We start from the raw sequence: 57,671 nt of genomic DNA on the forward strand, positions 1-57,671 counted from the left end.
ACGTCCTCTCAAGGTATTCACACAATCGACAGTCCAGACAGTCAAAGGGGATGCCACAGGGCGACAGAGGGGCGTCCTCTCCATCTTCCTCGAACTCTTCCAGTTCATCCCACAGGAAGGGCAGCAGGATCTCCTGTAGCCACTCCTGCTTGATCGCTGGTCCTATCCCCCAAGCATCCATAGGGTCATCCCTTCATCATCGCTATGAGCTTCTGTAGGGCGCTCCTGTTGTGCTCTTGGCTGGCCTTCTGGCTGGCTTCCCACTCTTCCGGTGTCTTGGTGACTCGCTTGTGGTCGAACATGGCGGACTTGTCCACAGACGAAGAAACGGGAGCGTGATCCTTGTTACTTTGTTTCTGTTTAAAAGAAGTCGAAGACTTAGCCGGACGCTTGGTGCTGGGGGTACGGAAAAGGGCTAGGAGTGCCGACCCGATGCGGTACACAGAGGCCAGATTCCAGTTGGCTATCTGGGCGTGTTTCCGGAACTCGGTCTTGAAGAAGCCGATGGCTTCCAGACGACGCAGAGAATTGCGGACTGTGCGTGTGGTACAACCGATACCCTTAGCGATGGTCCGCAGGTAGAGACTCGCAGCCCAGCCGTGGGCCTTGTTCAGGTGTCGTGCGATGAAGAGGGCGACTTCTTTGGTGTAGTAGGTCCCGAAGGTGGACACTGGTTGCTTGGCTATGGTGGCGACAAGCTGATCGCTGTGTTGTAGAATCGTAACTGACATAGGCACTGCTTTTTGTTATGCGCCCGCTACGTAACCACAGCGTAACTATCTGATTCTATTCACTTTCTCCTGACGTTTCTTGAAGTCGAAGATCTCGTGCAGGGGGGCCGGCAAGGCCCAGTCACCCCCACAGCCCGGGCAGGCGCGCGCGCGCTCTTCTGCGGCACTCAGACCGCCGACGCGGTAGAGATAGTAATAGACGGGGATGCCGGTCATCGTCTCGAGCCGCTTGCACAAGTCAGCGCCACGTCGTGCCAGACGGCTGCCAGGTTCGCCAATTTCGTGCAAGGCCGCATGCTCGGCAATGGATCCGTTCATCTGCAACTGGTCACAAGCCTCCCAATCTTCCTGCCACTTGATGATCTGTTTCTGATCGCCATTGGCGATGGTGGGTAGCCGGTAGAGGGGCACAGGGGCGAAGTGATCACCGCAGCGCAGCGGTGAGCAGCTGTGCAGGAAGCTGGTGTAGAGCAGTAACCAGCTCGGCCGCTCACAAGGGTCTGTGCCATCCGAGAGCAGATCGGCTCCCAGCAGTTGCAGCTTGGGGGCGAGCAGACCGGCCTGGTGCAAACCTTGTTCGGCCAGGCTGACCTGTTCACTCTGGTTATCCGGGTGCAGGCTGTCTTGCTCGGGACAGACCACCCGGCTGACGAAGTGGCCTTGTTGCATGCTGGTGGGAAACTCCCGGCCCAGGATCTGACCCTGATAACGCAGCATGTCCAGGTAGTTGACGATGGCGCGCTCGGCTTCGCCGAGGGAGGTATCGCGGTAGCATTCGAAAGTCAGTTCGAGAATATACATGGGTGGAGCTGGGCCTGGTTTAGCGGGGGTGGGTCATGAGGGTCAGCAGGCGATCCAGTTTCTGCTCGAGCCTGTCCAGCTGGGCCGCGAGGCTCTGCACGCTGGGCTCATGGATCAGGGGGGCCTGGTCGGACTGGGGCGTGCCATCCATGTCATGGGGTGACTGCATCGGCTCGTCTTTCGTGTCTTTGAGTTGCGACTGCTTCCACTGACTGAGGCTCTTTAGCAACTCGGCCATGGGCACGGCCTGGCTCAGGCGTGCCTTGACCATGGCGGTGGTGGGGGTGATGCCACGGGCTTTGAGCTCGTTGGCTATTTGGTGGATCTCGGCGGATGACATTGATCTTCCTCTGGTTCTCTCTCACGGGGCAGGCATGCCAAGGTCCCATCTTGGCGGCGTTGGGCAGCCAGAGACTACCCTGACTGCGGCTTGGCGAACAGGGGCCTCATTGGCGCAGCAGCACATCGAGTTGATCTATGGCTGCGCTCCAGACGGCGTCATCGCGCCACGACTCCCGCAAAAAACTGGCCTGGGCGGCGTTCCAGAACGGGGCATCGCTCAGTTCCAGGCCGTCGCGCAAAGAGTGGTTGTCAATGAAGCGGCTCAGACTGGCCGCGTCGTTGGCCAGACCCAGCTGGGCGAAGAGGGCAGGCATGTCATGTACCATGGGGTCCATTGTCTTTCTCCTTGAATAAACTCCTAGATTATAGACAGCCCGCTTCTCTTATTGGCTCTTGCGTACCCAGGGACAGTGTCTGGTGCCAGTCTCCGGCACGGGTAACAGACGCTTTCCCCTGGCAGGTCACGCATTTCATCCGCCGCCTGGCAGCCGGTGCGGGGGGATATCAATCCCGGCCACATTGAGCCCTTGCATGGTGAGGGTGCCAAGATAGTGGCTCTCGCCATCGCTGCTGAATTCAAACTCGTAGCAGGTGAGCAGACGCAATGGTCTGCGGGCAAGCCGCCTGTGGCTGCGAGCCACCGACAGAAGCTGCAACTCATGCTGCTTGCAGTAGCGCCTCAGGTATTGCCAGGCCAGCTCGGCCTGACGCCGCTGCTGCCAAAACGCGCTGGCCAGACAGACCAGCAGCATGATCCAGAGCATTTCTTCCATGGACAGGCTCCTTGATGTCGGGTCAGTTTGCGTTGAACAGGCGACCGATAGCGCGGCTCAGCGCCGGGCTGCGATTCGGGCTGCGCAGGGTGGCGAGCACCTGGGGACGCAGCAGTGGCAGGGTGACCAGCTCGGCGAAGACCTGATTGAAGAAGGGGGTCGGTTGCTGCGCCAACTGCTCCAAAAAGAGATCGAGCAGCGGACCGTGTTGCAGATCTGGCCAGAGCCGTCCGGCAATGGCGAGCAGCAGGCTGGGGCTGGGCTGGGTCTCCAGCAGGGTCAGCAACTTGTTGGTACGTGCCTGGTTAGCGGGGGTGGCGGCGAAGGCGCGGCACAGGTAGGCCAGGGTCTCGGGATCAGGAGAGGCGCACTCCTGCTCCTTGCCAAGGCGCTCGAGCAGGGCCCCTTGCAGCGCCGGTGGCAGGGCTGCACTCTCCAGACTCTGGCACAGGGCATGAAGCGGCTCATTGGGCAGACGTGCCATGGCTTTGCACACCAGTGCCAGATTGCTCTCTTGCTGCAAGCGCTCGGCGAAGTCGGCAAAGCCCTGCAGGCCAAGTTGTTGCCAGCCATCCTGCCCAGGCGCAACCAGATAGTGGCACAGACCCTGATAATAACTGGAGGGTGCCTGTTCGAGCTGGCGTCCCAGTTTTGCATGCAGGCTGGCCATTTTGGCTTCGGCCGGGCGGAAGGTGTACGGATTGTCTGCCAGTCGCTTGGCGGTGGCATCGTCCAGATCGCCGGTGAGTTTGTAGCCTAGCGTCTCGGCTACCAGATCCATGAAATGCTTGGGGCCGGCCGAGATGAGCAGGCCTCGCTCATCGAGGGCAAACTTGAGGAACCAGAGGTAATGTTTCTCCTCGGTCGCTTGAAAGAAATGCACCCCCAGCCAGGCGTGCTGCTGCAACGGCCAGGGGTAGGGAATGGCCTGCTGCTCGATGCGGACAAACTCGGCGCTGTCGAGGGGGCGAACCTGGCGACCCAGATCAAACAACTGGAATTGGGTCTCGGCCTGGGTCAGGAAGTCGGTCAGGGTATTGATGGTGGTCATGGCATGGGGTGGCTGATGAGTCATGGCCCCGATTATAAGGAGCTAGCTCCAGATAGCCAGCAGGGCGGAGATGGACTGGCAGCCGGGGACCTGGCGCAGCCCCTCTGCCTAAGCCTGGTGAGATTGTGTATAGTGGCGCCCCTTTCGATAGCCCGGGTTAACCGCGTTGCGCCTTGCATTCGCCGGGTTATCTATGACGACAAGTGGTGGCCGGCGCAACGAGCCCGGTTTGCAGAAATCGTGAGGAGTTGATGATGAACAAGTATCTGTTGGTGGCTGGCCTGCTGGGTGAGCTGAGCGCCGAGTTGCAGCGTTTGGATCGCTGGCAGCTTGATCATCCCGGTGAAGAGGCACTTGCCAGCACACTGCCATTTTGTGTCGATACCCTGAATTTCGACCAGTGGTTGCAGTTCGTGCTGATCCCGCGCATGGAACAGTTGGTGCTGCAACAGGCGCCATTGCCGAGCAGCGTCTCTATCTATCCCATGGCGAGTGAAAGCTATAAGGAAGAGCTGGCGGAGGTGACTGACTTGTTGCGGCTCATCGCCCGTTTCGATCTGCTGCTCTCTGGCAAAGTGGTGGAACAGTGAGCCATCTCAGCTCCCTTGCGGATGAGCTGAGGTCGGCTGGGCAAGAGGATGGCGCCATGCACGCTCCTTCGTCCCAGGAGTCGCTGCCAGCGGATGAGCCGCAGATGGACGAACTGAAGCCGACTCTGCTCTATCAGGATGACTGGTTGGTGGCGGTCAATAAACCCTCAGGGCTGCTGGTGCACCGCAGCTGGCTCGAAAAGGGAGAGACCCGCTTCGCCATGCAGATGACCCGGGATCTCATCGGTGGACGTCATGTTTACCCGGTGCATCGTCTCGACAGGCCCACGTCGGGTGTCCTGCTCTTTGCCCTGAACCCGGAGGTGGCGCGCAGCCTGACCGAGGCCTTTAGCGAGCGGCGGGTACACAAAGAGTATCTGGCGCTGGTACGTGGATGGGCCCCCGAGCAGGGAGTGATCGACTATCCGCTCAAAGAGCAGCTGGACAAGATTGCCGATGCCCTTGCCGCACGGGACAAACCCGCCCAGGAGGCGGTGACCAGCTTCAGGCGTCTGCACCAGGTCGAGTTGCCCCATGCGGTTTCCAAGCAGCATGCCACCAGTCGTTATAGCCTGGTGCGACTCTTCCCCCACACGGGGCGCAAGCACCAGCTGCGTCGTCATATGGAGCACCTTTTCCACCCCATGGTCGGTGATACCACCCATGGAGATGGTCGCCATAACCGGTTCTTCCGAGCACATTTTGGCTGCCAGCGCCTGTTGCTGGTGGCTCGTACCCTCAGTTTCGAGCATCCAGTGCTCAAGGTGCCCATGCGTATTCAGGCTCCCCTTGGTGACGAGTTGCTGACGCTGTTTGGCAAGCTTGGCTGGCCAGCAAGCGAGAGCGACTACTGAGGTTTACCAGCTTAACACCAGTGAAATCAGTGTATTGATCTCTTGACCTGTCCCCGGGGTTTTTGCTGTGGCATGCTGGAACCATTCCCAAGTCGAGGAGGTGAAATGGCACAGATAGATATAGTGGTGGGTAGCGTCTACGGCGCCGCTTTCCTGGTCGCTGAGACCCTGATGGATGAATTGGCGGGCCAGGGCCATGAGTGCAGTCTGCATGAAGAGGCCCGCCTCGAGGACATCTCGCCGACGCGTTTCTTGTTGCTCGTTTCGGCAACCACCGGGCAGGGGGATGTCCCTCCCAATCTGGAAGCCTTCGCCGCCGACCTCAGGGAGCGGGCGCCCTATATGAAGGGACTCCATTACGCGCTGGTTGCCATGGGCGACAGCAGCTATGAACATTTCTGCGGTGCAGGCCGTCAGCTCGATACCTTGTTACTGGAATTGGGGGCTCAGGCCTTGCAGCCCAGGTTGGAAATTGATGCGACTGTGGTCGACGAACCTGAAGTGGTCGCGCTGGCCTGGCTAAGAGAGTGGCAGGGACAACTCTGATTAATTGCCTCATTAATGTACTCATGTCGTTATTTATAAGCGACAAAACGGGCCCTCAATATTGGGCCCGTTATTTTTTCTGAAATCCTTTCCTGCCGATGCATTATTTCGCACCCTCGCCTTGACGGATTAGAGTATCAACTCTGGATATAGGGAAGATAAAAGTTCGACTTGTCGACAAGTCTTAAATTTAAAAGTTCCTCATTGAAAGCGATTTCAGTCATGTTTTTGTCATTGTTTTGCTGGTTTATTACTTGGTGTTCGATGCGAATTAATTGATGACACCGTTTTCAGCTTGTGTGGTTGTAGTTGTTTTCTAATTATATTGGTGAGTTGTGGTTGTCTTGTACGCTAATTGAGGTGTTATTAGCTTGCAGGGGTAAGGCTGTGCTGTTTGTCCCTGTTTTGTGAATTAGCTCATGTTTGTGCCCATATCGCCTACCTATAATCGACCCCGGTTATCACCCAAACGTTTTTATGGTGATAGGAAGTTAAACCCAAGGATCACACACTCCTCAGCGGGAAATAAGGAAAATGAAAATGAAAGCAAAGTGGCTCCCGATCGCTGCAGCCGTTACCGCAGCCCTGGCTTCTCAAGCCGCCTTCGCCGTTGATTTCCACGGCTACTTCCGTTCCGGTGTCGGCATCTCCGAAGATGGCGACATGCAGACTTTTGAAAAGTTCAAAGTAGGTCGTCTGGGTAACGAGAACGAAACCTACGGTGAAGTGCAGCTGGGTCAGGAGGTTTATAACAAGGACGGCAAGTCCTTCTATGTCGACTCCATGGTCGCCATGGTCAGCAACCAGTCCAACGACTGGGAAGGCACTGGTACCAGCTGCAACTTCGACACCAAGCAGTGTGAAGATGACGCCACTTTTGCCCTTCGTCAGTTCAACGTCCAGGCCAAGGGCGTACTGGGCTTTGCCCCGGAGGCCACTCTGTGGGCCGGTAAGCGTTACTACCAGCGTCATGACATCCATATTTCCGACTTCTACTACTGGGATGTCTCCGGTGCCGGTGCCGGTATCGAGAACATTCAGGCCGGCCCGGGCAAACTCTCCCTGGCGTGGACTCGTAGCGATGCCGGTGAGCTGAACAACAACATACTGGACGTGCGTTACGCCGGTATCCCGCTGTGGAGCGATGCCTCTCTGGAAGTGGGCGCTGACTATGCCATCGCCAACCCCACCGACGATCAGGACAAAGTCAACGACGACATCAAAGATGGCGTCATGCTGACCGCCGAACTGACTCAGAACATGCTGGGCGGCTTCAACAAGACTGTGCTGCAGTACATGAGCGATAGCTATGCCACTCTGCCGGCTTACTACGGTGCCGGTAACTGGACCAGCCAGGATGGTGCCAGCGGTGATGGCTTCCGTATCATCAACTGGGGTGTGCTGCCGGTCGGTGACAAGGTCGAGTTTGGTCACCAGCTGGTTTATGGTCAGTCCAACGACGTGACCATCAACGGTGTGACTGGTTCTGATGCCGATACCTTCTCCGCCGTGATCCGTCCCATGTACAAGTGGGATGACATCCAGAAGACCATTCTGGAGCTGGGCTACTATCGTGATACCCAGGACGTCCGTGATCAGGACAGCAAGGACAGCAGCGGTCAGAAGTACACCATTGCACAGGCCTGGTCTGCCGGTTCCAGCTTCTGGGCCCGTCCGGAAATCCGCGTATTCGCTTCCTACCTGAAGTCTGGTGGCGATAACGGCCAGACTTTCAATGGCAGCAACAATGATGACAACACCTGGAACTTCGGTGTCCAAGCGGAAGCTTGGTGGTAAGCCCGACTTTCAGTTAAGTTAGTGACTGCCCCCACTTGGGGGCAGTTTCGTTTCGCCGGGTAACGGCCACCGGATAAGAGGGATAATAAGAATGACGCTGGTAAAGATGTCGATTGCCGCCGCAGTGACCGTCTGGTTGACCGGTTGTGCGGGTAATATGGGCGTGCCCTTGCAAGAGCATGCGGCCGTTCTGGACAATGCTGAACAGGCCAAGCAAGCCCTGTCACAGGCCAGCAATTGCTGCGCTGGTTTCAATGAGTTCCAATACGCGAATCTGCCGGAAGGGGAGACCCTGCTTAGCCTGGATGGCAAGCAGCCCAGCTACCGTTTCGATGAAGGCATGAGCTATTTTGCCGCTTACCGTCTGCCCAAAGACACGGGCAACCTCTATATCCGCTTGGCCTCACAGGTTGGCAAAACCGTGCTGCAACCCAAGGTGATCATGTTGGATGCCAACTTCAAGGTGACCCGTGTACTGGGTGCCTCTGTGTTCGCTTATCAGCCAGCTCACCTGATGGATGCCGATCGCATCGAGGGCAAGGTGTTTGTCGATCGCAGCATGCCGGGTAATCCCGCCAGCGAGACCTATATGGTGGTCTATGCACCTGCCGATCAGTTGAGTGGTTCCACCACCATCTTGCATCCAGCCAAGGCCTTTGCTCGGGCCAATAACACAGTCGAACCCAATATCAAGGATCCAGTGATCCCGCACTCCCCCTGGGGACTGGTTCAGATAGTGGTCACCGACATGGCCAAGGCGCAGGGTATTGAGGCTGTGTTCAAACCTGAATATGCCGATAAAGTTGCCATGAGCCAGGGCCAGCAGGCCGCGGGTGTCGCGGCTACTACTGCAGTGGCAACCAGTACCGCCTTGGTGGCGAGGGCGCCAAGCAAGCCTGCTCCTGCCATGCTGAGCGAGACAGAGGCGTTCTATCAGTCGCAAATAGAGAAAGCGGTCAAGGCCGGAGATATTGATAAGGCGATGCAACTGGTCAATGAAGCCGAGCGAGGTGGCTCTACTAGAGCCAAGTCCGTGTTTGTTGATGCGGTGAAAAAATCCCAGAAATAATAATGTGGTTTTTATCATCCACTATATTTATCAGGCCTCCATTGTCGGGGGCCTTTTTAATGGTTATATTGTTTCTACAAAAGAGAGTTAAGTGGTTACACTGGGTTACGCTGCGTTTCTTTTTATTACGAATAGAGATGTTAAGATGCAATTTGAAACGGCACTTTTCATTAATTTGAAATACAGTAGTGTTGCCGATTTACAGCCAAAAAACGACATTTAACATTTATTAAAATCATCTTGTGATCTCCCCTCCAAATTTCCTATCTGCTAATTTCAGAGTAAAGAATTTCCCTTTTCTCTGGGTTATATTGTTCTCGTCAAAATAAAAAACACCCGATCTCCCTTTTCCGGTTAGCTTTCATCCCCATGATAGGCTTAACTTCGAATGGGTCCGTTAGGGAACAATCATTCAGGAGTACACACATGTTACAAAACGCATTCTCCAACCTGCAGAAAGTCGGTAAGGCGCTGATGTTGCCTGTATCGGTCTTGCCTGTTGCGGGTATCTTGTTGGGGGTGGGTGCCGCCCACTTTACTTGGATGCCTGAAATCGTCTCCCAGTTGATGGAGCAAGCCGGTGGCTCAGTGTTTGGCCAGATGGCGCTGTTGTTTGCTGTGGGGGTCGCCCTTGGCTTTACCAACAACGATGGTGTTTCCGGTCTGTCAGCCATCGTCGGCTACGGCATCATGACCGCCACCTTGTCTGTCATGGCGCCAGTGATGGGGGTCGACAAGATCGACACCGGCGTCCTGGGGGGTATCCTCGCCGGTGGCGTGGCCGCCTGGGCGTTCAACCGCTTCTACAAGATACAGCTGCCAGAATATCTGGGCTTCTTCGCTGGCAAGCGTGCCGTGCCCATCATCACCGGTTTCGTCTCCATCGGTCTGGGTGTGATCCTGTCTGTGATTTGGCCACCCATTGGCGGAGCCATCGCTGCCTTCTCTGACTGGGCTGCCAACCAGAACCCGGTACTGGCTTTCGGTATCTACGGCGTGGTTGAACGCTCCCTGATCCCGTTCGGTCTGCACCACATCTGGAACGTGCCTTTCTTCTATCAGGCGGGTACCTGTGTCAACGGTGCCGGTGAAACAGTACACGGCATCATGACTTGCTTCCTGACTGCCAACGATGCGACTCGTGCTGCCGGTAACGGCTTCGGTCAGCTGGCTGGCGGTTACCTGTTCAAGATGTTCGGTCTGCCTGCTGCTGCCTTTGCCATTGCCCATGCTGCCAAGCCGGAAAACCGTGCCAAGATAGTTGGTATCATGGCTTCTGCTGCCCTGACCTCCTTCCTGACCGGTATCACCGAGCCGATTGAGTTCTCCTTCCTGTTCGTTGCTCCTGTGCTGTACGCCATCCACGCCGTGCTGGCGGGTCTGGCTTATGTGCTGACCAACTCCCTGGGTGTTGTACACGGTCACACCTTCTCCAACGGCTTCATCGACTTCGTTGTACAGTCACCGCGTGCCGCTCACATGTGGCTGCTGGTTGGCCTGGGTCTGGTCTACGCCGCCATCTACTACGTGGTATTCAGCTTCGTCATTCGTGCCATGAACCTGAAGACCCCGGGTCGTGAAGACGAGACTGCTGAAGAGACAGTCAGCCAAAGCAAGGACGAGATGTCTGCTGCCCTGGTTGCCGCTTTCGGTGGTAAAGAGAACATCGCCTCGCTGGACGCTTGCATCACTCGTCTGCGGGTGGGTGTGAAAGAGGTAGCCAAGGTTGATCAGGCTGGCCTGAAGAAACTGGGCGCTGCCGGTGTGGTGGTTGCTGGTTCCGGTGTACAAGCCATCTTCGGTACCAAGTCTGACAACCTGAAAACCGACATGGATATCTGGATGAAGAGCAACTAATCCGCTTGCTTGACAGACAGATGTGAAGAGGGAGGCTTGTGCCTCCCTCTTCTATTTTGTCTGCTGGGGGGTTGTGATGGCGCATGGCACAGAGCCCGCTTGCGTGGCCCCGCAGCTGGGGTGGCCTCATGATGTACTAGCCCCCTTGCACCAGGCAGACATTGGGCCAGGCCAGATGCCAGGCTGAGGTTGCAAGCCATCACCAATAGCAAGGGCGCCATCAGGCGCCCTTGCTATTGGTATGGAGCAGGCCGTTGTCAGAGTTTTTCGAGATCCTTCTCTATCTCGCTGATCTTGTTGGCCACCACTTTCTCCAGATGGCGCAGATCGCGCAGTATCTTCTTCTTGATGTCCGGGTCGGTCTGGCTATGGACGCCTTGGGTCAGGCTGTCGAGCTCATCGACCACATACTTGAGGTTGGCATTGATCTCGGTGACGTCCTTGTACTGATGGGTACCAGAGTCGACCAAGATGGTTTTGCGTTGCCTGGGGTATTTGAACTTGACGCTCTTGGCGAAAAACTCCCCCTTCAGCTTCTTGAAGTAGATCTTGAGGATGTCGTGGTTGGCTTCCTGACGCAGGGTGTAACTGTCCACTGCCGTGGGATCCTGGATCCCCAAACTCTTCAGATTTTCGTACATTCGACTATTTCCTTGGCTTAAACCCGTCTTGCCCAACCATGATAACCGAGAAAGCACGACAGGCCTGTGACTGGGACGCCAAAATAAAAAGAGGTCCGCACGAACCCGTTACCTGATGGCGAACACAGTGGCGCTTGCTCGTTGATATTGCTCTCTTGTGACGGAGCAGGATAGCGATAGGAGGGGCTTTCAACTCAATAACCCATTACTCGTCGGTCGCGGCAGCAGGGCGTCGATGCCGACATTGTGGCGAGCGACGTCCATGGGAGAAGACGCATCAATAAAAAGGGCGCCGACGGCGCCCTTTTTATGCAACGAGTCACGACTCGTCCAGTCGTTACTCGTCGATGGAGCGCAGCAGGGCGTTGATGCCGACCTTGGCACGGGTCTTGGCATCGACCTTCTTGACGATGACAGCCGCATAGAGGCTGTACTTGCCACATTTGGAGGGCAGGGAGCCGGAGACGACTACTGAGCCTGCAGGCACGCGGCCATAATGGATTTCGCCGGTTTCACGGTCATAGATACGGGTGGATTGGCCGATGAAGACCCCCATGGAGATGACGGAGCCCTCTTCGACGATGACACCTTCCACCACTTCGGAGCGGGCACCGATAAAGCAGTTGTCTTCGATGATGGTCGGGTTGGCCTGCAGAGGTTCCAGCACGCCGCCGATACCGACGCCGCCGGAGAGATGCACGTTCTTGCCAATCTGGGCACAGGAGCCGACGGTGGCCCAGGTATCGACCATGGTGCCCTCATCGACGAAGGCGCCAATGTTGACATAAGAGGGCATCAGCACGGTGTTGGGGGCGATGAAGGAGCCTTTGCGGGCTGTGGCCGGCGGCACCACGCGCACCCCCGCTTCTTTGAACTGCTCTGCAGTAAAGTCGGAGAACTTGAGGGGAACCTTGTCGAAATACTGAGCGTCGTCACCCTTGATGATGCCGTTGTCATTGATGCGGAAGTAGAGCAGCACGGCTTTTTTCAGCCATTGATGTACGACCCACTCGCCGGCAATCTTCTCGGCGACCCGCGCCTTGCCGCTGTCCAGCAACTCGATGGCTTGCAGTATGGCGGCCTTGGTGGCGCTGTCCACTGAGCCTGGGGTGATTGTGTCGCGGCGCTCGAAGGCCGACTCAATGATCTGTTGCAACTCGGTCATGATGGGGTTCCTTTATAAAATTCTGTTTGTTGTATCACACTTTTCCCGCCGGTTTTAAGGGGGAGGGCCGATTTCTTCACCCAAAACGCGGTTGGAGCTGGCTTGTCATGGTGTCCCGGCAGGCTGTGGGGGTCACTTGGTTCAGCTTTCTTGTTCTTGGGGGTTGAGCTGATGCACCAATTTCTCCTCCAGGGCGAGTTGTTCGGCCTGGGTCAGCGGCTCGCCGGCGCGATTGGTCAGGCTGAAGAAATCCTCTACCCGCTCGCCGATGGTGGTGATCTTGGCGGCATGGAGGCTGAGGCCGCACTGTTGGAAAACGGCACCGATGCGGGCCAGCAGCCCGGGGGTATCCAGTGCCGTCAACTCCAGTAGGGTGTGACGGTTTTCTCCCTTGTGAGGCAGAAAGACAACCCGGGTCGGCACGCTGAACTGGCGATGACGGCGCGACAGTGGCTTGTTGCGCAGCACCAGCTTGCCCGGCTCTTGCAGCGCCTTCTCCAGCGCCTTTCTGATGGTGGCGGTGCGATTGGGGCTGATGGGCTCGCCATTGGGTTCCAGCACGATGAAGGTATCGAGGACATAGCCGCTGCGGGAGCTCATGATCTGTGCGTCATGAATGTTGAGGTTCTTCTGATCCAGAGCCGAGGCCACGGTGGCAAACAGATTCGGCGTGTCTCGGCAATAGATGAAGACTTCGCTGCCGCCTCTGGTCGGATGCTTGCCTATGGTGACCAGCGGCGTCTCGCCAGCTCCCTCCTGTTCGAGAATGTGGCGGCTATGCCAGGCGATCTGTTCCGGGCTGTGGCGCAGGAAGTAGTCCGCCTTGAAGTCGCTCCACAGCGCAGTGATGGAGGCATCGTCCAGGTGACGTTGGCTGAGCAGTTGCCGTGCCTGGCGCTGGTTCTCGCGGATACGCAGCCGGATATCGGGCGGGTTTTCCAATCCCTGGCGAAGTGCCTTCTGTGTAGTGAAATAGAGTTCCCGCAGCAGGGTGCCCTTCCAGTCATTCCAGAGGCTGTCGTTGGTGGCGCAGATATCGGCCACCGTCAGGCAGTAGAGCAAATCCAGGTGCTGTTCGTCGCGCACCTTCTGGGCGAAATCGGTGACCACTTCGGGGTCGTGGATGTCCCGGCGCTGGGCGGTGACCGACATCAGCAGGTGATGGCGTACCAGCCAGGCGACCAGGCGGCTCTCGTAGCGATCCAGTCCGTGCAGCTGGCAGAACTCCAGGGCATCGACGGCACCGAGCTCGGAGTGATCCCCGCGCCGCCCCTTGGCGATGTCGTGGAACAAGGCCGCGATACAGAGCAGCTCGGGTTTGCGTAGCCGGTTCACTATCTCATGGCAGAGCGGATGGGTCTGGCGGCTGGCCGACGTGGGGAAGTGATGAATGTTCTTGAGCAGACGATGGGTGTGTTCATCCACCGTGTAGGCGTGGAACATGTCGAACTGCATCTGACCGACGATAAGGTTCCACTGGGGCAGGTAGGCCGCGAGGATCCCATATTTATGCATAAGAGTGAGCGGCTGGCCGATGCCGTTGGGATGGCGCAGCAGCGCCATGAACAGGCGACGACACTCGGGGATCTCTTGCAGCCAGCAGTCGAGTTTGCGGCGCGCCTCGCGCAGCTGACGCAGGGTCGCCGAGTGAATGCCGGCTATCTCTGGGTGTTGGGCTATCTGGTAGAAGAGTCGCAAGATGGCGGCGGGGTCCTGGGCGAACAGCTCGGCGTCGACCGCATCGATGAGTCGACCACGGAGCTGGAACTCGTCACTGATCCGGCGCACGTCCATGGCGGTGTTGCCAAGGATCGCCTCATCAAACAGCTGCAGCAGCATCTCGTTGAGCTCGGAGACCCGCCGCACCGTTTGATAAAAGCGCTTCATCATCTGCTCGACCGGTCTATTGACTTCCCCCTCGAAACCCAGCATCTCGGCGACTGTGCGCTGGCGGTCGAACAGCAAGCGGTTGTCGCCTCTGTTGATGGCCATGTGCAGGGCAAAGCGTACCTTCCACAGGAAATTCTGGCAGTCGAGCAGCTCGCGATACTCGGCGCGATTGAGAAAGCCGTGACTGGTCATCTCATAGAGGGTGGTGGCGCCAAAATGGCGACGGGCGACCCAGGCCAGGGTCTGAATATCGCGCAGGCCACCCGGGTTGCTCTTGAGATCGGGTTCGAGTTTGTAGGCGGTGCCGAGGAACTGCTGGTGACGCTGGGCCTGTTCGGCGCGCTTGGCACGAAAGAAATCCTCGCTCGGCCAGAATACCTCGGGGCGGGTGGCTTGTTGGAGCGTCTCGAATCCGCCTAGATTGCCGGTGATATAGCGGGCCTCGATGAGGTTGGTGGCGACAGTGATGTCGGCCAGCCCCTGTTGGGTGCACTCGGCCACGTTACGCACCGACTGACCCACCTCCAGCTTGAGATCCCACAACAGGGCGATGAACTCGCCGATGCGCAGCCCCAGCCCCTCGTCCAGGTCATCACCCTCATAGAGGATGAGCAGATCAATGTCGGAGTGGGGGTGCAGCTCGCCCCGGCCGTAGCCACCGACGGCAATCAGGGTGAGATGAGTCTCTTGATCGAAGCCGAATTTGTGCCACAACCGGGTCAGCAGCTGATCCATGTACAGGGAGCGGGTGGCTACCAGCTCAATGATGTTGTCACCGGCATCGAAGCGTTCGTGCAACCAGCCGAGGAAGCGGCTCAGGTACTCTTTGCAGTTATCCCGGCTGAGGTCATCATCGGGTAGCAGATGGGGGGAAAGCAGGCTGGCGTCCATGGCATCTCATCGTCTTGAAAACAAAAACCCCGGCGCTGGGCCGGGGTTTGATGTTAACCCTGTTTGATATGGCGGTCGATAGTGTCGTCCGGGCGAAGGGTGAGTACCTCGCAGCCATCTTCCGTCACCAGCAGGGTGTGCTCCCATTGGGCCGAGTCGCCGCCATCCTTGGTGGTGACTGTCCAGCCATCCTTGGGGTTGGTACGGCAGTGATACTTCTTGCTGTTGACCATGGGCTCTATGGTGAAGCACATGCCCGCTTTGAGCTCCAGTTTGCCGTTGTTGCGATAGTGCAGGATTTGCGGCTCTTCATGGAATTCGCTGCCGATGCCGTGGCCACAGTAGTCACGTACTACGGAGAAACCGGCCTGCTCGACGATGGGCTGGATCACGGCACCAATCTCGGTGATGCACATGCCGGGGCGGACGCGTTTGATGGCGGCGTACAGGCTCTCCTGGGCAACCTTGCACAGCTGGCGGCGCAGGGGGGTCGTCTGACCGACGATGAACATGGCGGAGGTGTCGCCGTGGTAGCCATCTTTGATGACGGTGATATCCAGGTTGATGATGTCCCCTTCCCGCAATTTCTTGTGGTTGGGAATGCCGTGACAGATCACATCGTTTACCGAAGTACAGATGGATTTCGGGAAGCCGTGATAGTTCAAGGGGGCTGGAACAGCCTGCTGGACATCGACGATGAAGTCATGGCACAGAGTGTTGAGCTCGTCAGTGGTGACGCCTGCCTGTACGTGGGGGGCTATCATCACCAGCACATCGGCGGCCAGTTGGCCGGCAACGCGCATCTTTTCAATCTCTTCCGGCGTCTTGATTTTAATGGACATGGGATCTCTCTTGCGGCCTGGTTCTTCGTCGGTATGACCGACAACAAGCAGGTAATGAAAAATAGATGCGTTTGCAATCAGGGCAAAATTTTATCCGCAACCTCCGCCGACTTCCAGTGTGATTGTCATCACAAGGTCAAATCCATGGCGCAGAGTCGACTCTGGTTAGCTATTTTTAGCGTGGCCGTCGGTGGCGCCAGCGGCAAACTTATGATATAAAGCGCGCCGGAACTGGAACTACTTGTCCCAGTTTCATCACCCTAATCAATAACACACACACATCGATACCTGTACCGGGGTGCCCCTTTGGGGTCGGTTACATGGGATGTGTGGAGGCCTAACCCCAATACAGAGGTATAAAATGGCTAAAGTTTCTATGCGCGACATGCTGCAAGCCGGCGTTCACTTCGGTCACCAGACTCGTTACTGGAACCCGAAAATGAAATCCTACATCTTCGGTGCCCGTAGCAAGGTTCACATCATCAACTTGGAAAAAACCGTTCCGATGTTTGACGATGCCATGAACTTCGTGAGCTCCGTTGCTGCCAAAAAAGGCAAGGTACTGTTCGTTGGTACCAAGCGTGCTGCGTCTGAAGCCGTCAAAGATGCTGCTATCCGCTGCGATCAGTTCTATGTGAACCATCGCTGGTTGGGTGGCATGCTGACCAACTGGAAAACCGTTCGTCAGTCCATCAAGCGTCTGAAAGATCTGGAAGCTCAGAGCCAAGACGGTACCTTCGAGAAGCTGACCAAGAAAGAGGCGCTGATGCGTACTCGCGAAATGGACAAGCTGGAGAAGAGCCTGGGCGGTATCAAGAACATGGGCGGCTTGCCTGACGTGCTGTTCGTTGTCGATGCCGACCACGAGCACATCGCTATCAAAGAAGCCAACAACCTGGGTATCCCGGTTGTCTCCATCGTTGATACCAACTCCAATCCGGACGGCGTTGATTACGTCATCCCGGGTAACGACGATGCGATCCGTGCCGTTCAGCTGTACCTGAATGCTGCTGCTGACACCGTACTGGAAGCTCGCGCTCAAGACATCGTTGTTCAAGCTGAACAAGATGGCTTCGTTGAAGCTGAGTAATTGATAAGGACTGTTAAAGCCCTTATTAACCAAGCTGATGTAATTGGTTAGCAGGGGCCCTTGTGGCCCCTGTTTCTTGTCAATTCAAGACCGAGGATACTGGACATGGCTAACGTTACTGCCGCCCTGGTAAAAGAACTGCGCGAGCGCACTGCCGCTGGCATGATGGATTGCAAAAAAGCACTCGAAGAAGCCAATGGCGACATCGAGCTGGCTATCGAGAACATGCGTAAATCTGGTCAGGCCAAAGCCGCCAAGAAAGCAGGCCGTATCGCTGCTGAAGGCGTGATCTTTGCCCGCACCGAAGGCAATGTTGCCGTCATGATCGAGCTGAACAGCGAAACCGACTTCGTCGCCAAAGATGCCAGCTTCATGGGCATGGGCCAGAAGATCGCTGATATCGCTGCGACCCAGAAAATTGCTGATGTTGACGCCCTGAAAGCGGCCGACTTCGGTAACGGTGAATCCGTCGAGCTGACCATCACCAACCTGATCGCCAAGATCGGTGAGAACATGAACCTGCGTCGCGTGATGCTGGTTGAAGGTGACAACTTGGGTACCTATGTACACGGTTCCCGCATTGGTGTTATCACCAAGCTGACCGGTGGCTCCGCCGAGCTGGCCAAAGATTTGGCCATGCACGTTGCTGCCAACAGCCCGCAATTCGTCAAGCCTGAAGATGTGTCTGCTGAAGTCGTTGCCAAAGAGCGCGAAATTCAGATCGACATCGCCATCAACTCCGGCAAGCCGAAAGAGATCGCCGAGAAGATGGTTGAAGGCCGCATGAAGAAGTTCACTGGTGAGGTTTCCCTGACTGGTCAACCCTTCGTCAAGGATCCGTCCATGACTGTTGCCGAGCTGCTGAAGAAAGAAGGTGCTGACGTTGTTTCCTTCACTCGCTTCGAAGTGGGCGAAGGCATCGAGAAGCAGGAAACTGACTTCGCTGCCGAAGTTGCTGCCCAGATCGCGGCTGCTCAGAAGGCATAACCGAACCGGTTTTAGCTAACTCCAGACCGCGACTTATGTCGCGGTCTTTATATGACCAGGAATCAGTGACATGAGTACCAATCCCAAACCTGCATACCGACGTGTTCTTCTAAAGTTGAGTGGTGAAGCCCTGCAAGGATCCGAGGGTTTTGGCATTGATCCGGCTGTACTTGAGCGGATGGCCCAAGAGATCAAAGAGCTGGTTGAGCTGGGTGTTCAAGTCGGTCTGGTTATCGGCGGCGGCAACCTGTTCCGTGGTGCCGGTCTTGCCAAGGCGGGTATGAACCGCGTGGTGGGTGACCACATGGGCATGCTGGCGACCGTAATGAATGGCTTGGCCATGCGTGATGCCCTGCATCGTGCTTATGTGAATGCCCGTCTGATGTCTGCTATCTCCTTGCAGGGCGTTTGTGATTCCTATAGCTGGGCCGAGGCGATCAGTCAGCTGCGCGCCGGCAAGGTAGTGATCTTCTCTGCCGGTACCGGCAACCCCTTCTTTACCACTGATTCTGCGGCTTGCCTGCGCGGGATCGAGATCGAAGCCGACGTTGTGCTCAAAGCCACCAAGGTCGATGGTGTCTACACCGAAGATCCGGTCAAGAATCCGGACGCCATGCTGTATCATGAGCTGAGCTACGACGAAGTGCTTGATAAAGAACTCAAAGTAATGGATCTTGCCGCCTTTACCCTGGCGCGCGATCATGATCTGCCAATCCGGGTCTTCAACATGAACAAGCCGGGTGCCCTGCGCCGGGTTATCATGGGTGAACCGGAAGGTACACTGATCCACCACGTCGGCAAGTAAGATGGCAGCGCACCGGCAGGCGCTTTGCTATTGATGATCAGTAGGCTAAGCCAACAGGTTCTTTAGCCCCGAGTGTCAGAAAATAAAGTAAAAGCTGAGCCGGAAGCGCTCTATCCATTACGTCAGTAAATTAAGCTAGAAACGGACCCGTCGCGGGTTCGTTCGCCAAAAGGAAAACCACTGTGATCAACGAGATTAAAAACGACGCCAAGGACCGCATGTCCAAGAGCGTAGAATCGCTCAAATCCCAGATGTCCAAGATCCGTACCGGCCGTGCTCACCCGAGCCTGCTCGACGGCATCCAGGTTGAGTACTATGGCGCAGCGACTCCGCTCAAGCAGCTGGCTAACGTGGTGGCTGAGGATGCTCGCACCTTGTCCATCTCCATCTTCGATCGCTCGATGATGCAGGCGATCGAGAAAGCGATCCTGACTTCGGATCTGGGTTTGAACCCGTCCAGCAATGGCCAGACTCTGCGTGTGCCGCTGCCGGCCCTGACCGAAGAGCGCCGCAAGGATCTGACCAAGATCGTCCGCGCCGAGGCTGAAGGTGCCCGAGTTGCCATTCGCAACATCCGTCGTGATGCCAACGCCGATCTGAAAGCGCTGCTCAAAGACAAAGAGATCTCCGAGGACGACGACCGCCGTGCCCAGGAAGAGATCCAGAAACTCACCGATTCCTTCATCAAGCTGGCGGATGACGCCCTGGCCGTGAAGGAAAAGGAGCTAATGGAAATCTAAGCTTCTGACAGGTATATTACGAGCGCCGTGTAGTGCCCCTGCACGGCGCTTTTGTCTTTGTGGGAGAAATGAATGTCGCGTTTGGCAGCCTTAGGCGATAGCGCCAACCAGTGTCTGCCCCGTCATGTCGCCATCATCATGGATGGCAACGGGCGTTGGGCCGAGAACCGTGGCAAGATGCGGGTCTACGGGCACAAGGCCGGCGTCAAGGCCGTGCGGGAGACAGTTACCTTTGCCGCGCGGGCCAAGATGGATGCTCTCACCCTGTTTGCTTTCTCCAGTGAGAACTGGCGCCGCCCGGAAGGGGAGGTCAGTGCTCTGATGGAGCTATTCCTCACCGTGCTCGGCAGCGAGGTCAAGAAGCTGCACAGCAATGGCATCCGCTTGCGGGTCATCGGCGATACCTCGCGTTTTAGTGCGCGGCTGCGGGCCAAGATCGCCAAAGCAGAAGCGCTGACCGAGGATAACCAGGGGTTGACCCTCAATATTGCCGCCAACTACGGTGGTCAGTGGGACATTGCCCAGGCGGCACGTAAGCTGGCCGCAGCCGTGGCAGCGGGTGAACTTCAGGCCGAGGATATCACCGAAGCCCGACTGGGACAGGCCATCTGCATGGCCGATCTGCCCCCGGTCGATCTGCTGATCCGCACCGGTGGAGATCACCGCATCAGCAATTTTTTGTTATGGCAGCTCGCCTATGCTGAGCTCCATTTTACTCCTGTGTTATGGCCCGATTTTAACGAGGCTGAGTTCAGCGAGGCAGTTGCCTCTTTCGTGGCCCGCGAGCGTCGCTTCGGGTGTACGGGTGAACAGATCCGGGAATTGATCGCCGAGCAACAGACCGGCTAAACCCCGCTCCCAAGAGAGAGGTTTCTTTTGCTAAAACAACGAATTATTACCGCATTGTGTCTGATCCCCCTGGTGCTGGGGGCGCTGTTCTTCTTGCCTTTGAAGTTTTTTGCCCTGTTGGCAGCCTTGGTCTTTTTGCTGGCCAGTCGGGAGTGGGGCGGTTTTGTTAGCCGTGAGCGGCGGGAATGGATACCCCTGCTGTTCTGTCTCTTGCTCGGTGCCAGCCTGATGTGGCTGCCGGTGGAGCAGCTTTGGGCCCCCGGGCTTAATCCCATCTTGATGGGCGTGCTCTGGACAGCGGCCAGCTGGTGGTTGCTTGGTCTGCTGCTAGTACTGCGCTATCCCCAGAGCGCCAGACTGTGGAAGGAGTCAGTCTGGCTCAAGTCGCTGTTTGGCCTGGTGACGCTCATTCCCTTCTTCTGGTCCATGGTCGCCATTCGCGGCTACAACTTCTATCACGACTCCGCCATGGGTGCCTGGATCCTGCTGTTCGTCATGGGCTTGGTCTGGGCGGCAGATTCTGGCGCGTATTTTTTCGGCAAGGCGTTTGGCAAACACAAGCTGGCCCCGTCCGTCAGTCCGGGGAAAACCATCGAAGGTCTGTGCGGCGGCCTGTTTACCGCGGGCCTGCTTGCGGTCGGTGTGACCTGGTGGATGGGGTTTGTTCCCGCCAAGATGGGCACAGTGCTGTTCTGCTCCCTGCTGGCGGTGCTGGCCTCGGTGCTGGGCGATCTCACCGAGAGCATGTTCAAGCGTGAGGCGGGCATCAAGGATTCAGGCAATCTGCTGCCCGGTCATGGTGGCATCCTGGATAGGATCGACAGTCTGACGGCGGCTCTGCCAGTCTTCCTGCTCAGCTATCTCTTGCTGAGCCAGGGGGCCTGATGCGCCAGCTAGTGATCCTGGGAGCCTCAGGCTCCATCGGCCAGAGCACCCTCAAGGTGCTGCGTCATAACCCGGGTTGCTGGCAGGTGCTGGCGCTGACCGCCTGGCGCAGCCTGGATGCCATGCTGCGCGATTGCCTCGAATTCTCCCCCCGCTTTGCGGTCATGGTCGATGAGAGTGCGGCCCGTGAGTTGGCGAGCCGGCTAAAGGCCCATGGTAGCCAGACCCAGGTTTTGTCCGGTGCCAAGGCGCTGTGCGAGATGTCGGCCCACCCCGATGCCCACAGCGTCATGGCGGCCATCGTTGGCGCGGCTGGCTTGGCGCCGACCATGGCCGCCGTGCGAGCGGGCAAGCGTATTCTGCTGGCCAACAAGGAGGCACTGGTGATGTCCGGGGCCTTCTTCATGGAGGCGGTGCGCGACCATGGTGCCGAGCTGCTGCCCATCGACAGCGAGCACAATGCCATCTTCCAGTGCCTGCCCGAGGCCATCCAGCGCCAACCCGGCTTCTGCGATCTGGCCGGGGCCGGTATCAGCAAAATATTGCTTACCGGCTCGGGCGGCCCGTTCCGCTATACCGATATCAACGACCTGGCCAAGGTGACCCCGGCTCAAGCGGTGGCCCACCCCAACTGGTCAATGGGGGCCAAGATCTCGGTCGATTCCGCCACCATGTTCAACAAGGGGTTGGAGTACATAGAGGCGCGCTGGTTGTTCAATGCCGCTCCCGAGCAAATCCAGGTCGTGGTCCATCCCCAGTCCGTCATCCACTCCATGGTGCAGTACAAGGATGGTTCTGTGCTGGCCCAGCTCGGCAACCCCGACATGTGTACGCCGATCGCCCATGCCCTGGCTTATCCGGCCCGGATCCCGTCCGGTGTGGAACCGCTGGATTTTTTCAGTGTCGGAGAGTTCAGCTTCATTCGTCCCGATGTGGAGCGCTACCCTTGCCTGGCTCTGGCCATGGCCGCTTGCCAGGAGGGGCAGAGTGCCACCACGGCACTCAACGCCGCCAATGAGGAGGCCGTGGCGGCTTTCCTTGCCGAGCGCATCGGTTTCATGGATATTGCCAGAGTCAATGAGAGTGCCCTGCTGACCTTTGGCCAGCACTCTGCTGACTCTCTGGACGATCTCATTGCCCTGGACTGTGCTGCACGTGCACGGGCTCAGGATTTGATTAAGGCACTTAGCCGATGAATGGCATACCCTGGCCTGCTGCTTTTCTCCTTGCAGCCTCGCGGGTCATCGATGACATCAAGGAATTGGACTAATGGATATTTTGTGCAGGAATAACGCTGTCGACGCCTTCGGTTGCGCCCCGGTCGGATATAACCCCAGGAGCTTTGGCTGATGGGGGGCGTACTCTGGAATATCGGTGCCTTCATCGTCGCCCTGGGCCTGCTGGTTGCGGTGCATGAGTTTGGCCACTTCTGGGTGGCCCGCCGTTGTGGCGTCAAGGTGGAACGCTTTTCCATCGGGTTTGGCAAGGCTATCTGGCGCCGTATGGGCAAGGATGGCACCGAATATGTGCTGGCATTGATCCCCCTTGGCGGCTACGTCAAGATGCTGGACGGCAGAGTGGATGAGCTGAAACCAGGTGAGGAGGCCCAGGCCTTCAATCACAAAAGCGTCTGGGCCCGCATGGCCATCGTCGCCGCTGGCCCCATGGCGAATTTCGTCTTCGCCCTGTTCGCCTTCTGGCTGATGTTCATGATTGGGGTGCCGAGCGTCAAGCCCATCGTCGGTGAGGTGCGCAGCCATTCCATCGCCGCCGAGGCAGGCTTATTGCCTGGCATGCAGATAGTCGAGGTGGGCGGCGAGCCTACCGGTGACTGGGAAAGCATCGTCTACGCCCTGATAAGCCACCTTGGTGACGACTCGGTACAGCTCAAGTTGACCGAACCCAAGAGCAGCTATGCCAGCGACAAGACTCTCGAACTGAAGAGCTGGACATTCGATCCGGATAAAGAGTCGCCCATCGTCAGCCTGGGGATCATCCCGCTGGGGGCCAAGGTGCTACCCGTGGTGGCCGAAGTGGTACCGGACAGTGCCAGTGCCACGGCCGGCATGCGCAAAGGGGACAAGATCCTGGCGCTGGATGGCCAGCCCCTGACCGACTGGGCGGCCTTTGTGGGCAAGGTACAATCCTCCCCCGACCAGCCATTGCAGTTGACCATTGAGCGTGATGGCCGTGAGCAGAGCATCACCCTGACTCCCCATGCCAAAGAGGTAAAGGGGAAGGCGGTGGGCTTCGTGGGATTATCGCCTCAAGTGGTTCCATTACCGGATGAATATCGAATTCTGTTACAGTATGGCCCGCTTGATGCCCTCTGGCAGGGCATGCACAAGACCTGGAGCCTGATCACGCTCACCTTCGATATGATAGGCAAGCTGATTGGTGGCATAGTGTCCCTGGACAACCTGAGCGGGCCCATCTCCATCGCCAAGGGCGCAGGTAACAGTGCCGATTACGGTCTGGTCTATTTTCTCGGTTTCCTGGCGTTGATCAGCGTCAACTTGGGGATCATCAATCTGTTCCCGCTGCCGGTGCTGGATGGGGGCCATTTGGTCTATTTCCTCATCGAGGCAGTGACCGGCAAGCCGGTTTCGGAGAAGATTCAGGAAGTGGGGTTCAGGATAGGCGCCGCCATTCTGATGTTGCTGATGGGTATTGCGCTGTTTAATGATTTCGCTCGCCTCTGAGGCCAGAGCATCAACAAGGACACATAAGAACAAAATGGCTGTTAAAAAAGCATTGGTGTTGAGTTGCCTGCTGGGTGCCAGCTTCCTGGCCCAGGCGGCCCCTGCCTCTTTTGTGGTGCAAGACATTCAGGTTGACGGTTTGCAGCGGGTGACACTGGGCGCCGCCCTGTTGAACCTGCCGATCCGGGTCGGTGACACCGTCGATCCCGTTACCCTGGCCAGCGCCATCAAGAAGCTCTATGCCTCGGGCAACTTCGAGGACGTCAAAGTTTATCGGGACGGCAATGTGCTGCAAGTGGCGGTCAAGGAAAGACCGACCATCTCCAGCATCGAGTTCTCCGGCAACAAGGACATCAAGGAAGAGCAGCTGACCCAGAGCCTGGAGTCTTCCGGCATTCGGGTGGGCGATCCCCTGGATCGTACCGTGCTGAGCTCTCTCGAGAAGGGCCTGGAAGACTTCTACTATGGCGTGGGTAAGTACTCTGCCAAGGTCAAGGCCATAGTCACCCCGCTGCCCCGCAACCGGGTCGACCTCAAGTTCACCTTCGTCGAAGGTGAAGCCGCCAAGATCCAGCAGATCAACATCGTCGGCAATAATGTATTCCCGGAAGAGAAACTGCTGGCCCAGCTCTCCCTCAAGGACGATGTGCCTTGGTGGAATTTCACCGGCGATCAGCGCTATCAGAAGCAGAAACTGGCAGGCGATATCGAAGTGCTGCGCTCCTACTATCTGGATCGCGGTTACATTCGTTTCGCACAGGAGTCTACCCAGGTCTCCATGACTCCGGACAAGAAGGGGGTCTATGTCACCCTCAACCTCAAGGAAGGGGATCAGTACAAGGTTTCTGGCATCCAGCTCAAGGGTGACATGATAGACCGTGGCGCCGAGATGAAGGAGCTCATCCCCATCACGGCAGGCAGCGTCTACTCCGCGAGCCAGGTAACCCACACCGAAGAGGTGCTTTCCAAGTTCCTCGGTCGTTACGGCTATGCCTATCCCAAGGTCACCACCTTCCCGCAGATCAATGATGAAACCAAGGAAGTCGAGCTGATCGTCAACATAGAGCCGGGTCCCCGAGTCTATGTACGCAATATCAACTTCAGCGGCAACGTCACCACCAAAGATGAAGTACTGCGCCGCGAGATGCGTCAGATGGAAGGCACCTGGCTCTCCTCCGACAACGTCGAGCAGTCCAAGACCCGTCTTAACCGCCTCGGCTATTTCGAAAGTGCCGACGTGGATACCAAACGGGTTGCAGGTAGTGATGACCAGGTTGATCTGGACTTCAAGGTCAAGGAGCAGCCGGCGGGATCCATCAATGCCGGGGTTGGCTATGGTACTGATTCGGGTCTGAGCCTGCAGGCGGGTCTGCAGCAGGACAACTTCATGGGTACCGGCAAGAAGATCGGCATCTCGGCCAGTACCAACGACTACTCGAAGAGCATCGACCTGAGCTATAACGACCCCTACTTCACCGTCGATGGGGTCAGCTTGGGGGGGCGTCTCTATTACAACGAGTTCAGCGCGGCAGATGCCAACATCGTTGACTATGAGAACACCACCATAGGTTTCCGCCTCTCCAGCGGTTTCCCGGTCAACGAGAACAACCGCCTCGACTTCAGTCTTGGCTTCGAGAATAACAAGCTGTCCCAGCCCAACCCCTATCAGCAGGTTGAGGAGTTCTGGAAGGTATACAGCGCCAACATCGACGGTGACAACCGACTGACCTTCAACACGGTCGATTTCACCGCTGGCTGGACCCGTTCCACCCTGAACAAGGGGACCTTCCCGAGCGATGGTAACCGTCAGCGTCTTAACGCCAAGGTGACCGTGCCCGGCATGGATCTGCAGTACTTCAAGCTCAACGCCGAAGATGCTCACTACTTCCCGTTCGATGTGGATCACAGCTGGGTGCTGATGACCAAGGCCCGCGTCTCCTACGGCAACGGCTACGGCAGCAACGGCGACTATGACCACGTGCTGCCCTTCTTCGAGAACTACTTCGCCGGTGGTTTCGATACCCTGCGTGGCTTCAAGAGCAATACCGTCGGTCCCAAGGCGCTCTACTACTACAACGTAGGGGGTAATGATGTTGCCCAAGGCACCGACAGTTCAGTGGGGGGAAATGCCCTGGCTATCGCCTCTCTCGAGCTGATTGTGCCGACGCCTTTTGCCTCCGAAACCTATCAGCCTCAACTGCGTACCAGCGTATTCGTTGATGCGGGTTCGGTATGGGATACCACCTTCGACTATGACCAGTATCAGAACCGTTGTGTGACGGGCTGCAAGTACTTGATGGACTACTCGGACCCCACCAACTTCCGGGCCTCCTATGGTCTGTCGGTTCAGTGGCTCTCACCCATGGGCCCCTTGGTGTTTGCCATAGCACGTCCGCTCAAAGAGTACGAAGGGGATAGAACCGAGTTCTTCTCCTTCAACATAGGCCGTACCTTCTAAAGGACGGGGCCAGCAGGGCTGGTCCCACCTGGTGTAGCCGCTCTCCTCGAGAGGGCGGGGAATAATGGGGCCTGTCGGGCCCCGCTAAGTAACAAGTTGGCACCGGGTGTCGCTTGCAATTCAAGGTAATCAGTTACCCTCATCCGGGGGTACAAGGAGTAAGTGTGAACAAAGCATTGAAAGTCGCTGGTCTGAGTATTGCTCTGATGGTCGCTGGCATGGGTTCCGCCCTGGCTGACACCAAGATTGCCGTGGTCGACATGAGCGAAATCTTCCAGAAATTGCCCCAGCGTGAAGCCGTTTCCAAGAAGCTGAAAGGCGAATTCGAGCCGCGCATGCGTGAGTTGCAGAAACTGGAATCCGATGGCCAGAAACTGGTTGAGAAGTTCAAGAAGGATGAAGCCTTCATGAGCGCTGACCAGAAGAAGCAGAACCAGGAGAAACTGGCCAAGCTGCAGATGGAGTTCAACCAGAAGCGTCAGGCGTTCGAGCAGGATAACGGCCGTCGTCAGGCAGAAGAGCGCAACAAGATCCTGACCAAGGTGAAAGCTGCCATCGATTCCATCGCCAAGAGCAATGGTTACGATCTGGTGCTGGAGCGCAACGCCGCCCCCTATGCTGCCAGCAAGCTGGACATCTCCGGTCAGGTTATCTCTCAGGTCAGTAAGAGCAACTAATTGATGGTATTCACTCTCGCACAGCTGGCCCAGCGGCTTGGGGCACAGGTTCATGGCGACGGAAGCCTGGAAATTCGCAAGGTAGCGACACTGGAAAAGGCCGGGAAGGGGGAAATAACCTTCCTGTCTAACAAGAAGTACCGCACTTATCTGGAACAGTGTCAGGCCACCGCCGTGTTGATCACGGAGGAAGACCTGCCGTTTTGTCCCACCAATGCACTGGTACTCAAGGATCCCTATGTCGGCTTTGCCCGGGTTGCCCAGTTGCTGGATACTACGCCGCAGCCAGCCATGGATATTCATCCTAGCGCTGTCATTGCCGCCGATGTCCAGATGGGTGAGAGGGTAGCCATCGGTGCCAATGCGGTCATCGAATCCGGCGTCGTGCTGGGGAATGATGTCCGCATAGGTCCGGGTTGCTTCGTAGGCAACAACACCCGCTTGGGTGATCGCTCCCGCCTGTGGGCCAATGTCACTCTCTATCATGAAGTGACGCTGGGAACAGACTGCCTGGTGCAAGCCGGTACAGTGATAGGGGCAGACGGTTTCGGTTATGCCAACGAGCGTGGCGAGTGGATCAAGATCCCTCAGCTCGGTGGCGTGACCATCGGCAATAGAGTCGAGATTGGCGCCTGTACTACCATTGACAGGGGCGCCTTGGAAGACACTCGTATTGCCGACAATGTCATCATCGACAATCAGTGCCAGATCGCCCACAACGTCGAGATTGGCTACGGCACCGCCGTAGCGGGTGCGACTGTGATGGCCGGTAGTCTCAAGGTTGGTAAGTATTGTATTATTGGCGGCGCTTCCGTCTTTAACGGGCATATGGAGATTTGCGACCAGGCCACCATTACCGGTATGGCCATGGTGATGCGACCCATTACCGAGCCCGGTGTCTACTCGTCCGGTATCCCCCTGCAAACCAATAAAGAGTGGCGCAAGACCGCCGCCCGGGTGATGCGTATCGACGAGATGCACAAGCGGTTAAGCAAGCTTGAGAAGAAACTGGGTGACGAAGAATAATCACGATAGGGTACTGTTTTGACTACTGAAAAGAAAAGCTTAGGGATCCAGGAAATCATGGATCTGCTGCCACACCGTTATCCGTTCCTGATGGTGGATAAGGTTGAGCATTACGAGATCAGCGATGAGCGCAAAACCTTGCGTGCCATCAAGAACGTCTCGTTCAACGAACCCATCTTCCAGGGCCACTTCCCGGCCAAGCCGGTGTTCCCCGGTGTGTTGATCCTGGAAGCCATGGCGCAGGCCACCGGCATCCTGGCATTTACCATGGTCGGCAAGCCGTCCCCGAATGAACTTTACTACTTCGCCTCCATCGACCATGCACGCTTCAAGCGTCCGGTTGGCCCTGGCGACCAGCTGGTGCTGGACGTAGTGTTCCTGAAGGAGCGTCGTGGCATTGCCAAATTTACCGGTGTGGCTACCGTTGATGGTGAGGTGGTGTGTACCGCCGAACTGATGTGTGCCAAACGCGAGGTGTAATAGTGATCGATTCGACAGCCGTCATTCACGATACTGCTATCGTCCATGAGTCTGCCGTGATAGGCAAAGGGGTTGAGATAGGCCCCTTTTCCGTCATTGGCGCCGAGGTGGAAATTGGTGATGACACCTGGATAAGTTCTCATGTTCTGATCAAGGGGCCGACCAAGATTGGCCGCGGCAACAAGATCTTCCAGCACACCTCCATCGGAGAGGATTGCCAGGACAAGAAGTACGCCGGTGAACGCACCTTCCTTGAGATCGGCGACAACAACGTCTTTCGCGAGAACTGCACCGTCCACCGTGGCACTGTGCAGGATCAGTGTCTGACCAAGGTGGGCAGTGGCAACCTGTTCATGGTCAACGTGCACGTGGCCCATGACTGCATCATCGGTGACAACTGCATCTTTGCCAACAATGCGACCCTGGCGGGTCACGTGGTGATCGGCGATTTCGTCATCTTCGGCGGTCTCTCCGCCATTCACCAGTTTGGCCGGGTCGGCGCCCACGCCTTCGTCGGTGGCTGCGCCGCCCTGAACAAGGACGTGCCGCCTTACGTCATGGCTGCCGGCAACTATGCCAAGCCGTTCGGGGTCAACTCCGAGGGCTTGCGTCGTCGTGGTTTCAGCCCGGAGGCCATCTCTGCGGTCAAGCGTGCCTACAAGGAGATCTTCCGTTCAGGCAAGACCATCGAAGAGGTGCTGCCCGTGCTGATTGAGATGGCACAAGCCGAACCGGCTGTCCAGCTCTATGTCGATTTCCTCAAAGACAATGAGCGTGGCATCATCCGTGCCTGATCCCATGCGCATCGGTATCGTTGCCGGAGAGACCTCCGGCGACATCCTGGCCGCCGGCCTGGTGCGTGAATTGCAATGCCGTTATCCGGATGCGCAGTTTGAAGGGATAGCCGGGCCGCGCATGCAGGCACTCGGCGTCAAGGCGCTGTTCGAGATGGAAGAACTGTCCGTCATGGGGATCACCGAGGTACTGGGCCGTCTGCCGCGCATCCTCAAGGTCCGCCGCGAACTGCTCCGCCATTTCATTGACAATCCACCCGACATTTTTATCGGGGTGGATGCACCGGATTTCAATATCGGGGTGGAGCTCAAACTGCGCCGTACCGGTATCAAGACGGTTCATTATGTCAGCCCCTCGGTCTGGGCCTGGCGTCAGGGCCGCATTCACAAGATAAAGGCCGCCACCGATCTGGTGCTCGCCTTCTTGCCGTTCGAGAAAGCCTTCTACGACAGATTCGATGCGCCCTGCCGCTTCGTGGGTCATACCATGGCCGACGGGATCCCGCTGGTGCCGGATCAGGCTGCCGCTCGTGCCGAGCTCGGGCTGGATCCCTCCCGCCGCTGGTTGGCGGTGCTGCCGGGCAGTCGCAACGCCGAGGTGGGCTTTATGTCCCCTCTCTTCCTCGAAGCGTGCAAGCATTTGACGGTACATTACCCTGATCTCGGTTTCATCGTGCCGCTGGTCAACGAGGCGCGACGGGAGCAGTTTCTGCGCATCAAGCAGGAGATAGCCCCCAAGCTGGAGATGGTGCTGCTCGAAGGGCAGGGTCGGGAGGCCATGACGGCCGCCGATGTGGTGTTGCTGGCCTCGGGCACGGCGGCACTGGAAGCCATGCTGGTGAAAAAACCCATGGTGGTCGGTTACAAGCTTAAGCCCTTTAGTTACTGGTTGGCCCAGCGCCTGGTCAAGACGGATTACGTCTCCCTGCCCAATCTGCTGGCGGATCAGATGCTGGTGCCCGAGCTTATCCAGCACGAATGCACCACCGAGAATCTGGTCGACGAGGTGTGCAAACTGCTTGCCCACGACAACAGCGAGCTCATCGCCACCTTCACCCGGCTGCATCAGAGCATCCGTTGCGACGCTGACAAGCAGGCTGCCGATGCTGTACTCGCACTGCTTGGCAAATAGTACGCCTGCTGGCGATGCTGTGCTGATACTGGCCCTGCGGGGCCTGTTTTAATTCAAGGCTGCAAGATGATGATCGATATTCCCGAAGACAAGCTGGTTGCCGGTGTGGACGAAGTTGGCCGCGGTCCCCTGGTGGGCGACGTGGTCACTGCCGCCGTGATCCTAGATCCTGCCAGGCCCATCGCCGGGCTGGCCGATTCCAAGAAGCTCTCCGAGAAGAAGCGTCTCGCCCTGTACGGCGAGATAAAAGAGAAGGCATTGGCCTGGGCCATCGGTCGTGCCAGCCCCTCCGAGATCGATGAGCACAACATATTGCACGCCACCATGCTGGCGATGCAGCGTGCCGTGGCCGGGCTGCAGATAGTACCTGAACTGGTATTCATCGACGGCAATCGCTGCCCGGCTCTGCCGATGGAAGCGCGCGCCGTGGTCAAGGGCGACAGCCTGGTGGCCGCCATCAGCGCCGCTTCCATCCTCGCCAAGGTAACCCGTGATGAGGAGATGACTGAGCTCGATAGCCGCCACCCCGTCTATGGCTTTGCCCGCCACAAGGGTTATCCGACCCCTGAGCACCTTGCCATTCTGGCTGAACACGGCCCCTTGCCCGAGTATCGCCAGAGCTTCAAGCCGGTGCGCCGGGCCCTTGGGCAGGAGTGACCTTGCGGCCTTTATCCATGACTCAACCGATGAGAGCGTCAATCGACTTCAACCAACGACCAGGGAGTGACCATGGCCGAGCCTAGCTTTATCCATCTGCGCGTTCATTCCGATTTCTCCATGGTCGATGGCCTGCAGAAGATTGCTCCTATCGTCAGCGCCGCCGCCGCCGATGGTCAACCCGCCCTGGCGCTGACCGATCAGGTCAACATGTGCGGTTTGGTGCGCTTCTATGGCGCGGCCCACGGCAAGGGGCTCAAACCCATAGTCGGCACCGATTTCTGGGCGCAGAGCGAGGAGCTGGGGGAGGAGCTGTTTCGGCTCACCCTGCTCGCCATGGATAATGAGGGTTACCAGAACATCACCATGCTCATCTCCCGTGCCTACCAGCGTGGTCATGTGCAGGACAAGCCTGTCATCGACAAGGCCTGGCTGAGCGATCATGCCAAAGGGGTGATAGTGCTCTCTGGTGGGCGTGAGGGGGACGTGGGCAAGTTTCTGCTCAAGGGCAATCGGCAGCAGACCGAGCAGTGTCTCGATTTCTATCGCCAGCATTTCCCCGATGCCTATTACCTCGAGTTGCTGCGCACCGAGCGGCCTGACGAGGAGGCTTACTTGCACATGGCGGTGGCCATCGCCGCCGAGTTCGAGTTGCCGGTGGTGGCCACTAACGAGGTGGTGTTCCTCAACGCCGAAGACTTTGATGCCCACGAAATCCGGGTGGCCATCCATGATGGCTACACCCTGGCGGACAAGCGCAGGCCGCGCAATTACAGCCCCAAGCAATATCTGCGCAGCCAGGCCGAGATGGCTGAGCTGTTCGCCGATATCCCCGAGGCGCTGGAGAACACAGTCGAAATCGCCAAGCGCTGCAACGTGACTGTGCGCCTTGGGGAATATTTCCTGCCCAACTTCCCGACCGGCGACATGACCACGGAAGAGTTTCTGGTGGTGAAATCCCAGGAGGGACTGGAGGAGCGGCTCGCTTTCCTGTTCCCGGACGCGGAAGTGCGTGCCGCCAAGCGCGGCGAGTATGATGAGCGCCTCGAGATAGAGCTCAAGGTGATCAACCAGATGGGCTTCCCTGGTTACTTCCTCATCGTGATGGAGTTTATCCAGTGGTCCAAGGACAACGGCATTCCGGTCGGTCCCGGCCGAGGGTCGGGGGCGGGTTCACTGGTGGCGTACGCGCTCAAGATCACCGATCTCGATCCGCTGGAATTTGATCTGCTGTTCGAACGTTTCCTGAACCCGGAACGGGTCTCCATGCCCGACTTCGACGTCGACTTTTGCATGGACAGGCGCGACGAGGTGATCGATCACGTCGCCGACATGTATGGCCGGGATGCGGTGTCGCAGATCATCACCTTCGGCAGCATGGCCGCCAAGGCGGTAGTGCGGGACGTAGGAAGGGTGTTGGGCCACCCTTATGGCTTCGTGGACCGTATCTCCAAGCTGATACCGCCGGATCCGGGCATGACGCTCGCCAAGGCGTTCGAGGCCGAACCCAAGCTGCCCGAGCTCTACGATCAGGATGAAGAGGTCAAGGATCTCATCGACATGGCGCGCCGCCTCGAAGGGGTGGTGCGCAACGCCGGCAAACACGCCGGTGGTGTGGTGATAGCGCCCACCAAGATCACCGATTTCGCGCCGCTCTATTGCGACAGTGAAGGACAGCACCCGGTCACCCAGTTCGACAAGAACGATGTGGAGTACGCGGGTCTGGTGAAGTTTGACTTCCTGGGGCTGCGCACCCTCACCATCATCGACTGGGCGCTCGGCATGATCAACCCGCGCCTGGCCAAAGAGGGCAAGCCGCCGATCGATATCGCCGCCATCCCCATAGATGACAAGAAGTCATTTGCGCTGTTGCAGCGCTTCGAGACCACGGCGGTGTTCCAGCTCGAATCCCGCGGCATGAAGGATCTGATCAAGCGGCTGCAACCCGACTGTTTCGAAGACATGATAGCCCTGGTGGCACTGTTCCGGCCGGGCCCGCTCCAGTCCGGGATGGTGGACAACTTCATCGAGCGCAAGCGCGGGGATGAGGCCATCTCCTACCCGGATGCCACCTGGCAGCACGAGAGCCTCAAGCCCATACTCGAACCCACCTATGGCATCATCGTCTATCAGGAACAGGTGATGCAGATAGCCCAGGTGCTGGCGGGCTACACCCTGGGCGGGGCAGACATGCTGCGCCGGGCCATGGGCAAGAAAAACCCGGTCGAGATGGCCAAGCAGCGCTCGGGGTTCGAGGAAGGCGCCGTTAAAAACGGCATCGACGGCGAGCTGGCGGTAAAGATCTTCGATCTGGTGGAAAAATTTGCGGGCTACGGCTTCAACAAGTCCCACTCCGCCGCCTACGCCCTGGTCTCCTACCAGACCCTCTGGCTCAAGACCCACTTCCCGGCCGAGTTCATGGCGGCGGTCATGACGGCCGACATGGACAACACCGACAAGATAGTGACCCTGGTGGACGAGTGCCAGCGCATGGGGCTCACGGTGATACCGCCGGACGTGAATACCGGCCGTTATCGCTTCAGCGTCAATGAAGATGGCCATATCGTCTATGGCATCGGGGCGGTGAAGGGGGTCGGCGAGGGCCCCATCGATGCTATCCTGGCGGCGCGGGACAGCGACGGCCCCTTCCGGGATCTGTTCGATTTCTGCAACCGGGTCGACATCAAGAAGATCAACAAGCGGGTGATGGAGAAGCTCATCTACTCCGGGGCCATGGACCGGCTCGGCCCCCACCGGGCCGCCCTGATGGCCACCCTGGAGGAAGCGATGCGCGCCGCCGAGCAGCACGCCAAGGCCCAGGCATTTGGTCAGGTCGACATGTTCGGGGTCCTGACCCAGGAGATTGATGACGTCAAAAAGGCGTTCGCCAACGTACCGCATTGGCCGGACAAGGTATGGCTGGAAGGGGAGCGCGAGACCCTCGGGCTTTATCTGACCGGGCACCCCATCAACCAGTACAGCAGCGAACTGCGCCGTTATACCTCGGGTCGGCTGTGCGATCTGCATCCCACCTCCCGGGATACGGTGACCACGGCAGCGGGTCTGGTGATTGCGGCTCGCAGCATGGTCACCAAGCGCGGCAACAAGATGGGGATCTTTACCCTGGACGACAGATCCGGGCGTCTGGATGTGACACTATTTAGTGAAGCACTGGAAAAATACGAAGAATTGATGCAAAAAGACCGTATTTTGGTGGTTTCTGGACAGGTCAGCTTTGATGACTTCTCCGGTGGCCTTAAAATGTCGGCCCGTGAACTGCTGGATATCAATGATGCGAGGGAGCGATTCGCCAGGGCGATCCGTATTTCTCTCGACGAACAGCGCATAGATGAACGCTTTTTTCAGCGTTTTAGCGAGATTTTGGAGCCCGCTCGTGCCGGAGTCTGTCCGGTTCAGGTACACTATCGGCGTCCCGGCTCACGGGTGCGACTGACGCTCGGTACCGAGTGGCGGGTGACGCCCACCGATCAACTGATAGATGACTTGCGTGTCCTGCTGGGACGAGAGCGGGTGGAATTGGTTTTTGATTAGAGGTTCTAAGGCCCTATGAGTCTTTTTCTGGATTTTGAACAGCCGATAGCCGAATTGCAGGCGCAGATCGATGAGCTCAAACATGTGAGCGAAGGCAATCACGCCGTGGATCTCAAAGAAGATATCCGCCGGTTGGAGAAGAAAAACGAAGAGCTGACCAAGAAGATCTTCGGTGATCTTGGGGCCTGGCAGGTATCCCAGATGGCGCGCCATCCCCAGCGTCCTTACACCCTGGATTACATCGCGCAGATCTTCACCGACTTCGACGAGCTGGCTGGCGATCGCGCCTATGCCGATGACAAGGCCATCATCGGCGGCATCGCCCGTCTCGACGGTGAGCCGGTGATGATCATCGGTCAGCAGAAGGGTCGCGAGACCAAGGAGAAGATCAAGCGCAACTTCGGCATGCCGCGTCCGGAAGGATATCGCAAGGCCCTGCGTCTGATGGAAATGGCCGAGCGCTTCAAGATGCCGATCATCACCTTCATCGACACCCCGGGTGCTTACCCAGGTGTGGGTGCCGAGGAGCGTGGCCAGTCTGAAGCCATTGCCCGCAACCTGAAAGTGATGGCCGGTCTGACCGTGCCCGTGGTCTGCACCGTGATTGGTGAAGGTGGCTCGGGCGGCGCCCTGGCCATTGGCGTAGGTGATCGCGTCAACATGCTGCAGTACTCCACCTACTCGGTCATCTCGCCGGAAGGTTGCGCCTCCATCCTGTGGAAGAGCGCCGACAAGGCGCCGGTGGCCGCCGATGCCATGGGCATCACGGCCCAGCGTCTGAAAGAGCTCAAGCTCATCGACAATATCGTCGAGGAGCCGCTCGGTGGTGCTCACCGCAATGTGGAGTTGATGGCCGAGCGCCTCAAGGCCCGCATCAAGCAGGATCTGGATGCTTTGCGTCCCCTCGACAGCGATCAGCTGCTCGACCAGCGCTACCAGCGTCTGCTGGGTTACGGCTACTGCTAAGCCCAGGCGTCATATCGAACCGATACCAGAAGGCCCTCGCATTGCGGGGGCCTTCCTTTTGTGTCCGAGATGAAGGGGGTTCACATGATGTCTTCTGGCGCCATGTCTTGCACGACCCCTTGTCGGCTCAACTCAACGGAATCCCGCTGGCGCGCCGGGCAAGCGGCACTCCTTGCTGACGGGCGGCTTGGCCTGGTGCAGGCCCTGAGGAGCGCACGCCAGCTTGAGGCGACGCCACTCTCGCCACAGCAGCCAGCACAGCGGCAGGGTCAACAGCAGCACAGTCGTGGGCTGGGCGAGCAGTACACCTTCGCGTCCCCACTGCATCGGCAGCAAGAAGATCAGTGGCAGCAGCAGCAGTGTCTTGGCCGCCGAGATGATCAGCGCCTGCCTGGTGCGGGCCATGGACTGCAGCAACACTATGCCGAACATGATGATCCCCTCCAGCGGAATGGCGCCGAGGTTGAGGGTCAGGCTGCTGACGGCGGCGGCAAGCAGCTCACCATCCTGGCTGCCGGTATAGAGCATGGCCACCGGTTGCGGCAACAGCTGGATCAGCAACCAGACCAGCATCCCGTAGACCAGCGTCACTTTGAGCCCCATCTCCATCAGGAATTTCAGGTCCCGATAGCGCCCGGCGCCCGCCGCCTGGCTGATGAGGGGCTGGATGCCGAACGCCAGGCCTTGCAATATCACGATGAACACCGCCTCGGTGTAACCGGCCACGGTGAAGCCCGCCAGATCCTTGACCGAGCCATAGACCATCAACTGGCTGTTGTGCAGCAGTAGCAGCAACCCCAGGTTGAACTGGGCGATGAGGCTTGGCAGACCGCTGAACAGCAAGCCGGGCATGGCCGGGCATTCGGGCACCAGATCACGCCAGGAGAGACGCAGCCTGGCATGGGCGGTAAAGAAATATCCCAACCCCAGCAGGCTGACCACCCCTTCGGCGATGAGGGTCGCCTGGGCCGTGCCCACCAGTCCCAACCCCAGTCGACCGACCATCACATAGTTGAGGGCGATGTTGAGGAGGGCGCCGCTGCTGACCAGGATCATGGCGAGGCGGGGGCGACCATCGTTGCGCAGCAGATAGGGGACCGCCAGGTTGCTGGCCAGCAGCAGGGTACCGCCACCAATCCAGGTGAGGTAGTCACTGGCCTGTTTCCAGGTCTCTGTGCCTTGCTCTATCCCCAATACCAGCAGGATATCGATGTGCCAGTGGTGCAGCAGCAGGGGTGCCAGAGTGCCGAGCAAGGCCAGCAGCCAGAGGGCATTGACCAGCGCCTGGCGTGCGAGCTTGAGGTTCTTGGCCCCTTGCTGGAAGGAGATGGCGGTGGCCGCCCCCATGGCTATCATGGCGGCAAGGCCAATGAGCACCATGATGACCGGGTAAGCCAGGTTGATACCGGCAAGACCGGCGGCGCCCACGTAGTGACCGACGAAGATGCCATCGACCAGGTAGTAGGCACCGGATACCAGCATGGCCATGATGGAGGGGAGGGCATAGCCCCAGAAACGGCGGGTCATGGCTCGCTGGCGCAGGGTGAAATAGGTAGACATATCTGTTCTCTCGGGGAGGCCGATTATCGAGCAGACAGTTTAGATTGATATTATTTTGTTGATAATCCCGTCTTTATTTGATGGTTTGATGAGCCATGCTCAGTAATCTCGCGTTCGATAGTGGCCTTTAAGCTGGTCGATCAGGGTGCGCAAACCGTGGCCCAGCTGATGGCGGCTGGGATAGAAGAGAGAGAAACCTGCGAAGGTGGGGCACCACTGCTCCAGCATGCTCACTAATTTTCCTTGCGCCAGCTGTTTGCTCACCTCCTCCTCCAGGCAATAAGCCAACCCCAAGCCCGCCTCGGCGGCCCCCAGATAGAGGGCGGGGGTGCTGGTGGTCAGGGGCCCGGTCACTTCTATCTCCAGCAGGCTGCCCTCTTCCCCGGCAAAGGCCCAGCGGTAGTGATGGGAAGGGGTCAAGCGATAACCTATGCAGGCGTGACGGGACAGCTCGCGAGGGTGCTGCGGCGTGCCATGCTCGGCCAGATAGGCGGGGGAGCCTACTACCAGATAGCGCTGGGGCGGCCCGAGCGGCACGGCTATCATCTCTTTGGGCAGCAGATCGCCATAGAAGATGGCGGCGTCATAGCCATCCTCGATGAGGCGCGGCATCAGCTCCTGCTCCACCACCTCCACCTGCATGCGCGGGTAACGCACCATGTAGTCGATAAGCACCGGGGCCAGCAGTTCGTCGATGGCGCTGCGCGGTGCACAGATCTTCAATCGGCCGACCGGTTCATCGCTGTGGCGGCTCAATTCCTCGAGGGCGGCCGCCAGTTGGTTCAGGGTCGGCAGCAACTGCTCCAGCAGGCGCTGGCCCGCATCGGTCGGCACCACGGCGCGGGTACTGCGATTGAGCAGTCTGACACCCAGGCGGGTCTCCAGCCCTTTCAGACTGTGGCTCAGGGCGGAGGCCGAGACGCCGAGTTCGAGGGCCGCCTTGCTGAAGCTTTGATGGCGGGCGACGGCGGCAAACACGGCCAGTTCGGCGAGATCGGTACGGGTAACGGCCATATCTATTCAACGGAAAAATGGTGAGCAACAGGGTACGCCAGGGCAAGGCGGCACACAACTTGGGTGCCAAGCGGAGGGGATGTAAGCAGTTTGTTTCATTGGCAGAGGGGCGTCACCAAGCTGTTCTCCTGAGTTGTTAACGGTTTTTCATCAAGCTGGAAAGGAAGCGTGATTCAAGGCGCTGCAAACACGATTTAAGTCAAACTTTTGTTTAATTCTTCAAATTTACCTGTGATTTGACGAGATGTTTAATTTAGAGTGACCCCATCAACGCGATGCGGGTTAACGGAGTGTGAACAGCACCGTGACATGGTTCAAAGTGAATCCCCCTATCGCCCCACTTGTTGCAATCAGGTAACGCTTGCCGGATTGCGCCACGGTTCGAGCCAGATCCAGGGTGGACACAGGGTTCCAGGGAGTCGGAACAAGGCGGCACTTGCCGTGAGCCAGAAATTCGATTCTCAAACTACAGGAACGACTCATGTCCGAGATGAATGTTGCAGTAGAAGGCAGTCTGCCGCGCCAGGGCTCCCGTGCCACTGGCATGAACAAGGCTGATCTGGTGTGGATGCTGGGCTTGTATGGTACAGCTATCGGTGCCGGCACCCTGTTCTTGCCCATCAATGCCGGGGTCGGCGGACTCTGGCCGCTGCTGGCCATGACCTTGCTGGCACTGCCGCTTACCTTCTTCGCACACCGTGGCCTCAATCGCTTCGTGCTCTCTGGCTCTACCCGGGATGGCGACATCACCGAGGTGGTCGAGGAGCACTTCGGCAAGATGGCGGGCAAGCTCATTACCCTGCTCTACTTCTTCGCCATCTACCCCATCTTGCTGATGTATGCCGTGGCCATCACCAACACGGTGGAGAGCCTGATGATCCATCAGCTTGGCATGACGCCGCCGCCCCGCGCGCTGCTAGCCCTGGGGTTGATCCTCTCACTGATGGCGGTGGTACGTCTGGGGGGCAAGTTCATCGTCAAGGCGATGAGCATACTGGTATTCCCCTTCGTCATTGCCCTCATGGGACTGGCGCTCTACCTGGTTCCTCATTGGAATGGGGCCATCATCAGCGAGGCACCGGCCTTGTCCGATGCCTTCAACGGCGACTTCGTCAAGACCCTGTGGCTGGCCATCCCCGTGATGGTGTTCTCTTTCAATCACTCGCCCATCATCTCCTCCTTCGCGGTGGACAATAAGGGTCGCTATGGTGAGCGAGCCGACGGCAAGTGCAATCGCATCCTGCTGGGTAGCCATATCTTGATGGTGACGAGCGTGATGTTCTTCGTGTTCAGCTGCGTGCTGGCGCTCTCACCAAGCGACTTGCTGGCGGCCAAGGATCAGAACATCTCCATTCTCTCCTACCTGGCAAACCACTTCGACAACCCGGTGATTGCCACTCTGGCACCGCTTATCGCCATGGTTGCCATCAGCAAGTCTTTCCTTGGCCACTACCTGGGGGCGAAAGAGGGCTTCAACGGCTTGATGATCAAGATGCTGCGCGAGCGAGGCAAGCAGCTGGAAGTGAAGCAGCTCGACAAGATAACCGCCCTGTTCATGATCCTGACCACCTGGGCCGTGGCCACGGTGAACCCCAGCATACTCGGCATGATCGAATCCCTGGGGGGCCCCATCATCGCGATGCTGCTGTTCCTGATGCCCATGTACGCCATTGCCAAAGTACCGGCCATGCGCAAATTTTCGGGTCAGCCCAGCAACCTGTTCGTGACCCTGATTGGCGTGCTGGCCATGACGGGCATTCTCTACTCCCTGCTGTTCTGAGGGCCGCGTTAATGCGCAAAAAGCCGCCCCGGGGCGGCTTTTTGCTATGAGGACCTCCCGCACTCTGGCTCAGCGGGTGCGATCGACAAGCTCGCTCAAGATGGTATGGGTCTTGATCATGCTGAGTTGGGGCAGGGCCTCCAACTGTTGGCGAATGGCGTCGAGGCGCGCCATGCTCTCTGCCCTGACTTGTACCAGCATGTCGGTAGCGCCACTGACGCTGTAGCAGAGTCGAACTTCGGGGATCTGGCCGATGCGGGCACCATATTGCTCGCAGCGGGTAGTGCGAAAGCTGAGTTCGAAGAAGGCGCTGATCTGACCCAGGGGTTCGGCCAGCACGGCGCGATAGCCGAGGATGATGCCTCGCTCCTCCAGGCGCTTGATCCGCTCGCTCACCGCGGAGCGGGACAGCGCCACCGCCTCTGCCAGCTTGCTGATGCTGAGCCGACCATCTCGCGAAAGCAGGGCCACTATTTTATCGTCGTATCTGTCCACTTTGCCTCTTTGCTGCTGTTGTCCTGCGATCCCCGGTTATCGCCGACGAAATGGCGGTAATAACCGTCACTTCACCGCCGCCAATAGGCAGTTTGATGACTTACCAGCGGGGCCGAATTGGCCTAACATGACTGACGATTTTCACATCGGACAACGGAAAATGTCGAGCTTAAAGAAGGATCTGGGACTGTGGCAGGGGATGGGACTGCTGGCGACCTCGCTGCTTGGGACCGGGATCTTCGTGGTACCGGCCGCCGCCGCCTCCCTGGCGGGGGGCGCTTCCCTCTGGGCCTGGGTGCTGCTCATCGTGCTGGTGCTGCCCATCGCCTTTACGTTCGCCCGGCTCGGGCGGCGTTATCCCCATGCGGGCGGGGCGCCGCATCTTATCGGCAAGGCCTTTGGGGCCGGGGCCGAACGTTACTCCGCCTTCCTGTTTCTGGCCGTGCTGCCGGTGGGTTTGCCTGCTGCACTTACCATAGCGGCAGGATTCTGGCATGCCCTGTTCGCACTCGGCGAGCTGACCCTGTGGGCGATACAGTTGCTGACCCTGCTTGGCGTCTTGCTGCTCGGTCTGCGCGGTGCGCGATCCTCGGGCAATCTGCAACTGTTGATCGCTCTGGCCATCGTGGGGCTGACTCTGCTTATTGCCCTCAAGGGCGAGATTGGCTGGCGCGATGCCGCTCAGCCTCTGCCAGACGCCGGTGAGTGGCCCGCCATGGCCACGGCGCTGGCGGTGATGTTCTGGTGCTTCGTCGGTCTGGAAGCCTTCGCCCACATGGGTGAGGAGTTCAAAAACCCGGAGCGTGACTATCCCTTGGCGCTGCTCGGCGGCGTGCTGCTGGCGGGGCTCATCTACTGGATCCACTCCCTGGTCGTGCTCAAATATTGTCTCTATGGCGATGAGGCGAAGAATGCCACCGCCATTCCGACCCTTCTGGCGCTCTTGTTCGGCCCGACCGCCAAGTGGCTGGTTGCCATACTCGGCTATCTCTCCTGCTTTGCCAGCATCAACATCTACCTGCAAGGGTTCGCCCGCCTCATCTGGAGTATGGCGCGCGAAGGCAAGCTGCCTGCCTCCCTGGCAACCTTGTCTACGAGGGGAACCCCGGTGCGGGCGCTCTGTCTGGTGCTCGGCATCTGTGTCGCCTCGATCACCTTGATCCTCTGGTGGCGGCTGCCCCTTGATACCTTGATCCGCTACGCCAATGGCAACTTTGTGCTGGTCTATCTGCTCTGCATGGCGGCGGGCTGGCGCCTGTTGGCAGGCGGCGGCAAGTGGCTGGCGGGGTTAAGTGCCTTGCTCTGCGCGGCCGTCATGGTCGCCCTGGCCGCAGAGGGTATCTATGCCCTGCTGCTGACCCTGGGTTATGGTCTCTTCGTCTGGTGGCGACGCAGGTATCGTCAGCCCCAAGGCGCGGTCGATGATGGGGCCTGCTCAGTGATCAAATAACAGCCGTCAAATGACGCCGGTTCTAGATGGAAGAAGCCCCGCAGTGCGGGGCTTCTTCCTTTGGGTTGGCATTGGCCGTCAGTGGAGACCGAGCCGCTCGGCGATCAGGGATAGCTCGTCGCGCCAGCTCTGTTGCAGCCGTGGGGTCTGGTGCCTGGGCTTGCGGGCAAGATCGGCGGCGAGCAAGCCATCCAGTTCGTACCAGCGTATCAGCATGGCCTCATCATCGTGCTCCGGCATGAGCTCTTCTCTCCTGGCGTCATTGACCCGGAAGCCAGCTGCGGGCCGTTCGGGGGCATCGCCGAGCAGCTCGACATAGGCCCGCTCGGCGCTGTGGGCTTCGTGGATCCGGCCCTCCCTGATCACCCAGAAACGGTTGCAGCTGCGCTCGATCAGATCCCGGTCGTGGGAGACAAGCAATACGCCGCCGGCAAAGCCGGTCAGCGCCTCGGCCAGCTCCTCCTTGCCTGCCAGATCCAGATGGTTGGTGGGCTCATCGAGCCAGAGCAGATGGTGGCTCGCCAGGGAGAGGGCGAGGAACAGCAGTCTGGCCCGCTCCCCCCCGCTCAAGCCATGCACTCGCTGGCCGTGACGGGAATAGGGGAAACCCGCCCGGATCAAGGCCTGGCGCAGCGTTACCTCCGGCAAAGGCGCCAGGGGATAGAGGGCATCGGTCAGGGTAGCGTCGTCGTCCAGCTGCTGCAGGGACTGATCGTAGTAGGCGATGCTGGCGCCGGGGTGGCGATACCAGCCCTCAGCCGGCAGTTGGTCGGACAGCTCGCCCCAGCACTGGCGAAGCAGGGAGGATTTGCCCGTGCCATTAGCGCCAAGCAGGGCGACTCTGTCGCCGGCGCGCAGCCAGAGATCCTCGGCCCGCAACAGCGGCGGCAAGCCGGGGGCGGGGCGCACGTCGAGGGCGTCGAGCCGCAGCAGGGCATCGGCGGGCAGGGCCTGGCCGTGCAGTTCGAGGCGCCAGGAGGCATCCGCCCCGACCACGCTCTGCTCCTCCTGCAGTCTGGCCACCCGTTTCTCCATGGATTTCGCCTGGCGCACCAGCTTCTCGTTGTCATGCTCCCGTCCCCAGATGGCGAGGCGCTTGCTGCTGGCGCTCAGGCGGTCGATCTCTTTTTGCTCATCCATCCGGCGCAGGCGGGCCTGCTCATCCTCTTCGGCCAGGGCTGCCCTCGCCTGGCTGCAGGGCAGGGCGAAGCGATAGAGGCGTCGATCCCGCAGAACCAGGGTATCCCGGGTCACCCGATCGAGCAGGCGCCCATCGTGGGAGACCAGCACGAAGGCGCCGCGCCACGCCAGCAGGAAGCGCTCCAGCCAGAGCAGGGCGGGCAAGTCCAGGTGGTTGCTGGGTTCGTCCAACAGCAACAGGTTGGGCTGGTGCAGCAGGGCGCGGCCAATCTGCAAACGGGTGTGCTGGCCACCGCTCAGGGCGCTGACCGGGAGGTCGGCTTGCTCGGCCAGTTGCAGCTCGGTCAACATCTTGTCCACCTGCCACCCTTGGTCGGCTTCGTTGTCCAGGGCATCGAACAGCACGGCGCGGGTACTGAGCGTTTGCAGTTGCAAAGGCAGATGCTGGGCCACGAATTCACAGCGGCAGTGGGTGGCCTTGTGTATGCGTCCGTCATGGGGTTGACGCTGACCGGCCAGCAGGGCGAGCAGTGTGCTCTTGCCACAGCCATTGGCACCGATGAGGCCAATGCGATCACCGCTGCGGATGCTCAGGTCCAGGTTGTCAAATAACGGAAGATGCCCCGCACTCATTTGCAGGGAATGGGTACTCATCAGGGTTGTCATGCTCTTGCTCTCTCAAATCTCGGGATCAGAAATCCCTGTCATCAGGAGCGCTGGCAACAACGGTCGAGAAAGGTCTCGGTTGGGAAGGGAGTCGGCTTTGCTCGAACCCGCTATCGCAGCGCGATGGTATGCAGGCAAGAGCACGGGAATGTGCCGAACAGGCGGGCCGAGAACATCGGACACGCTTGGATAACCATTTTTTACCTCCTTGTGTTGTGTTATGGCACTGTGCGGCGATTATAAGCGCAGAGAAAATGAGCGTCCATTGGAGACCGCGGGCACGTCACCATCTTGTGATGAGTGCCGCGGGAATTGCCTTTGATGGTTGGTCGCAAGCAACGCGGCAGCCCAGCGTGGTGAGCTGCCAGCTTGATTGTCCATTAATCCCTGGGGGTTTTAAGTGCCTGGATTACATCATCGTTTGGAGCCAATCCCTCCACATGGTTGAAGAGGTCGAGCCCCTCCTGCGGATTGATGATGAAGGCATTGGCACTGAGGTAGCTGCCGCTGCCGACACTCTCCATGATGACGATGAGTTCGGGCTGCTTGTCACCATTGAGATCCTGCAACTTGAGGTCCTTGATGCTGCCATCGCGGGGCAATACCTTGCCGTCGATGAACTGATCCAGCGGGAACTGGGGGTTGGCGCCGGAGTAGAGGCGCACGTCGTAGCTGCCGGTGGAGGCGGGTTCGCCGCGTCCCTCGTTGACGGTGATCAGCTGACCTGAGGGCAGTGTCAGTTGCTTGAAAAAAACCTCCGCCGCCTGGCCGGCCAGTGGCAGGCTAAGCAGGCCGAGTGTCATGAGCAAGGTTTTCATCGATTTGACCCTTTTGACTGCGCTGACTGGCAAGCATGAGTTGCCAGTCACGGATGGAAACGGGTGGGCCGGGCATCTCTGCCCGGCGCCTTTCATATGCCTAGACGAGGTGGTGATCACCAGATCTTGACTCGCTTGGCCGGGTCCAGATAGAGCTTGTCACTCTGCTCTATCTTGAACGCCTCATAGAAGGCGGGAATGTTGGGTACCACGCCATTGACCCTGTATTCGGGCGGGGAGTGGGGATCCGAACTCAGCAGCATCTGCATCAGCTCGGGGCGATACTTGCCCTTCCACACCTGGGCCCAGCCGAGGAAGAAGCGCTGCTCACCGGTAAAGCCATCGAGTACGGGGGCCTCCTTGCCACCCTGCGACAGCAGGTAGGCCTTGTGGGCTATGGTGAGGCCGCCCAGATCGCCGATGTTTTCCCCCAGGGTGAACTGGCCGTTGACGAACTGACCCGCGATGGGTTCGAAGCGGTTGTATTGAGCAACCAACCGGCTGGTGCGGAACCTGAACTCCTTGAGATCGGTCGGGGTCCACCAGTCGCGCAACACGCCGTCCCCATCGGATTTGGCGCCCTGATCATCGAAACCATGGCCCATTTCGTGGCCGATGACGCCGCCGATGGCGCCATAGTTGACCGCATCATCGGCGTTGAGATCGAAGAAGGGGGGCTGCAGTATGGCGGCAGGGAACACGATCTCGTTGTTGCTGGGGTTGTAGTAGGCGTTCACCGTCTGGGGCGACATATACCAGCGATCCTTGTCGACCGGAGTGCCAAGGCGCGACAGGCTATCTTGATACTCGAAAGCCTGGGCTCGCAGCAGGTTGCCGATCAGATCGTCGGGTTCGACCCGGATGGCACTGTAGTCCCGCCACTTGTCCGGGTAGCCAATCTTGGGTCTGAACTTGGCGAGCTTCTCCTTGGCTTGCGCCTTGGTGGCTGGCGACATCCAGTCGAGGGTATCGATGCTCTGGCCATAGGCGATGCGCAGGTTCTCGACCAGCTGCTCCATGCGGGCCTTGGCTTCGGGGGGGAAGTATTGCGCCACATACCGCTTGCCGACGGCCTCGCCCAGATGGGCATCAAGTACCGCCAGAGCTCGCTCCCAGGCGGCGCGCTGCTTGGGAGTACCGCTCAGGACGGTGCCGAAGAAGGCGAAGTTGGCCTGGTCGGTCCCACTGTCGAGGTAGGGGGCGTAGTCGCTGATGAGTTGCCACTTCAGGTAGTTGCGCCACTGGGCTGCCGGGGTCTGCACCATCAGTGTATCCAGAGCTTGCAGGTAGCTGGGTTGGCCCAGGATCAGCGTCGGCTGATTGGCGATGCCCGCCTCATTGAGATAGCTCTGCCAGTCGATATGGGGAGCGAGGCGGCTGAGGTCGCCGGTGGCGACTTTGTTGTAACTCTTCTCCCTGTCCCGCAGTGCGACCTTGTCCCACTGGATGCGGGCGATGGCGGTTTCAAGGGCCAGTATCTGCTTGGCTTTGCCTTGGGCATCGGGTTCACCGGCCCGGGTCAGCATGCCGGCGATGTGTTGCTGGTATTGCTGGCGCAGGTGCACGCTGGCGTCATCGTTCTTGAGGTAGTAGTCCCTGTCCGGCAGGCCGAGGCCGGACTGACCGATGTTGACGCTGTACCGGGTTGGCGCCTTGGCATCCGGCCCTATCCAGAAACCGAAGGGGGCGCTGCCGCCAACCTTGCCTGTTCGCGCCAGGGCCTGGGCCAGTGTGCGGCTATCCGTTACCTGATCCAACTCGGCGAGCAGGGGGCGAAGCGGGCTCAGGCCCTTGGCATCACGGCCGCTCTTGTCCAGGTAACTGGCGTAGAAATCACGGATCTGCTGGGCTTCCGACCCCTGGGGGGCGTCTTTGGGCAGCGCTTCTATCAGGGCGCGAACATCGGCAAGCGACTTGTCGCGCAGGGTATAGAAAGCGCCGTCGGCGGGTCTGTCATCGGGGATCTTGGCGCTGGCGAGCCAATGGCCGTTGGCATAGCGGAAAAAATCGTCGCCGGGTTTTACGCTGGTATCCATGTTGGCCAAAGTCAGCCCTGAGTGGGCCTGATCCTGGGCAGGCCCCTGGCTGCAACCTGCCAGCAGAGCCAAGCCGATCAATCCGGCCAGTATGCTTTTTTTGTTGTGCATTTTGCTTGTTCCAATTCGAGTTATTAGCGTCCTTGCTCAGGGTTAGAGCAGGCGAGTCTCACTCTAGCAGCCCGGTTACAGCTTGATAAGCCCGACTCTGCTAAGATCGGCCCGTCTATTCCGGGGAAGCCTATGATTTCTCAACTCTATTCATGTTTCTGTCAGACCCTGCCGACGCCGACAAGTTCCAGCTCCTTATTGGTGGCTTACAGCGGCGGTCTCGACTCCACCCTGCTGCTCTTGCTGGCTGATCGTTTCGCCCGCGAGCGGCAACTGCCCTTGCGCGCTCTGCACGTGCACCATGGGCTCAGCCCCAATGCCGATGCCTGGGCCGAGCAGTGCGCCGCTGTCTGTCGGCAGCTCGGCGTGCCGCTGCAGGTCGCACGGGTGCAACTGAACCGGGGTAATGGCGAAAGCCTGGAGGCTCAGGCCCGCACCGCTCGCTATGGGCAGCTCAGTGCGGCGCTTGCCCCGGGGGGATGGTTGCTCACGGCCCATCATCAGGACGATCAGCTGGAGACCCTGCTGCTGGCACTCAAGCGTGGTGCCGGCCCACGGGGGCTAGCCGGTATTTTGCCCAGTCAGCCTTTTGGCAAAGGAGCGTTGCTGCGGCCCTTGCTGACGGTGAGTCGGCAGGATCTGGCCGAGGCGGCAAGCGAGGCTGGGCTGAGTTGGGTGGAGGATGAGAGCAACCAGGACCTGAGTTACGATCGCAACTTCCTGCGCCAGCGAGTGATCCCCGGGCTCAGGGCACGCTGGCCGGCGATCGCCCAGACGGCAGCCCGCAGCATGGCGCTGTGCGCCGAGCAGCAGGCGCTGCTCGAAGAGCTGGCTGCCGAGGATTGGCGGTTGGCGGGAGAGGGGGAGGCGCTGCGCATCACTCCGCTCCATGAGTTGAGCCCGGCCAGACGCAACAATCTGCTCCGTCACTGGATCCGGCGGCAGGGGGGCGAGATGCCAGCCCGGGATCAGCTCGCCCGGCTATGGGACGAGCTGGTGTTGGCACGTCCGGATGCCAACCCTCAACTCAATTGGGGTCGGGTGAGTTGTCGCCGCTACCAGGGCTTGCTCCATCTGGTGCGCCCGGATCTCGCCCCCCTGACCGAGCAGATCCCTCTGGTTCCTGACGTCCTGGTGACCTTGCCGGATAGGCTTGGCAGTTTGCAGTTGAAGATAAGTACCGAGGGGCAACTGAGGCTGCCCGAGGCGGATGAGCCGCTCTCCATTCGTTTCTCGGTGGCGCCTGGCCAGACCCTGACCCCTCAAGGGCGGGGGGGAAGCCGCCGCCTCAAAAAGCTGTGGCAGGAGTACGGCGTGCCCTCCTGGCAACGGGGGCGTATTCCCATGATCTTCTATGGGGAGACGCCCGCGGCGGCTCTGGATCTCTTTATCTGCGAGGGATTTGCCCGCACGGGTAATCTGGGGCTGGCCTGGCAGAGGCTGGACTCCCCGGGCGATACCGAGGCTGAGTCCTTGCCATGAAAAACACCGGGGCGGCCATTGGCCGCCCCGGTGTTTTTAAGCAGAGCAGACCCCTGGCTTGCCTATTCCCTGCAGACCTACCTCATTGCTTGGCCTTTAGCCCACGTCGCCGGCTTTTTTACGGGAATAGAGGTGGTTGTCGGCGGTTTCGTACAGGGTGTAGACGTTCATGCCCGGCAGCCAGTGGGCGGCCCCCAGGGAGCAGCCGACCTCGAAGCTGGCGAGCTCCTGGTGGCTGTTGAGCATCTGTTGCAGACGTAGCCATACCGGGCGCCAGGCCTCGGCATCGGCCGGTTGCAGCAGCAGGGCGAACTCATCACCCCCGATCCTAAATGCCTGATCCGTGGCGCGGATACATTGTTGCAGCAGCTGGGCGAAGCGGCTGAGCACCAGATCGCCGACCGGGTGGCCCCAGGTGTCATTGACCTGCTTGAAGCGATCCAGATCCAGCAGCACCAATACCAGGCCATGGGGATCCCGGCTGTGCTGTTCGACGGCGCGGCCGAGGGCTTCGTCGAAGTAGGCGCGGTTGCCAAGCCCGGTCAGGTGATCGAGACGCACCTGTTGCTCCAGATTTGCCAGCCGCAGATAGAGAGGCAGCGCCAACTCGAACTGGCGGTGGCAGGCCTGCAACTCATCGATCTGTTGCTGGTTGGGGGCCTGAACCAGCTGATAATGGAGCTGGCCCAGACAGATCCCCTGACCATCCCTGAGCGGAAATTGCTGGCTGTGCAAGCTGAGCTGATCTTGCGGCAGACACTGGATCAGGCTGTGGTGGTTGGTGCCCTCCAGGCATAGGCTGTGGATGCGGACAATCCTTGCCGCCGTGCGGGCAAAGATTGCCAGCAGCTCGCTCAAGGTCTGCTGACCGAGCAGGCGCTCGAGCAAGCCATGGGCTGGCTGACTTATCACGGGCGTCAGGTGATCCAGTTGGCGGATCCACTGTGCTGCGTCATAACCGACTGAGGCGTTGGCCCCTCTCCACGATGTTGAATTATCCACTCTTTTTCCTTACCTAGCGGCACCTTGGCCCACCATGGTGTCAAGCATTGCAAGATCCGCGCCCAAAATATGTTCTATAGAGCCAACCCCGGCTGGCTAGACTTAAGTCAATAAAATAGGAGGAAAAATTGTATACGGAATTTTTGACTCTGCTGTTTGCAGCCGTGTTGTTGGTGGCGGTTTTCCGGCGCTTGGGCCTGCCGGCGATCCTCGCTTACCTCATCGCAGGCATCCTGCTCGGCCCCCATGGTCTGGCGTGGGCGACTGAGCAAGCCATGATGCACACTCTGGGGGAGCTTGGGGTGGTCTTCCTGATGTTTTCCCTCGGCCTCGAGTTCTCCCTCTCCAAACTCATCGCCATGCGTAGCCTGGTAATCGGAGTGGGTGGCCTGCAGGTGATCCTGACTACGGCGCTGTTTTGCTGGATTGGCTGGTTGTGGGGTTTGACCTTGCCGCAGGCTCTGGTAGTGGCGGGGACCCTCAGCCTCTCTTCGACCGCGGTGGTGATCAAGCAGCTTGGGGAACAAAAGCAGCTCCACACCCGCCGTGCCCAGCTCGGGGTCAGCGTCTTGCTGTTTCAGGACTTGGCCGTGGTGCCGCTGCTGGTGATGATCCCCATACTGGCCGAGCCCGAGGCCCAAGGCGATGCGCTGCTGGTTGCCGTTGCCTGGGCCTCAATCAAGGGCCTGCTGGCCTTGCTCGGCCTGCTGGCGGTGGGTAAGTGGTTGTTGCCCTCCTTGTTTCATGAGGTTGCCCGGGCCCGCTCGGACGAACTCTTCGTGCTGAGCGCCCTGCTGGTGGCTCTGCTCGCGGCTTCTCTCACCCAGTGGATGGGGCTCTCCATGGCGCTAGGGGCTTTCCTGGCGGGAATGATGCTGGGTGAGTCCCATTACCGTCACCAGTTGGAGGTAGACATCAAGCCGTTTCGCGACGTGTTGATGGGGCTTTTCTTCATCACCATCGGCATGGCCATGGACTGGCAACAGGTGGCACACCATTGGTGGCAGGTGACCGGGATTGTGGTGCTGCTGGTACTGTTCAAGTCTGTGCTGGTGCTGTTGGCCGGGCGCTTGATGGGGGAGCGGAAACGCGATGCCATGGCGGCGGGCATCATGCTCAGCCAGGTTGGCGAGTTTGGCTTCGTGCTGCTGGCCCTGGCGCTCAACCATGGCTTGCTCGGCCAGGATATCGTCTCCCTGCTGATCGGCATTGGCGTCATCTCTATTGCCATTACCCCTTGGCTGGTGGGTCGTTCCCAGGAGCTGGCGCGCTGGTTGACGCGATCTTCCCTGCTTTCCCAATCAGAAGTGGCCCAGTCGGGCCTTAGCAAGAGTGGTCACGTCATCATCGCGGGCTTTGGCCGAGCGGGTCAGACCTGCGCCCGTTTCCTCAAGTTGGAGGGGATCCCCTTCCTGGCACTGGATCTGGACCCAGAGCGGGTGAACGAGGCCAAGCTGGCGGGGGAACAGGTGGCGTTTGGTGATGCCAGCAGACGGGAGATCCTGCTGGCGGCTGGCCTGCAACGGGCCCGGCTGGTGATTGTCACCTTCGATGATGCCAAGCGGATTGGCGCCATGCTTTCCCTCATCCCCGGCTTGGCAGAAGGGGTCAAGATAGTGGTACGCACCCAGGATGACCGCCTGCTAGAGCAGTATAAGCAGGCGGGGGCTCACGAGGTGGTACCCGAATCCCAGGAGGGGACCCTGATGCTGGTGTCTCACCTTTTGCTGCACTGCGACGTGCCCATAGGCCGGGTGATACGGCGCATGGAGCAGGAGCGCAACAGCCAGTACTCCTTCTTGCACGGCTTCTATTGGGGAGGACAGAGTGCCCCGGATCTGGAACGGGATCAGAACCTGGAGCGACTGCACCCGCTGGTGTTGAGCGAACAGGCCTGGGCCATAGGCCACAAGGTACAGGAGCTGTCCCTGGAGGCGGTTCACATCAAGGAAGTGCAGCGTGGGGGTGACGTGCTGGAGCCCAGGGCTGAGCTGTTGTTGGGCGTGGGGGACACCCTGGTGCTCTTTGGTACCAATGCCGCCATAGAGCAGGCGGAACAGCGGTTGCTGGAAGGACATTGAGGCAGGTCGGGCAGACGGTGGGAGCATGTTGGGAGGCTGAAGGGCCGCCAATAAGCAGACGGCGCAGACGGAGAAAGAACAGGGCCTGGCTGGCTGCTATCGGGCTGGTTGGGCTGCGGTGACTGGCGGGGCGCTGGCCTGACTCTCGATGTCGAGGAAGCGAGCCACCCGGGTTCTGTCGTCCAGGGTGTCTTGATAGCCGAGGGCGATGAGCTGTTGGCAGTAGCCGGGTACGAACATCAGAAAACTGGCCAGACTGCTGGTTTCATCCCCTCTGACTCCCAATACGCGCAGCAAGCGGCGCATTTTGGTCGGCAACTGTGCCAGAAAAGGGAGCGCCAGCATGTCGAGATCCTGGCTCGGTTTGAGCACGCAGGCTTCCACAGTCTTGAGTTTCAGTCTTGCTCTGTCCCGCTCTGGAATGAGTGACAGGGTGAGGTTGATGCGGCCCAGGCGCTCCAGATCCGAATTGAGGGTGTCGGTGAACACGGTATCGAGCAGGCGGCTGGCGATGTGGGAGCTGGTCAGCCGATCCCGATATTGGCTCTGGTTTTGTTGGGGAGGCGGCGCCAGGGCAATGGCCAGGATCCGCTCTGCTCCCAGATGGATAGCCGGGCTCAGGGGGCTGAGCTGATGAATGGATCCATCGCCATAGAATTTGTCGCCGATGCGGGTGGCCGGGAAGATAAAGGGCAGGGCGCTGGAGGCGATAAGATGATCTGAGGTGATCAGGGTGCGAATGCCACGCCTGCGTTCCCGCTCCCAGGGATGATGCTGGGAGCGCCCTTGAAAGAAAGTGGTGCTAAGACCGCTCTCATAATCCGATGCCGTGATGGCCAGGGCCTCCAGACTGCCGTAGAGGATATTGTCGTCGATGCGGTGATAGTCGATGAGCTGCTCGAGCAGCTTGCGCAGTGGACTATTGTCGAACAGGTTGAAGGCGCGATTCGGGTCCGGATGGATCAAGCCAGCCGATCCCTCGTAGAGCAGACGCCAGAGCAGGCGCCCCGGGTGAAAATCGAAGATGTGGCGCGTCTCGAAACGGCGCCAGACCCACTCAAGTTTACGCACTCCCAGATGAAAGCATGAGGCGTGGCAAGCGAGGGCGGTGGCGTTGAGGGCGCCGGCCGAGGTACCGCACAAGATAGGGAAAGGGATCCCCTGATTGCGAGGATAGAGTTCGGCGATGGCTTTGAGGGCGCCAACTTGGTAGGCGGCGCGAGCGCCACCACCGGTTAACAGCAGGGCTGTATTAGGTTTGGCCATAGCAGATGTCTCTGGGACTCTTATGAGTTATATTGTGGCGCTAAAAACAAGAGCCGCCGACCGGATCCTATCCTGAAAACTGAGCTCTGCCAGCGCCTGCAAGGGGCAGATTGACGTCATATCTGCGTCATTTTCGTGAGCAAAACTGGGCAGTGAGTTGACTACAAGTCTATAACATTATTGGTAAAAGTGGTTAAGGCCATGTGTAAAGTCAGGGTAAATCCAGTCCCAGTTCAGCCCTGTCGTGGGTTAATGTGAATCGTGTTGCGAAATTAATAGAGGCCCCATTAATGCAATCAGCGCAAATCAGCGTCTCCATCGTCATACCGGCGCAGAACGAGCGGGACAACCTGGCCCCCCTGATCGGCGAGATCCGCCAGGCCATGGATAGCCAGTTCGAGTATGAACTCATCTATGTCGATGACGGCAGCACCGATGACAGTTTTGCCATTCTGACCCGGATAAAGCAAAATTTTCCCCGGCTCAGAGTGCTGCGCCATGAGCAAGGAGTGGGTCAGAGCTTTGCCGTACTGAGCGGGGTGCGACATAGCCGTGGCGACTGGCTGGTGATACTGGACGGTGATGGCCAGAACGATCCGGCCGACATTCCCGGCATGCTGCGCGAATTGATGGGGCGCAATGAAGCGGATCCGGCGCTGGTGGGCCTGATTGGCCACAGGGTCAATCGCCGGGATGATTGGGTCAAGCGACTCTCATCCCGACTGGCAAACGGCTTTCGTGATCTTTTGCTGCGCGATGGTATCCCCGATACCGGCTGTGGTCTCAAGGCCCTCAGGCGTGAGCGCTATCTGGCGTTGCCTTGCTTCAACCACATGCATCGCTATATTCCTGCGCTGATTCAGGCTTATGGCGGCAAGATGGAGTCTTATCCGGTCAACCATAGACCGCGTCAGGCAGGGGCCTCCAAATACGGGGTCTGGAACCGGCTCTGGGTCGGGATTGTGGATCTGTTCGGCGTCTGCTGGTTGCTGCGCAGGGCCAAGGTAGTCCGAGTCAGGGAGCTACTGGATTGACTATGCTGGAGACCCAGATTGACTGGCTGCTGTGGACAGGGTTGCATGTCACCGGCTGGAAACTCATCGGCTATGCGGGTGCCTTGATGTTTGGCGGGCGCTGGCTGGTGCAGTTCATCGCTTCCAAGCGGGCAGGCAAGCCGGTGATCCCGCGCCTGTTCTGGTACATGAGCATACTCGGCAGCCTGATGACGCTGAGCTATTTTATCTTTTCTCCCAAGCAAGATTCGGTCGGCGTCTTGCAGAATCTGTTTCCCACCTTCACTGCGCTCTACAGCCTCTATCTGGACGTCAAGCACCGCGGCTGGCGTCGGGACAGGGCGACTCACTGATGACAAAGGATTGCCATGATAAGTGATCGATTTTTACTGGAGGCATCACCGCGCCAGACGCTCGGTTGGCTGATGCTGCTGGCGCTGGTAATACTGGCTGCGGGGATCGGCTTGCGCGACCCCTGGCCCGCCGACGAGCCTCGTTTTGCCCTGGTCGCCAAGGAGATGGTCGAGAGCGGCCGCTGGCTGTTTCCCATGCGTGGTGGCGAGATCTATCCCGACAAGCCGCCCATGTTCATGTGGGGCATTGCCCTCGGTTATCTGGTGACAGGCTCGCTCAAGGCGGCCTTCTTGCTGCCTTCCCTGCTGGCGGGGCTGGGCACTCTGTTGCTGACCTGGGACCTTGGGCGCCGTCTGTGGAATGCCCAGGTGGGGTTCCTGGGGGGTGTGCTACTGCTCTTTACCGTCCAGTTTACCCTGCAGGCCAAAACGGCGCAGATAGATGCCTTGGTGAGCTTCTTCATCACTTTGGGGCTCTATGGCTTCCTGCGTTTCCTGCTCACGGGCGGCGGTTGGCGCTGGTACTACCTCGGCTGGTTCGCTGCCGGCCTTGGCATCATCACCAAGGGGGTCGGCATACTGGCGGTGCTGGTACTTATCCCGGCTATCTGGACGCACAGGGAGCAATTGCGTCAAGCCAGCCGTGCCGCCTGGCTCAAAGGCTTGCTGGGCCCGCTGGCCATGCTGCTGGCCATCGCCCTCTGGTTGCTGCCCATGGTCGCGACCGTGGCCGCGAGCGGGGATGTTGTGCTGCAGGCTTATCGTGACAACATCTTGCTGCGCCAGACGGTGACCCGTTATGCCAACTCCTGGCATCACGTCAAACCCCTCTGGTACTACTTCACCTCGGTGATCCCCCCTTTCTGGCTGCCGGTCTCGCTCTTGCTGCCCTGGCTCGCGGTCTGCTGGACTCGTGCCATTCGCAATGAGGGTGACAGGCGGGTGATACTGCTGCTCGGCTATCTGCTCTTGATGCTGTTGTTCTTCTCTCTTTCACCGGGCAAGCGCGGCGTCTACATCACGCCGGGCACTCCGGTGCTGGCGTTGCTGGCGGCGCCCTGGCTGAGTCAGCTGCTTGACCGGGTCTGGCCGGCACGGCTGCTCAAGGGGTTGGGCTGGCTGCTCGCTCTGGTGGGCATTGGCGGTGCCCTAGCCTTGATGTTCAATGCCAGGCTGGCCGCCAAGGCGGCCGAGCTTGGGGCACATCCCTGGTTGCCACTGCTGATCCTGGGTCTCGGTCTGCTGGTCATCAATGGCACCTTGCGCCGCGCCCCGCTGCTAGCGATCCTCGGCTCATTGGCTTTCGGCTGGCTGCTCTATTCCACCCAGATAGCGATGCGGCTCAACGAGGTGCGCACCCCGGAGGAGATCATGGTCAAGGCGGCGCAAGAGGTGCCCAGGGGAGATCAGCTGCTGCTGGTCGGCTTCAAGGAGCAGCATCTGCTGTTCGCCCGCCAGCCGCTCTGGCACTACTCCTACCATGAGGAGAACCGGGTGCAGGGGCGGGAAGCTGCCGCCTGGATTGAGGCCATGCCAGGGCGCCGGGTGCTGGGCTCGCGCAACATCATCAGTGTCTGTTTCGACACCGAGCAGACCATGAATCTGGGCTATCGCCACCGCACCGACTGGTTGCTGGCCAGTGCCGATGCGCTGCGTCCCGAGTGCCGGGGAGGGACGCCGACTATCGATCCCTTCTTCTATGCACCCAAGCTGGTCTATTGAGCCCACTCATGCCGCGCGGAATAATAGAGGGGGAGCCACGGCTCCCCCTCTATTATTCCGGTCCAGGGGTCTCAGCTCACCGATTGGCTGAGCTCGACGAAGGCGGCAAACAGGGGCGGGCTCGCCAGTATGCGACCATGACCCAGACCTTGGGTGGATATGAGCCGGGTGCGGCCATTCTGGCTGGCGCGCAGGGAGTCCTGATGGGGGGCAAACCTGTCCTGCTCGTCGTGGACTATGAGGGCAGGGCCGAGGCGTTTGGCCAGGGCTGCCAGAGGATCCACTTCGCTCAAGGGGTGTTGATACTCCTGCTCGATCTCTTTGACCACGGCATCGAACAGCCGCATCGAATAACCGGATCGCGCCACCATGGCGTAGAGCTGGGGCACATAGTCTACGACGGGGGCGACCAGCAACAGGGGGCAGGTCTGCAGGCGAGGGTTACGGCTGGAGAGGGCCACTGCGCCTCCCATGCTGTGGGCCATGACACCGGCGATGGGCCCAAACCGTTCGATCACTTCGTCCAGGGCGCGCACGAAGCGGGGCAGATGGCCGGTTTTCCCCTCGCTGTGGCCGTGGGCGGGGTGATCGTAGGCGATGGCGGTGAATCCCCGGGCCGCAACCTGTTCCATCAGAGGGTAGAGCTGGCTGGCGCTGCCGGACCAGCCATGCATCAGCAGCCAGACCGGCCCCTGACCGAGGCGATAGCTCATCAGCTGCCCCTCGCTGGTGTGCACGGCCTGGCGCACCAGACCTGCGGGGAGATCGGTGTCGCGCTGGACACGACTTGGAGTCAGCAATAGCTTGCTGGCGGTGCGTTTGGCGTGGGCGGGGGCCAGGCCGTGATGCAAGCGGGTGCCGAGACCGAGCAGCCACTTGCTTGGGCTGAAACGGCGGGTATTGAAGTAGATCTTGCTGCTCATGGGCGGTCACTCCTGTGGTGCGCCGGTGTGAAGCGGCTGCTTTGTCATTTTGAGTACGGTCGTGCTTTTTAATCGGTTTTAAAAAAAAGATGCTGAAAACACTGAATCGATGAAGGGCATCAGCGCGATCAGTCTGGCTGCCAACTGATCATCAGCGCCTCTGCCTCGGGCCAGAAATGCTGCTCGGGGTTCTCGCTCAGGGCCAGGGCTCCGAACACCAGATCCCCCAGATAGAGGCCATAGAGCCGATAGACGGCGCGCCAGGGATCCATCTCGGCGCGCCATTCACCCCTGACCTGGCCTGCGGCAATCTGGCGGGCCAGATAGTCGAGCCAGAAGCGTACCAGCTGGCGGGCGGCTTGCTGTACCTCACCCTCCTCGGCCGAGGTCCAGGCATCGAGAAACATGCAGCGTCCGGCGAAGCTCTGGTTCCAGGCAAGCCAGGCCTCGAGCAGGGCGCGCAACTTGGCTTGCTGATTGGGATGTGCCTGCTGACGGACTGGCTGGATCACGCGATCCCGAAACACCTGGCCTGCATATTCGAGCACGGCTATCTGCAAATTGTCCCGGGACTGGAAGTGGGCGAACAGGCCGCTCTTGGACATCTCGCACCGGCTGGCGAGGGAGCCGATGGTAAGACTCTCCAGCCCCTGCAGGCTCGCCTGCTCGAAACCTTGCTGCAAAATAGTCTCACGGGTCAGTCGGCCTTTGCTCATCCATCACCTCGGTGTCGATCCCGTAGCAGCATATAGGACGATCGTACTTTTTGCGAGCCACAGTTGCACAGCAGACAAGTCGCGATCCGGCAATGAGAAGACGCCGCTCAGTTATCCTTGATATCCAGCTGCTGCAGGGCAATCACCGCTTGAGTGCGATTCTTGACGTCGAGCTTGCGGAAGATGGCGGTGATATGAGCCTTGATGGTCGCCTCTGAGACATTGAGCTCCCAGGCTATCTGCTTGTTGAGGCTGCCATCGCGCAGCATCACCAGCACCTTGTATTGCTGGGGGGTGAGGCTGGCCAGCTTGCTGGCCAGGCTGGACTCATCTTCACTCTCTGGCCTGAGTGAGACCCCCTCTGGCAGCCAGGTATCACCGGCGATGACCGCATTGAGCGCCG

Annotated in this window: 52 protein-coding genes (1 of these 52 running past the window's edge); 30 read left to right on the top strand and 22 right to left on the bottom strand. The window is 59.1% G+C overall.

All coding sequences use genetic code 11. The features are described 5' to 3' along the window. From G113_RS01545 to G113_RS01575, 7 genes are all read right to left on the bottom strand, one after another. Positions 1-181, bottom strand: a 181-nt coding sequence (locus G113_RS01545; protein ID WP_040318810.1) for a hypothetical protein, incomplete at its 3' end; no start/stop codon positions are given. Positions 182-185: 4 nt separating this feature from the next. Further along, positions 186-731 carry a hypothetical protein gene (locus tag G113_RS01550; protein ID WP_005891995.1) on the bottom strand — a complete coding sequence of 182 codons (546 nt, stop codon included), beginning with the start codon at positions 729-731 and terminating at the stop codon, positions 186-188. Positions 732-776: 45 nt separating this feature from the next. Beyond that, the gene (locus G113_RS01555) at positions 777-1,532 is read right to left on the bottom strand and encodes a Zn-ribbon-containing protein (protein ID WP_005891997.1); all 756 of its coding nucleotides are present in this window, start codon (positions 1,530-1,532) and stop codon (positions 777-779) included. Positions 1,533-1,551: 19 nt separating this feature from the next. After that, a complete protein-coding gene (locus G113_RS01560; protein WP_005892000.1) occupies positions 1,552-1,872 on the bottom strand; it encodes a hypothetical protein in 321 nt (106 codons plus the stop codon). A gap of 106 nt (positions 1,873-1,978) precedes the next feature. Continuing rightward, on the bottom strand, positions 1,979-2,209 hold the full coding sequence (locus G113_RS01565) for a DUF2789 domain-containing protein (protein ID WP_005892004.1): 231 nt from the start codon (positions 2,207-2,209) through the stop codon (positions 1,979-1,981). Positions 2,210-2,344: 135 nt separating this feature from the next. Beyond that, complete coding sequence (locus G113_RS01570; RefSeq protein ID WP_005892006.1) at positions 2,345-2,647, bottom strand: DUF3301 domain-containing protein; 303 nt, start codon at positions 2,645-2,647, stop codon at positions 2,345-2,347. A 22-nt stretch (positions 2,648-2,669) separates the two neighbouring features. After that, entirely contained in the window at positions 2,670-3,698 is a 1,029-nt protein-coding gene (locus tag G113_RS01575) for a DUF3549 family protein (RefSeq protein WP_005892009.1), read from the bottom strand. Positions 3,699-3,952: 254 nt separating this feature from the next. On the opposite strand from G113_RS01575, the gene G113_RS01585 reads away from it, so the two are divergent. From G113_RS01585 to ptsG, 6 genes are all read left to right on the top strand, one after another. Beyond that, on the top strand, positions 3,953-4,288 hold the full coding sequence (locus G113_RS01585) for a YqcC family protein (RefSeq protein ID WP_040318812.1): 336 nt from the start codon (positions 3,953-3,955) through the stop codon (positions 4,286-4,288). 56 nt (positions 4,289-4,344) lie between these two features. After that, positions 4,345-5,142: a tRNA pseudouridine(65) synthase TruC gene (gene truC / locus G113_RS01590; RefSeq protein WP_051106551.1), complete on the top strand. Its 798-nt coding sequence runs from the start codon at positions 4,345-4,347 to the stop codon at positions 5,140-5,142. A gap of 105 nt (positions 5,143-5,247) precedes the next feature. Next, positions 5,248-5,688 carry a flavodoxin gene (locus G113_RS01595; RefSeq protein ID WP_005892021.1) on the top strand — a complete coding sequence of 147 codons (441 nt, stop codon included), beginning with the start codon at positions 5,248-5,250 and terminating at the stop codon, positions 5,686-5,688. 540 nt (positions 5,689-6,228) lie between these two features. After that, the gene (locus G113_RS01600) at positions 6,229-7,485 is read left to right on the top strand and encodes a maltoporin (RefSeq protein ID WP_005892024.1); all 1,257 of its coding nucleotides are present in this window, start codon (positions 6,229-6,231) and stop codon (positions 7,483-7,485) included. A gap of 91 nt (positions 7,486-7,576) precedes the next feature. Further along, positions 7,577-8,554: a MalM family protein gene (locus G113_RS01605; RefSeq protein ID WP_005892028.1), complete on the top strand. Its 978-nt coding sequence runs from the start codon at positions 7,577-7,579 to the stop codon at positions 8,552-8,554. A gap of 426 nt (positions 8,555-8,980) precedes the next feature. Next, complete coding sequence (ptsG, locus tag G113_RS01610; RefSeq protein WP_005892031.1) at positions 8,981-10,411, top strand: PTS glucose transporter subunit IIBC; 1,431 nt, start codon at positions 8,981-8,983, stop codon at positions 10,409-10,411. Between the two features lie 257 nt (positions 10,412-10,668). Here ptsG and G113_RS01615 read toward each other — a convergent pair whose 3' ends face one another. The 4 genes from G113_RS01615 to map form a co-directional block, all read right to left on the bottom strand. Continuing rightward, positions 10,669-11,052, bottom strand: a complete 384-nt coding sequence (locus tag G113_RS01615) for a DUF3461 family protein (protein WP_005892033.1) — start codon at positions 11,050-11,052, stop codon at positions 10,669-10,671. A gap of 337 nt (positions 11,053-11,389) precedes the next feature. Further along, complete coding sequence (gene dapD / locus G113_RS01620) at positions 11,390-12,217, bottom strand: 2,3,4,5-tetrahydropyridine-2,6-dicarboxylate N-succinyltransferase (protein WP_005892035.1); 828 nt, start codon at positions 12,215-12,217, stop codon at positions 11,390-11,392. A gap of 141 nt (positions 12,218-12,358) precedes the next feature. After that, on the bottom strand, positions 12,359-14,998 hold the full coding sequence (gene glnD / locus G113_RS01625; protein WP_005892037.1) for a bifunctional uridylyltransferase/uridylyl-removing protein GlnD: 2,640 nt from the start codon (positions 14,996-14,998) through the stop codon (positions 12,359-12,361). Between the two features lie 53 nt (positions 14,999-15,051). After that, positions 15,052-15,840, bottom strand: coding sequence for a type I methionyl aminopeptidase (gene map / locus G113_RS01630; RefSeq protein ID WP_005892041.1), 789 nt, complete (start codon positions 15,838-15,840; stop codon positions 15,052-15,054). A gap of 361 nt (positions 15,841-16,201) precedes the next feature. Between map and rpsB the strand changes: the two genes are divergently transcribed. The 17 genes from rpsB (at position 16,202) to accA (ending at position 35,640) form a co-directional block, all read left to right on the top strand. Then, a complete protein-coding gene (gene rpsB / locus G113_RS01635; RefSeq protein ID WP_005892043.1) occupies positions 16,202-16,930 on the top strand; it encodes a 30S ribosomal protein S2 in 729 nt (242 codons plus the stop codon). A gap of 105 nt (positions 16,931-17,035) precedes the next feature. Further along, entirely contained in the window at positions 17,036-17,917 is an 882-nt protein-coding gene (gene tsf / locus G113_RS01640) for a translation elongation factor Ts (protein WP_005892045.1), read from the top strand. 70 nt (positions 17,918-17,987) lie between these two features. Beyond that, the gene (gene pyrH, locus G113_RS01645) at positions 17,988-18,722 is read left to right on the top strand and encodes a UMP kinase (RefSeq protein WP_005892048.1); all 735 of its coding nucleotides are present in this window, start codon (positions 17,988-17,990) and stop codon (positions 18,720-18,722) included. A 182-nt stretch (positions 18,723-18,904) separates the two neighbouring features. Beyond that, positions 18,905-19,462: a ribosome recycling factor gene (gene frr / locus G113_RS01650; protein WP_005892053.1), complete on the top strand. Its 558-nt coding sequence runs from the start codon at positions 18,905-18,907 to the stop codon at positions 19,460-19,462. A gap of 72 nt (positions 19,463-19,534) precedes the next feature. Next, positions 19,535-20,311 carry a polyprenyl diphosphate synthase gene (uppS, locus tag G113_RS01655; protein WP_040318813.1) on the top strand — a complete coding sequence of 259 codons (777 nt, stop codon included), beginning with the start codon at positions 19,535-19,537 and terminating at the stop codon, positions 20,309-20,311. Between the two features lie 27 nt (positions 20,312-20,338). Further along, complete coding sequence (locus G113_RS01660) at positions 20,339-21,196, top strand: phosphatidate cytidylyltransferase (protein WP_040318814.1); 858 nt, start codon at positions 20,339-20,341, stop codon at positions 21,194-21,196. Beyond that, on the top strand, positions 21,196-22,392 hold the full coding sequence (ispC, locus tag G113_RS01665) for a 1-deoxy-D-xylulose-5-phosphate reductoisomerase (protein ID WP_005892060.1): 1,197 nt from the start codon (positions 21,196-21,198) through the stop codon (positions 22,390-22,392). Before G113_RS01660 ends, ispC begins: the two co-directional genes overlap by 1 nt. Before the next feature lie 153 nt (positions 22,393-22,545). Further along, positions 22,546-23,898 carry a sigma E protease regulator RseP gene (gene rseP, locus G113_RS01670; RefSeq protein WP_005892063.1) on the top strand — a complete coding sequence of 451 codons (1,353 nt, stop codon included), beginning with the start codon at positions 22,546-22,548 and terminating at the stop codon, positions 23,896-23,898. A gap of 34 nt (positions 23,899-23,932) precedes the next feature. Beyond that, entirely contained in the window at positions 23,933-26,356 is a 2,424-nt protein-coding gene (gene bamA, locus G113_RS01675) for an outer membrane protein assembly factor BamA (RefSeq protein ID WP_005892066.1), read from the top strand. 164 nt (positions 26,357-26,520) lie between these two features. Continuing rightward, a complete protein-coding gene (locus G113_RS01680; RefSeq protein ID WP_005892069.1) occupies positions 26,521-27,033 on the top strand; it encodes an OmpH family outer membrane protein in 513 nt (170 codons plus the stop codon). 3 nt (positions 27,034-27,036) lie between these two features. Next, complete coding sequence (gene lpxD, locus G113_RS01685; RefSeq protein WP_040318822.1) at positions 27,037-28,059, top strand: UDP-3-O-(3-hydroxymyristoyl)glucosamine N-acyltransferase; 1,023 nt, start codon at positions 27,037-27,039, stop codon at positions 28,057-28,059. A gap of 18 nt (positions 28,060-28,077) precedes the next feature. Continuing rightward, a complete protein-coding gene (gene fabZ, locus G113_RS01690) occupies positions 28,078-28,539 on the top strand; it encodes a 3-hydroxyacyl-ACP dehydratase FabZ (RefSeq protein ID WP_005892075.1) in 462 nt (153 codons plus the stop codon). A 2-nt stretch (positions 28,540-28,541) separates the two neighbouring features. Then, the gene (lpxA, locus tag G113_RS01695; RefSeq protein ID WP_005892077.1) at positions 28,542-29,333 is read left to right on the top strand and encodes an acyl-ACP--UDP-N-acetylglucosamine O-acyltransferase; all 792 of its coding nucleotides are present in this window, start codon (positions 28,542-28,544) and stop codon (positions 29,331-29,333) included. Further along, entirely contained in the window at positions 29,326-30,465 is a 1,140-nt protein-coding gene (lpxB, locus tag G113_RS01700; protein ID WP_005892079.1) for a lipid-A-disaccharide synthase, read from the top strand. Before lpxA ends, lpxB begins: the two co-directional genes overlap by 8 nt. Before the next feature lie 66 nt (positions 30,466-30,531). Then, positions 30,532-31,122, top strand: coding sequence for a ribonuclease HII (gene rnhB / locus G113_RS01705; RefSeq protein WP_040318815.1), 591 nt, complete (start codon positions 30,532-30,534; stop codon positions 31,120-31,122). Positions 31,123-31,194: 72 nt separating this feature from the next. Then, complete coding sequence (gene dnaE / locus G113_RS01710) at positions 31,195-34,674, top strand: DNA polymerase III subunit alpha (protein ID WP_005892083.1); 3,480 nt, start codon at positions 31,195-31,197, stop codon at positions 34,672-34,674. A gap of 15 nt (positions 34,675-34,689) precedes the next feature. Next, on the top strand, positions 34,690-35,640 hold the full coding sequence (gene accA, locus G113_RS01715; RefSeq protein WP_005892086.1) for an acetyl-CoA carboxylase carboxyl transferase subunit alpha: 951 nt from the start codon (positions 34,690-34,692) through the stop codon (positions 35,638-35,640). A gap of 132 nt (positions 35,641-35,772) precedes the next feature. Here the strand turns inward: accA and G113_RS01720 are convergent, their stop codons facing one another. Beyond that, entirely contained in the window at positions 35,773-37,200 is a 1,428-nt protein-coding gene (locus G113_RS01720; protein ID WP_005892088.1) for an MATE family efflux transporter, read from the bottom strand. 99 nt (positions 37,201-37,299) lie between these two features. Further along, positions 37,300-38,214 carry a LysR family transcriptional regulator gene (locus G113_RS01725; protein WP_005892090.1) on the bottom strand — a complete coding sequence of 305 codons (915 nt, stop codon included), beginning with the start codon at positions 38,212-38,214 and terminating at the stop codon, positions 37,300-37,302. A 481-nt stretch (positions 38,215-38,695) separates the two neighbouring features. Between G113_RS01725 and G113_RS01730 the strand changes: the two genes are divergently transcribed. Then, positions 38,696-39,994 carry an HAAAP family serine/threonine permease gene (locus G113_RS01730; RefSeq protein WP_040318816.1) on the top strand — a complete coding sequence of 433 codons (1,299 nt, stop codon included), beginning with the start codon at positions 38,696-38,698 and terminating at the stop codon, positions 39,992-39,994. A gap of 69 nt (positions 39,995-40,063) precedes the next feature. On the opposite strand, the gene G113_RS01735 is transcribed toward G113_RS01730, so the two are convergent. Continuing rightward, positions 40,064-40,489 (bottom strand): Lrp/AsnC family transcriptional regulator, encoded by a 426-nt coding sequence (locus tag G113_RS01735; protein ID WP_005892096.1) that lies wholly within the window; start codon positions 40,487-40,489, stop codon positions 40,064-40,066. A 160-nt stretch (positions 40,490-40,649) separates the two neighbouring features. Between G113_RS01735 and yjeH the strand changes: the two genes are divergently transcribed. Further along, positions 40,650-41,939, top strand: coding sequence for an L-methionine/branched-chain amino acid transporter (gene yjeH / locus G113_RS01740; RefSeq protein WP_040318817.1), 1,290 nt, complete (start codon positions 40,650-40,652; stop codon positions 41,937-41,939). A 78-nt stretch (positions 41,940-42,017) separates the two neighbouring features. On the opposite strand, the gene G113_RS01745 is transcribed toward yjeH, so the two are convergent. From G113_RS01745 to G113_RS01755, 3 genes are all read right to left on the bottom strand, one after another. Beyond that, positions 42,018-43,745, bottom strand: coding sequence for an ABC-F family ATP-binding cassette domain-containing protein (locus G113_RS01745; RefSeq protein WP_005892101.1), 1,728 nt, complete (start codon positions 43,743-43,745; stop codon positions 42,018-42,020). A 380-nt stretch (positions 43,746-44,125) separates the two neighbouring features. After that, on the bottom strand, positions 44,126-44,563 hold the full coding sequence (locus tag G113_RS01750; RefSeq protein WP_005892104.1) for a PliI family lysozyme inhibitor of I-type lysozyme: 438 nt from the start codon (positions 44,561-44,563) through the stop codon (positions 44,126-44,128). A gap of 116 nt (positions 44,564-44,679) precedes the next feature. Then, positions 44,680-46,710 (bottom strand): M13 family metallopeptidase, encoded by a 2,031-nt coding sequence (locus G113_RS01755; protein ID WP_005892106.1) that lies wholly within the window; start codon positions 46,708-46,710, stop codon positions 44,680-44,682. Positions 46,711-46,842: 132 nt separating this feature from the next. Between G113_RS01755 and tilS the strand changes: the two genes are divergently transcribed. Then, positions 46,843-48,192 (top strand): tRNA lysidine(34) synthetase TilS, encoded by a 1,350-nt coding sequence (gene tilS / locus G113_RS01760; protein ID WP_040318818.1) that lies wholly within the window; start codon positions 46,843-46,845, stop codon positions 48,190-48,192. 96 nt (positions 48,193-48,288) lie between these two features. On the opposite strand, the gene G113_RS01765 is transcribed toward tilS, so the two are convergent. Then, complete coding sequence (locus tag G113_RS01765; protein WP_040318819.1) at positions 48,289-49,194, bottom strand: GGDEF domain-containing protein; 906 nt, start codon at positions 49,192-49,194, stop codon at positions 48,289-48,291. 128 nt (positions 49,195-49,322) lie between these two features. On the opposite strand from G113_RS01765, the gene G113_RS01770 reads away from it, so the two are divergent. Beyond that, positions 49,323-51,275: a monovalent cation:proton antiporter-2 (CPA2) family protein gene (locus tag G113_RS01770; RefSeq protein ID WP_005892112.1), complete on the top strand. Its 1,953-nt coding sequence runs from the start codon at positions 49,323-49,325 to the stop codon at positions 51,273-51,275. A 96-nt stretch (positions 51,276-51,371) separates the two neighbouring features. Here G113_RS01770 and G113_RS01775 read toward each other — a convergent pair whose 3' ends face one another. Further along, a complete protein-coding gene (locus G113_RS01775; protein WP_005892114.1) occupies positions 51,372-52,541 on the bottom strand; it encodes a patatin-like phospholipase family protein in 1,170 nt (389 codons plus the stop codon). A gap of 290 nt (positions 52,542-52,831) precedes the next feature. Between G113_RS01775 and G113_RS01780 the strand changes: the two genes are divergently transcribed. From G113_RS01780 to G113_RS01790, 3 genes are read left to right on the top strand one after another with little or no spacing between them, the layout of a single operon-like run. Next, complete coding sequence (locus tag G113_RS01780) at positions 52,832-53,575, top strand: glycosyltransferase family 2 protein (RefSeq protein ID WP_005892116.1); 744 nt, start codon at positions 52,832-52,834, stop codon at positions 53,573-53,575. 2 nt (positions 53,576-53,577) lie between these two features. Beyond that, the gene (locus G113_RS01785; protein WP_005892118.1) at positions 53,578-53,907 is read left to right on the top strand and encodes a lipid-A-disaccharide synthase N-terminal domain-containing protein; all 330 of its coding nucleotides are present in this window, start codon (positions 53,578-53,580) and stop codon (positions 53,905-53,907) included. Positions 53,908-53,922: 15 nt separating this feature from the next. Continuing rightward, entirely contained in the window at positions 53,923-55,629 is a 1,707-nt protein-coding gene (locus G113_RS01790; RefSeq protein ID WP_005892120.1) for an ArnT family glycosyltransferase, read from the top strand. Positions 55,630-55,700: 71 nt separating this feature from the next. Here the strand turns inward: G113_RS01790 and G113_RS01795 are convergent, their stop codons facing one another. From G113_RS01795 to G113_RS01805, 3 genes are all read right to left on the bottom strand, one after another. After that, the gene (locus tag G113_RS01795) at positions 55,701-56,552 is read right to left on the bottom strand and encodes an alpha/beta hydrolase (protein WP_005892122.1); all 852 of its coding nucleotides are present in this window, start codon (positions 56,550-56,552) and stop codon (positions 55,701-55,703) included. 128 nt (positions 56,553-56,680) lie between these two features. Continuing rightward, positions 56,681-57,268: a TetR/AcrR family transcriptional regulator gene (locus tag G113_RS01800; protein ID WP_005892124.1), complete on the bottom strand. Its 588-nt coding sequence runs from the start codon at positions 57,266-57,268 to the stop codon at positions 56,681-56,683. A 107-nt stretch (positions 57,269-57,375) separates the two neighbouring features. Beyond that, positions 57,376-57,671: the 3' end of a response regulator gene (locus tag G113_RS01805; RefSeq protein ID WP_005892126.1), read on the bottom strand. Its footprint extends 349 nt past the window's final position; 296 of the gene's 645 nt are visible here — the last part of the coding sequence; the start codon falls outside the window, past its right edge; its stop codon occupies positions 57,376-57,378.

Source organism: Aeromonas molluscorum 848 (genome assembly GCF_000388115.1).
Lineage (GTDB): Bacteria > Pseudomonadota > Gammaproteobacteria > Enterobacterales > Aeromonadaceae > Aeromonas > Aeromonas molluscorum.

Bases quoted from the DNA above. Each gene is read 5' to 3' on its own strand.
- map (WP_005892041.1), bottom strand. From the start codon at position 15,840: ATGTCCATTAAAATCAAGACGCCGGAAGAGATTGAAAAGATGCGCGTT.
- tsf (WP_005892045.1), top strand. From the start codon at position 17,036: ATGGCTAACGTTACTGCCGCCCTGGTAAAAGAACTGCGCGAGCGCACT.
- bamA (WP_005892066.1), top strand. From the start codon at position 23,933: ATGGCTGTTAAAAAAGCATTGGTGTTGAGTTGCCTGCTGGGTGCCAGC.
- G113_RS01595 (WP_005892021.1), top strand. From the start codon at position 5,248: ATGGCACAGATAGATATAGTGGTGGGTAGCGTCTACGGCGCCGCTTTC.
- G113_RS01790 (WP_005892120.1), top strand. From the start codon at position 53,923: ATGATAAGTGATCGATTTTTACTGGAGGCATCACCGCGCCAGACGCTC.
- tilS (WP_040318818.1), top strand. From the start codon at position 46,843: ATGATTTCTCAACTCTATTCATGTTTCTGTCAGACCCTGCCGACGCCG.
- G113_RS01780 (WP_005892116.1), top strand. From the start codon at position 52,832: ATGCAATCAGCGCAAATCAGCGTCTCCATCGTCATACCGGCGCAGAAC.
- G113_RS01755 (WP_005892106.1), bottom strand. From the start codon at position 46,710: ATGCACAACAAAAAAAGCATACTGGCCGGATTGATCGGCTTGGCTCTG.
- G113_RS01720 (WP_005892088.1), bottom strand. From the start codon at position 37,200: ATGTCTACCTATTTCACCCTGCGCCAGCGAGCCATGACCCGCCGTTTC.
- G113_RS01800 (WP_005892124.1), bottom strand. From the start codon at position 57,268: ATGAGCAAAGGCCGACTGACCCGTGAGACTATTTTGCAGCAAGGTTTC.
- G113_RS01565 (WP_005892004.1), bottom strand. From the start codon at position 2,209: ATGGACCCCATGGTACATGACATGCCTGCCCTCTTCGCCCAGCTGGGT.
- ispC (WP_005892060.1), top strand. From the start codon at position 21,196: ATGCGCCAGCTAGTGATCCTGGGAGCCTCAGGCTCCATCGGCCAGAGC.
- rnhB (WP_040318815.1), top strand. From the start codon at position 30,532: ATGATGATCGATATTCCCGAAGACAAGCTGGTTGCCGGTGTGGACGAA.
- G113_RS01555 (WP_005891997.1), bottom strand. From the start codon at position 1,532: ATGTATATTCTCGAACTGACTTTCGAATGCTACCGCGATACCTCCCTC.
- G113_RS01745 (WP_005892101.1), bottom strand. From the start codon at position 43,745: ATGACAACCCTGATGAGTACCCATTCCCTGCAAATGAGTGCGGGGCAT.
- yjeH (WP_040318817.1), top strand. From the start codon at position 40,650: ATGTCGAGCTTAAAGAAGGATCTGGGACTGTGGCAGGGGATGGGACTG.
- lpxD (WP_040318822.1), top strand. From the start codon at position 27,037: ATGGTATTCACTCTCGCACAGCTGGCCCAGCGGCTTGGGGCACAGGTT.
- G113_RS01750 (WP_005892104.1), bottom strand. From the start codon at position 44,563: ATGAAAACCTTGCTCATGACACTCGGCCTGCTTAGCCTGCCACTGGCC.
- dnaE (WP_005892083.1), top strand. From the start codon at position 31,195: ATGGCCGAGCCTAGCTTTATCCATCTGCGCGTTCATTCCGATTTCTCC.
- G113_RS01570 (WP_005892006.1), bottom strand. From the start codon at position 2,647: ATGGAAGAAATGCTCTGGATCATGCTGCTGGTCTGTCTGGCCAGCGCG.
- dapD (WP_005892035.1), bottom strand. From the start codon at position 12,217: ATGACCGAGTTGCAACAGATCATTGAGTCGGCCTTCGAGCGCCGCGAC.
- ptsG (WP_005892031.1), top strand. From the start codon at position 8,981: ATGTTACAAAACGCATTCTCCAACCTGCAGAAAGTCGGTAAGGCGCTG.
- glnD (WP_005892037.1), bottom strand. From the start codon at position 14,998: ATGGACGCCAGCCTGCTTTCCCCCCATCTGCTACCCGATGATGACCTC.
- pyrH (WP_005892048.1), top strand. From the start codon at position 17,988: ATGAGTACCAATCCCAAACCTGCATACCGACGTGTTCTTCTAAAGTTG.
- G113_RS01550 (WP_005891995.1), bottom strand. From the start codon at position 731: ATGTCAGTTACGATTCTACAACACAGCGATCAGCTTGTCGCCACCATA.
- G113_RS01725 (WP_005892090.1), bottom strand. From the start codon at position 38,214: ATGGCCGTTACCCGTACCGATCTCGCCGAACTGGCCGTGTTTGCCGCC.
- G113_RS01785 (WP_005892118.1), top strand. From the start codon at position 53,578: ATGCTGGAGACCCAGATTGACTGGCTGCTGTGGACAGGGTTGCATGTC.
- G113_RS01585 (WP_040318812.1), top strand. From the start codon at position 3,953: ATGAACAAGTATCTGTTGGTGGCTGGCCTGCTGGGTGAGCTGAGCGCC.
- G113_RS01560 (WP_005892000.1), bottom strand. From the start codon at position 1,872: ATGTCATCCGCCGAGATCCACCAAATAGCCAACGAGCTCAAAGCCCGT.
- G113_RS01600 (WP_005892024.1), top strand. From the start codon at position 6,229: ATGAAAGCAAAGTGGCTCCCGATCGCTGCAGCCGTTACCGCAGCCCTG.
- rseP (WP_005892063.1), top strand. From the start codon at position 22,546: ATGGGGGGCGTACTCTGGAATATCGGTGCCTTCATCGTCGCCCTGGGC.
- accA (WP_005892086.1), top strand. From the start codon at position 34,690: ATGAGTCTTTTTCTGGATTTTGAACAGCCGATAGCCGAATTGCAGGCG.
- truC (WP_051106551.1), top strand. From the start codon at position 4,345: ATGCACGCTCCTTCGTCCCAGGAGTCGCTGCCAGCGGATGAGCCGCAG.
- G113_RS01575 (WP_005892009.1), bottom strand. From the start codon at position 3,698: ATGACCACCATCAATACCCTGACCGACTTCCTGACCCAGGCCGAGACC.
- G113_RS01605 (WP_005892028.1), top strand. From the start codon at position 7,577: ATGACGCTGGTAAAGATGTCGATTGCCGCCGCAGTGACCGTCTGGTTG.
- G113_RS01775 (WP_005892114.1), bottom strand. From the start codon at position 52,541: ATGGCCAAACCTAATACAGCCCTGCTGTTAACCGGTGGTGGCGCTCGC.
- rpsB (WP_005892043.1), top strand. From the start codon at position 16,202: ATGGCTAAAGTTTCTATGCGCGACATGCTGCAAGCCGGCGTTCACTTC.
- G113_RS01615 (WP_005892033.1), bottom strand. From the start codon at position 11,052: ATGTACGAAAATCTGAAGAGTTTGGGGATCCAGGATCCCACGGCAGTG.
- G113_RS01795 (WP_005892122.1), bottom strand. From the start codon at position 56,552: ATGAGCAGCAAGATCTACTTCAATACCCGCCGTTTCAGCCCAAGCAAG.
- uppS (WP_040318813.1), top strand. From the start codon at position 19,535: ATGTCGCGTTTGGCAGCCTTAGGCGATAGCGCCAACCAGTGTCTGCCC.
- G113_RS01730 (WP_040318816.1), top strand. From the start codon at position 38,696: ATGTCCGAGATGAATGTTGCAGTAGAAGGCAGTCTGCCGCGCCAGGGC.